Source organism: Erwinia sp. 009765445 (assembly GCF_058137865.1).
In genome coordinates this window covers 57062-112619 of sequence record NZ_JBYUWC010000006.1, presented here as the reverse complement: position 1 = coordinate 112619, position 55558 = coordinate 57062, and the positions used below count along the sequence as shown (strand labels likewise).

Below are 55558 nucleotides of genomic sequence, written 5' to 3'. Positions count from 1 at the left end.
GCTGAGGTTCTTCGCGGTGGTAAGCTTAGCCTCGGTTGCACTTACTGCTTTGTCGTCCGCTGCCGATACTGGCGGGTTGCCGCCCAGGAACTTCAGATAAGCGGCAATCGCTTTCAGGTCGGCATCGGTCATATACGAGGAGCTGTGCTCGATAACCGAAGTCATCTCACCGCCCACGGCAGCCTTGTCATTGCGCCCGGTAGCCAGATAGTCGACGGTTTCCTGCTCTGTCCATTTCGGCAGGCCACGCAGCGAAGGCACTTCCCAGCCGTTCAGGCTGCCACCGGCAAGGAATTTGCTGTCACTGCTGTCGAGCGCTTTCTCATTCATCCCCAGACCACGAGGCGTATGGCAGCTACCGCAGTGTCCCAGGCTTTCCACCAGGTAGGCACCGCGGTTGACTTCTGCCGACGCGCCGCCGATTGGCTGGAACGGCTTGTCAGAGGTAAACGCCCAGTTCCAGAAGCGCATGCCCCAGCGCTGGCTGAACGGGAAGCTCAGGTCAGTTTCTGGCGGCGCTTCCACACTCGGCTTCACGCCCTGCATAAAGTAGGTGTAAAGCGCGTGCATATCCTGGTCGTTGATTTTGGCGTAATCCGGATAAGGCATCGCCGGATACAGGCGCGTACCGTCCGGCAGCACGCCTTTACGTACCGCGTCCGAGAACTGCTGTTCGTTGTAATTACCAATACCGTGATCTTTATCCGGCGTGATGTTGGTCGAATAGATAGTGCCCAGATTCGACTCAATCGCCAGGCCGCCCGAAAACTCAGGCTTGCCCGGAATGGTGTGACAGGCACTACAGTCGCCCAACCGGGAGATGTACTCCCCCTGCTTAACCAGCGCCGCATCATCAGCCTGTGCAGTCAGCGCATAACCCGCGCTGAACAGCACCGCGTTGGCGATTAAAAAGCTCTTCAGTTTCATCATCTTCATATCGCTTATGCCTGTACCAGTGGGCCGGGATTTTTCAGATACATATCTTTGATTGCCGTCGCTGCCATCAGCGACAGTGCGCCAATAGTGTCGGTCGGGTTCGCCTGGAAGTTCTGCGGGAACGCATTACCGCCCGGCACAAAGACGTTATGTACATCCCAGCTCTGCAGGTACTTATTCAGCGCTGAAGTTTTCGGGTTATCGCCCATCACCGCGCCGCCCACGTTATGGGTCGACACATATTTGGTCAGGTCAAAGTGCGCGTCCATCGGCAGGAAGCTTTCGCTGTAGCTGTCCGGATTCAGCTCTTTGGTGATATTGCCTACGATGCCCTTCAGATACTGCTGCAGCTTAAGTTCGTTCTGTTTCCAGTCGAAGGTCATGCGCAGCAGCGGGTAGCCGTACTCATCTTTGTAGTTCGGGTCGAGGTCAAGATAGATATCGCGATAGGACTGGCAGGTGGTGGTGATGCTGATTTTCATCGAATGGCCGTACCACTCTTCCATTCCCTCTTTCCAGCCCGCTCCCCAGCCCGGCGTGCCTTTTGGCAGCGCGGTGGCGATTGGCGTACCGGTCGCCTGAGAACTGTGGATTTTTGCCCCACCGATAAAGCCGAGTGATGGACCATCAAAGTTGCCCGGAGAGATGTCATTAAACATCTGTCCGGTCGCACCAGCGGTGGCAAACGGGTTGAAGTTTTTGTCCTTGAAGAACAGCGTGGAGCCGCCGTTACTCAGGAAGGCATAGTTACGCCCCACCACACCTTCTTCGGTGATTGGGTTGTAAGGTTTGCCGATACCGGACAGCAGCATCAGACGGACGTTACAGAACTGGAAGCTGCTCAGCACCACGATTTTCGCTGGCTGGAAGCACTCGTTGCCCTGCCCATCGATGTAGATCACACCTTTCGCGGTTTTCTTGTCGTCGTGCAGCACCACTTTCATTACGTTGGCATGCACTTCATATGAGAAGTTATCCATACGCTTTAGTGCGTCCATCACCGCAGTCTGCGGCGAGGCTTTGGAGTAGTTGAGGCACGGATATTTACTGCAGTAACCACAGTAGTTGCAGGGTGCGATCTGGTTGCCGTAAGGGTTAGTCCAGGCACGGGACACGCAAGCTGAAGGGTTCGGGAACGGATGGTAGCCCAGTTTCTTCACTGCGGCCGCGAACATGGTGGTATTCAGCGTATCCTCCAGTGCTGGCAAGGGGTACGGCTCGGAACGAGGCCCTTCGAACGGATCGCCCCCTTCCAGAATCTGCCCACGCAGGTTACCGGTGGTACCGGACTGGCCGCAGATGTGCTCAAATTTGGTGTAATACGGCTCAATTTCATCCCATGTGAACGGGAAGTCCATGATGCGCATATCTTCCTGCAGGATCCCAGGTTTATAAGCCTGATCCGCATAGGTTTTCAGCTTCAGGTCGGTAGGCGTCGGACGGATCAATACCGCCGTCCAGTGCAGACCTGAACCACCAACACCGGTACCTGGCGCAAATGCGCCCCATTTACGGGTTGGGAGCGCGGTCTGGCTCATGTTGTAGCGCACAGTGACTGCAGCTTCTGCCGGGGTTGCCATCACTTTGTTACGCACGCCATAAGCGTACTCATCCGCCGGTTTCGGATAGGCGAAATCTTCATAAGAACGGTCAGCACCACGCTCCAGCGCGCGCACTTTCAGTCCGGCCATTGCCAGCTCAATGCTCATCAGCGAGCCAGCCCAGCCCAGGCCGACGACTACAACGTCGACTTCTTCTTTATTTACAGTTGCCATCTTAAATCCTGCCACTCTTCAGAAAAGGGAAAAAGCTCACTCAGGCGCGTTCGCCCTTGATGCTTACCGGACCCAACGGGTACGGAATGTTGTGCTGCTTCACCCATTCGGTGTAGCTGGCACGCGCGCCAGGGAAGCCGATGGCGATCCACGCCTTCATCCCCTTGTTACCGCCGTACATCGGATCGGCGAGATAACCATGCTTGGTATCCGAGAGCAGCTCGCTGAAGAACTGCGACGCTTTCAGAGAACCTTCACCCAATTCACTGAAGTTAATGGTGTTCTTCTGAACCTGAGTCAGCACGGCATCTTTGTCCGCATCTGTGAGTTCATGGAACGATTTTTGATGGTTAGTCTGGCACCAGCCTTCGATCAGCTTGATACCGGTTTTGTAGATTTGCTGCGGACGGAACGGGATCTGATAACCCATTGTGGCCGGAGCGTTAACGTTAAACGGCCCCTGCATGTAGATCTCTTCGCCGAAGTCGCCGTGCATTTGCTGATCGATGAAAATCGGCACGTTGGTCTCTAACGCACCGGGCGCTTTACCTTTGCCCCCTGCAGGGATCAGACGATCGCAGGCGGCCATGATAAATTGCCATTCATTCGCGGAAAAAAAGATGGGTTTATAATCGACCAGCTCTGGAGCGGCCATTTCAGCAGCCTGAGCTGCTGTTAATCCCTTAAACACGATATCGGTCAGCGGTAATGCCAACAGCGATCCTAATAAAAACTTTCGGCGGGTAGTTTCTTTTTGAAGGAGCATAACATTACGACTCTCACATGCTAATAAAATGTAATTTGAGTTAATAAGTATCGTTATCGACGAATCTTTACGTAATTTTATGGATACACACGTTACAAAATGTAAACATTAAATTCTATTTGTTTATAGTTAAGTCATGCTCATATTTTTAAAAAGTGCTTAAAAAATTTTAAATGCCTGTAACAACGATGAAAGGCAGATCTCCCCTGTTTTTATGCTGATTCAGGGCCAATTTACCCGTTATTTATCCGGTTATAATTCACCAGCGTGACAATGCCCACACTGAATAAATGGGAAAAAGTCGTCTGAGGTCAATTTTATTAATTTTACTTTAAAAGCACATTAATTTAACAAATTTAATACAATGACGATTTTCCAGGCAATCTGAGCTTAAAAAAAATCAGTAAGGGGTTTAAAGCATTCCGGAAAGAAATTAAGTTGTTAAAAAATCAGTGTCGGTTGATCCGGGAATGAATCGAATAGACATTGCTGACTTCAGCAGGGGAAATAGCTTCAGCGGGAGAAAAGCGGGTATTATAGCGCAGGCGAAAAGCATGCATTTCCTGCGCATCAGGTTCCAGCTCGCGTAAAAAGACCAGCGCCAGGCGAACATGCTCGCTGGAGATTTCGGTCGGGAAGTAAGCTTTGCGCAGCACGCCGCGCCAGAAAGTCAGGCTCTCTTCTGATTCATCAACGATAAACACCTGATAAATCAATAACACGCTGGCAGCATTGCTCAGGTGCGCCTCGTTATCTCTGGACAGATAAGCGACAAACTCCTCGCCTGCGGTGCGCCCCATCAGGCTGATCAGTGATTCCACGTAGACCGGGTCCAGGTTCAGCCGCTTCGTTAAAGCCCGTGAGGCACGACGCGCCTGCGAGTTAAGCACGCGAAAACCAATGAAAAAAACCACAACCAGGGTCACGAGCATCAACCAGATCATTAACCGTCCTGTGAGATTACCGCGCTATGGCAGGCAGAAAGAGAATGGTCGACAGAATATGTTGATGACAGAAACATGTCACGCAAACGTGTTTAAATAATTCACTTTTATCGACATATTGCAGCAACAAATTGATGGCAGGCGGCTCCGTTACCTCAGCGCCGCAGGGCTGAAGGCATCATCCCGTGCAGGCTTTTAAAACGGTGGCTGAAATGGCTGGACGAGTTGAAGCCACACTGCAGAGCGATCTTGGTCAGCGACAGCTTGCTGTGCCGCAGTAGCAGCTCGGCTTTCGCCATTCTCCGCTGCATCACATACTGATCCGGAGCCAGCTTCATGGACTGCTTGAACATGCGGGCAAAATGGAATTCGCTCAGGGCGGCCTGGTTCGCCAGCTCACCCAGCGTCAGCGAAGCCGCCAGGTTCTCTTCAATGTAAGCCATCACGTTACGCAGTACCGTCGGGGCCAGACCGCCACGCACCGCAGGCAGTTTCCATAGCAGTTGACTGTAGTGCTGCAGCAGGTGGGTCATCAGAAGGGTTGAGGCGCTGCTCAGCGTCAGGTGATTGGCATTTTGCTGCCAGTCACAGCTGAGCAGAAAGTGACGGTAGAGCTGGGTGATCCGCGGGTCTTCACTGAAGATCATTTCATCAAGCGAAATGGCCGCCGGGCTTTTATCCCAGATCTGCTCGGCCAGATGGCGCAGGTGTTCATCAGTACAGTAGAGATGAACAAAGGAGAATTCGGAACGGATATCCCAGGTAGACTCGCTGTTTTCCGGCATCAGGCAAAAGCGATCCGGACCGCCGCCGTCCTGCCACCCCGCCTGCGTTTTATGCCAGGTATTGAAGCCTGCTTCAACATACAGGCTCAGCGTGTGGTGATCGCTGCGCTGGGTGACACAGTCAAAATCATTCCGCCAGGCCGCCAGCTGAATACCCGAACCAAGCTGCACGCTGCCCTGCAGGCGCGCGCGGTGCTGTTGGAGGTTTTCAAATGCCTGATAGGATTTGTTCATGGCGACCTGCTGCTGTGATTCAGAGCACTATTTTAAGGAGCAATGCCGCGAGAAACCAGCCTTTCCCGGTACGGGCAGGCAAAAAACCGCAAGATTATGCAAGTCACCGCAATCAGGTGGAAGCCGCATCAGCCGTAAAAAGGGACACTGACGCAAACAGACTGAGCTGAGGTGAACAATGAATGCAGTGTTATATCTTCTGGTGGTGGTGATCTGGGGAACCACCTGGATTGCCATTTTTATGCAGCAGGGAGTGGTGTCAGTCACCGTCTCAATCTTCTGGCGCTTCCTGGTGGCCGCCGTGGCGATGCTTATTGTACTGGGGATAATGGGACGCCTGCGTAAAATCAGCCTGCGCGACCATCTGTTCTGCCTGCTGCAGGGCTGCTGCGTGTTCGGCTTCAATTTTGTCTGCTTTTATCATGCCGCCGCGTGGATCAGTAGCGGGCTGGAGTCGGTGATTTTCTCAATGGCTGTGCTGTATAACGCCGTGAACAGCATGCTGTTCTTCCGCCAGCGCCCTCATCCCAACCTGCTGCCCGCTGCGGCGCTGGGTCTGACCGGCATTGTGGCGCTGTTCTGGCACGATCTGGTAGCCACTCAGTTAGCGCCCTCACTGCTGCTGGGCATTGGGTTGAGCGCGCTGGGCACCTTCGGCTTTTCGCTGGGCAATATGATCAGTACCCGCCACCAGCAACGTGGGCTGGAAACGATGTCCACCAACACTTATGCGATGTTTTATGGCGCACTGGTGATGGCGGCCATCAGCCTGTTCAATGGCGACCATTTTATGCCCGATCTGTCGGTGCACTATCTCGGCTCGCTGCTGTACCTCGCCATCTTTGGATCGGTGATCGCTTTTGGAGCTTACTTCACCCTGGTGGGCAGAATTGGCGCCAGTCAGGCTGCCTACAGCACCCTGTTGTTTCCGCTGGTTGCGCTGATGCTTTCCACCCTGTACGAAGGCTATGTCTGGCATATCAACGCGGTGATTGGGCTGGTCCTGATTTTGCTGGGTAATCTGGTGATGTTCTCAAAGCCGGGGATGTTCAGCCTGCGCCGCAGCGCCGCTTCTTCCTGAACGGAGCCGCCCACGCAGGACGGGATAATTAGCGTTACTGTATATTGCTAATCAGGAACACTATATTATGCGGGTGAGATTGGTTTCAGATCTCGTGACGACATACAAGGAGAGTTCATGTCCACCAATTACATTATCGCTATCCCGTTCTTTGTTCTGGCCGTGGTGTTCCTGTTTCTGGGGATCCGTCAACGCAACCAGGTATTTCTGCCGCTAGGGCTTGGCTTTATGCTGACGGCCGTGATTAACGGCGTGGTGGGTTACTCCATCAGCTGAAAAAAGAAACCCAGCCGTCGCTGGGTTTTTTGCATCAGTGGGGTGCTTCGTCCAGCACCTTATGGATCACTGCGGAGAGTTCGTTGATTTCAAACTTCGCCACATAGCCGTTAGCGCCCACTTTGCGTACGTGATCTTCGTTGGCACTGCCGGACAACGAGGAGTGGATCACCACCGGAATATCACGGAACCGCTGGTCGGTTTTGATATTGCGCGTCAGGGTAAAGCCATCCATTTCCGGCATTTCCAGGTCCGTGAGCACCATGGCAATCTTGTCATGAATCGATGTGCCTTCGGCGACGGCCTGCTGCTCCATCTGCTTGATTTTTTCCCAGGCTTCCAGGCCGGTTACATGCATCAGCGCCGGAATGCCCATCACTTTCAGGCCCTGCTCCAGCATCTGACGGGCAACTTTGGAATCTTCCGCCACAATCGCCACCGCACCCGGCCGGATGTTAAAGGCCTTCATCTCAATGTCGCCGTCCTTCACTTCACGTACGGAAGGGATCACATCATTGAGGATCTGCTCAACATCGAGCACCAGCGCCATGCTATTGGTTTTGGTGTCCAGGCAGGCAATGCTGGTGATATTGCGGCTGCTGACGCCCGCTTCCGCAGTATGGATCTGGCTCCAGTCCAGACGCACGATATCCTCAACCGACTCCACGGCAAACGCCTGAGTACTGCGGGCATATTCAGTGACCAGCAGCAGGTTCAGTCCGGTTTCCGGGGTGCAACCGGTTACGGCTGGCAGGTCGATAACCGGGATAAATTGCCCGCGAATATTGGCCATCCCCAGCAACGGAGATTTCATGCCGGCGGCTTTAGTGATGGTCGGCATCGGCACAATTTCACGCAGTTTAAACACGTTGATACCGAACAATTCTGGTTTGGTTTCGTTACTCTCTGATCCTAAACGAAATAGAAGGAGTTCAAACTTATTGGATAACGCGAGATTCGCTCTCTCATCAATCTCTTTTTGAAAATTATCCATCTCTACCTCTGGGTTAAATACTGGTTTTACACGCTTCATCTGTATATCGGCAGCGCAGAAAAAAAGTACAGAGGTGAAAGCATTATTTCTCTGGGGTACAGACCTTCGCCAGCTCCTGCTCAATGATCTCCGGCCTGTTGTGCTCAACCAGCGTTTTGAAGCGCCTCGCGACACCACAATCTTTCGATTCCGACAGCGCAACGGCGGCACTGTAGGCGTTGTAACAGTCGTTTGCATCATCCACCTGCTTTTTACAGCCGGTAAAAACCGCGAAGGCTGAATCCGGTCTGGCAACATAGCGGTCGACCGCTTCGCTGTGGTTGATCCTTTGCAGAGCGCCCGGCAGCACCAGCCAGGATGCCAGAACGATCAACGCCAGTCCGGCCAGTGAGAACACTTTGTATTTCATTTTACTTCCTTACCTTCAGTCATCCTGCTTAATCTTCCCATGCGAGTATAGCTGCTGATAATTAATCGCGTTTCAACCAGCAATGATAAACGCGATCCCGTTGAAGTACCGTTACAATAGTGCAATTTCAGATGTGGAAGAGATAATTATAACGACAAAGTATTAATGACGTGTCTTCTTTAATTTAAATAAAGTCGTTATTTTATTTATATACCAAAAAAGTTTAGGTGTTAAATTTAAAAGGTATTATTTAAATTTAATTATCAGGAATATATTCCATTCAAGTCTTTACTTCTTCCCTTCAGGAAAAATGGAATCGATTATGTCTGACAAAAAAGCGAACAGGAATAAGCAAAATATTCACGACCTTCGTTCAGCCATTGCCTTTTTAGAAAGTCTGCCAGGCGAAATGGTCAGTACGGATATAGAAGTGGATCCCCATGCGGAATTATCCGGTGTTTATCGCTATGTTGGCGCAGGCGGAACCTGTGAACGCCCGACACGCAAAGGCCCGGCGATGATGTTTAATACCATCAAAGGTTTTCCGGACGTGCGTGTGGTCACCGGCCTGATGTCCACCAGAGAACGTGTCGGCCGCTTATTAAACTGCCCGCCGGAAAGACTGGGCTTCCTGCTGAAAGAGTCGGTTAAAAACGCCGTGGATCCGGTGGTGATCGCTCGAGATCAGGCTGAATGTCAGCAGGTGACCTGGCGTGCCGGAGACCCGGATTTTGACCTGCGCACCCTGCTTCCCGCACCGACGAATACGGAAGAGGATGCCGGACCTTATTTCACCATGGGACTGTGTTATGCCTCCGATCCAGAAACGCATGAGTCGGACATCACTATCCACCGCCTGTGCATTCAGAGCCGCGATGAGCTCTCAATGTGGTTAACACCCGGTCGCCATATCGACGCTTTCCGCGAAAAAGCGGAGAAAATGGGCAAACCTCTGCCAATCTCCATCAGCATCGGGGTGGATCCGGCGATTGAGATTGCTGCCTGCTTTGAACCCCCAACCACCCTGCTCGGCTTCAATGAACTCAGCATCGCCGGTGCATTACGTGGCCAGGCCATTGAGCTGACACCCTGCATTTCCATCAATGAAAAAGCGATCGCCAACGCCGAAATTGTCATTGAAGGTGAGCTGCTGCCAAACGTGCGCGTTCGTGAAGATCAGAACACCAACACCGGCAAGGCAATGCCAGAATTCCCGGGCTATACCGGGAAGCGAAAGCCGCCCTGCCTGTGATTAAAGTCAAAGCAGTTACCCACCGTAAAAACCCGATCCTGCAAACCACGCTTGGCCCGAGTGGCGAACATGTCAGCATGGCGGGTATCCCCACCGAAGCCAGCATTCTGGATATGGTGGAAAAAGCGATGCCGGGACGTGTGCTTAACGTCAATGCCCATACCTCCGGCGGCGGCAAACTGCTGGCCGTCATCCAGTTTAAAAAATCCGCTGCGGTGGATGAAGGCCGTCAGCGTCAGGCTGCCCTGCTGGCCTTTGCCGCCTTCTCGGAACTGAAGCACGTGATCCTGGTGGATGAGGATGTGGATATTTTCGATATCGACGACGTGCTGTGGGCCATGCAGACCCGGTATCAGGGGGATGTGGACACGGCCTTTATCGCCGGTGTTCGCTGCCATCCTCTCGATCCTTCACAAACGCCGGCCTACAGCCCGGGCATTCTGCAGGAAGGCATGTCCTGTAAAACCATTTTTGACTGCACGGTGCCCTTCCATCTGAAGGCGCATTTCCAGCGCTCAAAATTTAAAGAAGTCGACGTGAAGAAATTCCTACCTGACTTTGAATAACTGGGATAGCAGCATGAGCAGAAGGCGCATTATTGTCGGCATCAGCGGCGCGTCAGGTTTCCAGTACGGGATGAAGGCTCTGACCCTGCTGAACGAGCTGGATATTGAGGTACATCTGGTGATCAGCAAAGGTGCAGAGCTGACCCGAAGTCTGGAAACCGAAATCGAACGACATCAGGTTGTCGAACTGGCCAGCGTGGTCCACTCCGTTAACGATCTGGGCGCGGCGATTTCCAGCGGGTCCTTCCGGACCGACGGCATGATTATTGCGCCCTGCTCGATGAACACGCTGGGCTCGATAGCCCATGGACTGAGTAATACCTTATTGACCCGCGCAGCCGATGTGGTGTTAAAAGAGCGGCGCAGGCTGGTATTGATGGTCCGGGAAACCCCATTAAACCTTTCGCACCTTAAAAATATGCAGCTTGTCACCGAAATGGGCGGGATTATCTTCCCACCGGTACCGGCTTTGTATCACCAGCCCACCAGCGTGGACGAGATAGTGCATTACAGTGTTGCACGCGCCCTGGATTTGTTTGACCTGCAGGGTATAAAAATTCAGCGCTGGGGCGAAGGGAATCATTAATTTATCGATCGGGAGAATGAGATGTTAATCGGACCCATTGTGAACAGCTGCGCCATTATTCTCGGCGGGCTGATCGGGGGCTTTCTCGGCGTGAAAATGCCGGAAAGATTACGTGTGGCGCTGCCTCTGACCTTTGGCCTCTCTTCCATGGCGCTGGGTGTGGTGCTACTGGTGAAGATCCACAGCATGCCGGTGGTGATTTTGTCGATGATCCTGGGGGCAGCAATTGGCGAGCTGCTTTATCTGGAAAAATATATTGGCAAACTGGGCAATATGGCGCGGGGTATCGCCGCAAGGGCGGGATAGAGCCAACGGTCTTTACCGAGAAATTTGTGGCGATACTGGTGCTGTTTTGCGCCAGCGGCACCGGGATTATCGGGGCAATGACCGAAGGCATGACGCACGATCCCAATATCTTATTTGTTAAAGCAATTATGGATCTGTTCACTGCGGCAATATTTTCCACCGTGCTGGGTTATGCGGTTGCATTAATATTTATCCCTCAATGGATTGTCCAGTTTATTATTGCTTCGGCAGCCGTTTTTATTTTACCGCACACCAATGCAGAGATGATGGCGGATTTCACCGCAGCAGGCGGATTTATCATGCTGGCTGCCGGATTCCGCATCAGTGGAATTAAATCACTTTCGGTTGGAAATTTATTGCCGGGACTGATACTGGTGATGCCATTATCCCATTACTGGAGTTTATTTATCCACTAATGTAAAATCAGGCCACCTCTTCAGGAGGTGGTTTTTGTTTTTCACTACAGGTTTTTATAACAGCGCCAGCGCTGTGGCAAAAGTGGATAAAAATGGACCTGAAAAGAATGCGCTATTTTTGCGCAATTGCCGGACAGGGCTCGATCAGTAAAGCGGCCAGGTTGCTGAACATCGCCCAGCCACCGTTAGGAAAGCGATTGCAGGAGCTGGAAGGGGAGATCGGTTCGCCGCTGTTTATCCGCACCAGCAAGCAGATGGTACTTACCGAAACCGGCGTATTTTATATCGCAAATCCTGCGAAATCCTTTGCCAGGTTAACAGCGTCACCCGTCAGACCATCGATATCGCTTCGCAGAATTAGCCGCCACGCTACCCAATGACGTGCTGTCGTTTGCCGATCTGGCCGGTTTGCCGCTGGTTCTGGTGCATCGGGTGGAGGCACTTACGAGATCCTGCTGAACCGCCTGTACAGCGCAGTGAAAAACGTCAATATCATCATGAAGGTTTCCGAACCCCGCCTGATCATTGAGATGTTTCGTGCAGGACTGGCTGGTGCCTCAATCATGCCTGAGTCAGAAGTGGCGGAAAGTGGCAGCAGAGATTATCGTATTTTCGCTATCGAACAGCAGGTGAAGCTGTTCTGCCCGGCAATCGTCACGCTGCATACGGAGAAGGATACTTTTCTGCCAGAGCAATGAGGAAGTACTGAATTTTACTTTAATCTGCTTTGACACAGTCATAATCGCCCGAAAGGCGGATCTGCTGGCTGCTGGTACGGACAACCTCCACCTGCAATGTTGCCTTGCCGTGAGCATTGGTCTGCGTCATTGCCAGTTTGCCTGGCGCACGGGTATTCTTCACGATCCAGTGATAGCGGACATTGTCGGTATCACCTTTTTTACCGGTAAAAGTGGTTTTCACCCGCTCAGCTTTGGCATTGTTAATATAAAACCCGCCATGGGGTTCAGGCTTGATGGTAAAAGGGCCGCACTGCACAGCGGCCAGCGCTGAAGAGGTAAACATCAGCATGAACAAAGCTACAGTAGCTTGTTTGAACATTTTCAATGTCCTGCAATAAAATGACTGCCGAAAGGTAACAGGTTATGGTGGCTTTAGTCGCGGTTTTCTTTATGATGACTGACGGTCGCTACCCCCGGTAGCAGCAGATCCCCCTTAACAGCAGGAGCAGCATATGAAAATTGGCTATTTATTTCCGGCGGCTGTCGGTATTGCTGGCGTTGCGCTGCTGGTCTGGTTTATCGCCAGCGGCGCCTGGATGCCGGGTGCCTGAGCCGCGTCTGCCAGTGAGAATGGCCCTTTCACACCGCCAGCGCCATTCTCACCTGGCAGATTAGAGCGGAAAGCGTCCTGCCCGGCTGGTTCAGACCGGCCCCTGACTGGGCTTCACCAGTCTGATGGCATGCTCCAGCACCTTCTGTTCATCCCTGTCCGCATCATGACGCTCATTGCGGGTCTTCTTCAGCAGATCGGCCAGCGCTTCACGGCGCGTGTCATATCCCGCCTCAGCCAGCACAATCACCGCATCTCCCACTACCCGACAGACTTCGTCATAGTACTCTTCGCTTAAGATATCGCGTTTCATCCCGAATCATCCTCATTCCACACCAGAAAACAGTGCATTTTGCCTGACATCAAGATCCAGCTTAGAACGTTATGATGAAGTTTCAAATCCGGGTCAGTCTTCAAAATACCAGTAACCCTGATTGATCAGCCCGGTCAGCTCAGCCACAAACTCCGGATTTTGCAGCCCATTGCCCAGCTCCTGCTGGCCGAGTTCGGTAAAGCGACACAGCCGATCGGCAGCGTGGGGATCCACGGTGTCTAAAGGCTCACTGTTAATAAAGAAGCTGCCGTCAATATTCAGCACGCGCAGCCCACTCAGGCGGATCAACATTTCACCGTCCATCAACGCATCCCTGACTTCCTCCGGCGAATACGGTGGTTCCGCCGGAGCGATATCCAGCTCATGGCGGGGCGTAGTGGCAAAGCTGCCAAACCACTGATTAAAGCTCTCCGGCTGATTAAGCATTTCAGTCATCATGCTTCGCACACGTTCAAGCTCGTGTGCTTCTACTTTGCCCGGATGCGCGCGGCAGGTTAAATCCGGGTCGCTATAGTGCTCGCCGCCCAGATCGTTTTCCAGCGCGTAGTCGGCAAAGCTGCTGATCAGCTCGCGCCCATTGGGGCCACGGAAGCCAACGGAATAGTTAAGCGCGGTTTCATGAGTAAAACCATCGTGCGGAAACCCTGGTGGAATATACAGAATGTCGCCGGGTTCCAGGTCTTCATCAATGATTGGCGTAAACGGATCGACGTGCAGCAATGCCGGATGCGGGCAGAACTGACGCATAGGGATTGCGTCCCCCACACGCCAGCGGCGGCTACCCATTCCCTGAATGATGAACACATCGTAATTATCAATGTGTGGCCCGACGCCGCCGCCCGGTACGGAAAACGAGATCATCAGATCGTCCAGCCGCCAGTCCGGCAACACGCGGAACGGGCGCACCAGCTCTGCAGACGGCTCGTGCCAGTGGTTAACCGCCTGCGCCAGCAGCGACCAGCCGGTTTCACCCAGACCGTCGAAATGCTCAAAGGGGCCGTTACTGGCCTGCCATTCGCCGCCGAAATGGGTCACCAGGCGGCTGTCCACCTCGGGTTCCATCGCCAGCCCGGCCAGCTCGTCCGGACTGATGGGATCGACAAAATCAGGGAAGGCCTTTTTCAACACAACGGGTTGTTTTTGCCAGTATCTTTCAAGGAACTCGGGCCAGTTCAGGTTCAGTTGATATGCCATACGTTCGCACCAGTCAGGAAAGAGAGGGCGTGATTATCAGCCTGTGCCACCCGGCTTGCCTTGTTAAAGGTCAAGTGCTGAACAGATAATCGGATCGGTTTAACTTCTTTATAGTAAGACCGGCATTAATTAATGATGAAATTAAGGTAATATTATTCCTTTACTGATTCAAGTTAATTAGTTGAATAAACTTAAGCTACTTACTACAGCCTCCGTCCTTGCCCGGCAATGACATGTCGTAATTAATTCGCCACATGAAATTTATATGTTCCCTCATATTCAGTATGCCTTCATATAGTTAAGAAGCAGAAAGCGTCGTTTAGTAAAGTTCTGAACAGAACACACTCTTATTACCAGATTCTCGCCATTAAAAAGCCCGCATCTGCGGGCTGGTTACTATTTGCGAAAAGGTTTATTCATTCGCTGCGGGTTTGCAGCCAGCATAAACGTAGCCTTCATGAGCATTGCGAATCACATAGCTGTTCTTCAGCTTCACGAAAGTCAGATCTTTCTGTTTGCCTGCCATCACTTCCGTCCCGTCATCCGTCTTCATAGCAGTCAGTTCAGGACTGGTGATCTGCTTTACACCATCAGTCCAACTATAGGGCAGGATCGTCTACTGGGGTGGGGTCAGTCCACACAGGGTATGGAGAGGTGATTGAATAAATGTTTGATGAAACTGATATGTGGCTGTTAATGAGTTTTAACACTCATTAGGAAACATCCTAAACAATAGCGCCAGTAATTATTGTAGTCTTAATCTGCATACAGCAAGTCCGATGGTCACCCAGCATGGCCCACATTGTGGGCTTTCATGGCAAGTCTGTTGTTATGGACATCTATGATTCATCCGCTGTGATACATCCTTAACTTTATGATTATCTGGCACGTTATGAAAAAGATCATCTTCCCTCTTGTTATAACATCCCTTGCAGTGATATTCATGTTAACTATTATGGGTCTAAGCCCACTGCCATGGTGGTAAGCCTCTGCGTCAGGACAGGTCGAATCAGCTCTTAGTTTTCGAACGCACCTATGGAAAATTCTGCCAGAAGTTACCGATTTTATGCTTCACATTTTTCTTCAGGGCTGTACCAGGGTAAATGATAACGTACCCACACCAGGGGATTTCGGTGGGATATTTCCACAGAGAATGTGTGCAGACAAGGATAACAGTCACACAGAAACCAATATGCGAATTTTAATCGCCCCAATTCTGTTAGAAGTCATGTCACTCATTGTTCCTGGTGTCGTAATCCTTAAATGATCTCAGAGTAGCGCACTACAAATCAGCATCAGGGCTGGTTATAAATGGAGTGTTCAGCAGGGAGGCTTCATAGCGGGCGACCACCGCGATAGTTTTTTGTGCCTGTCGCTTAAGTTTCCCGCTACGCTGCCGTTATTAATATGTACCTTCACCACAAAGTTGAAGGGATAAAAAGACACACAGCCTCATCTCTGCCCGCCATGTGCGGGCTTTTTTTATCACGCCAGAAGATATCTTCAGACCACATGCCTCACTGATTGTTGTTTTTTTATGCCAACTGATGCCATAGTCCAAACGTTGAAAGCAACACTCTTGTATACCTCTACTTATGCCGGCGCCCCTCTCATGCACTGGCATTTTTTTGCTGATAACTTGCAAAAAACATTAGTTCGTCTAATCTGAAAATGACACCCATTCCTGTGTCAAACTGGTAAGGTGAAAATAACTTTAATGACTTTTTCCCGCCCCTGCACCGGAGGCGGGTTTTTTTTAAGTTTTTTCAGGAGTGACCGATACATTCAACATTAGATGGCGACTGAATGTGCTTCGCCTGGCACAAGTCAGCACCAGGGAAACCGATTGAGCTTATTTGCAAACTGTTTTTAACCAGCCCTAAGGCCGGTTTTTTTGTGTCTGAGATACCTGTTGTGCTTTAAATGCAACGACTGTAAAAGATATGTATAAATCTATGCAGTTATCTGTATGGTTGCTGCTCAGCAAAGCGCTGACATTGGATTTCCCAATCCCCCCTTGTACAAATTCATGCCCGTGTAACGCGGGATTTTTTAATGTGTCAGCTGTCACTGAAAGTGATGTAGTTCATCCGATTTTCGTAAACCGGCTCTTTCCTATAGTTAACCACCACGCTAATCATCAGGTACCAGTTCGTCACGCTGGATTGTCACGCCTGCAGGCACAACGATGTCGCTGGTCGATAGGTCCCAGCGCACAAACCCCGACGCCGGTGTGGCCGCTTTACACGGTGCACGTTTCATATATCCGTGCGGCGTCAACCAGTCCTCTTCTGCCAGGTCCGGCAGCAAATTTAGCGCCAGATAATCGATATACCCGTAAACCGTGTGAACCGCTGCTGCCTGTACGCGCCCGTAGACTTCGACGTCTGTGCGGCGCAGTGCGGCCAGCGTATTGTCGGCGGCAAGGCGGGTCTTTATATCGCTGCGGATCGTGGTAATTAACTGCGAAAGGGTTGGACGGTTAAAGCCGCTGTCAGCCATTCAGATTGCTCAATAAATCATCACAGGATATACCCGCGCAGATAGTTGATATTTCAGGGGGGATTATCAACATGCGGCTCCTTGCTTGATTTCAGGGTTAATTGATATTATCGAGGCCTATCTCACCGGTTTAGGATATAAGGATATGATCCTGTTTACGGCATCTATGGCACTGATTTTTAGTGCATTATCTTTTGCAGCATTTTTTTATCATATGCAGCAACTTCTCAAATATAGCGACTCACCTTTTTGGATATCCTTGCTTCTGATAATCCTGCCGCTAATCGCTTTTTATTTTGCTTATTGTTCTGTTGGGCTTTCTCTTGAACAAGCTGGCATGAAACTTCAAATTTATTAGTTACACTTAAGATGCAACATTAACAGCACTTTTTGATCAAAAAAATATTGTACAGGTTTTGTTTTATTGTATAAGTTTAGTTCGGAGTTATTTGAACCAGGTAACAAATCCCAGATGGGACGCCTCTGAAAGGAAAGCTGACCTCTACTTTCAGAGGACTTTTTTTGTATAGTTTTTTGAGTTCTATACATGGTTACCACTTTGAAACTACACATATTTATACTTTTGGTAGGAATTCATCATGCAAGAACAACAAACAAATACTGCTGCTGAGATTGAAGCTTACCTGATGGCTCAGTCAAAAACATGGACGACGAGTCTATGGTCATTGGTGAAATCATCGCTGAATTGACTGCTCGTGAAGGCATGGTTTCAAACAAGAAAATTATCATGCAACTCCTCGAGCGTCTGGAGACTGAGCGTGATGTCGTAATGCTCGATGTATATCGAAATACGTTAGAGATTGTTGTACATCGCACACCGGATGATTTGGTTAAATAAACCATTCCCATGGATGGGGATTTTTGCTGCACAACCAATAAACCCTTCCGCCGGAGGAATACCTCACTGAGTTTTGGAAATATTCTTTGGCTCAATTGCGCGAATGTATTCCTGCAGACTGGCTATTTGCTTGTCTGCTGTGCAGAAAAAAAGCCCCGATGGATGATGATCGGGGCTACCTTCCGCCATTCAACGGATTGGACTTTCTCGGTTAACAACAGATAACAGAAGGTGAGTATTTTCTACAATATCATTTTTCGTCTGTCAAGCGGCAGCAACGTGTGCACAAGTGGCAGCTGTATCCCATGGGCCGGGCATGTGTGAGCGCCCTTTGCGCAGAGTAAAATGTCCCAATGAATCTTTTCGGAATGAGTGGACATGACATATTGCAACTCTTTGTGTGTATTGAGAAATCACCAATCGGATCTTCTACGATATAGTAATATTTTGCCTGCATACCCCACCCTCTTTCGGAGTTATCTGAAAGAGTATAATTCATTAGACATGCAAAAAGTAAGGGTGTTATGGTGCCTCCAGGTGAATCGTTGGCTGTTCCACCGTGATCCGCTGCAGAACTACAACGCTTCATTGCGCCTGACACTTAGCCCCACCGCTCAGGGGGATTCACCGCAACGGCAAAATATTATCACCTGACCAGAAAGCAAAAAAAACCGCCAGAAAGTGAGGTTCATAATTGTGAAGGTGTTACGGGCGTAGATTTCCCAATCTGAGAAGATATTACGCCATTTCTGTGCAAAAGCAAATTAAATTCCCAGAAAGACAATCGTTCAAAGAAAGCACTTTTCCGGGCGAGTCCAATTCCCTATTATTAAATGTGGATAATTATCATACAAGGAAACGTTATTGAAAACGGTATCAGCATTGCTATTACCCCCGTTCAACTGGCAGCGGTGGTTTCTGATTAAACACTCACTGAATCTGACGGCATGAGCAACCGCCTTTGGGGCGGTCTTGAATTGATCATGGGAGCAGTTGAAATGGCTGGGGCTACGGCTTTGTGTATCGCTCCTGAACCGACAGGAGCAAGCCATATTACATTTTAACCGTGTTCCCAATGTTCAGGTAAACAATATGAATAATGACGCCTTAGATCATCTGATGGGGGCATACTTCAACCAGGACTATTATCTGTCAGGTGAAACTATTGAAGAAGTCATGCAAGACTACCTTGAAAGTAAATCATCTCAAACTGTCAATGACCTAATAAAAAATTGTGCCGAGTTTTTGAATCAACCAGAAGTAGAGCGTCGGTTTGAGGAGTTGTACCGGTACGATTTCAAACCGGAAAGATGGGGCCTTACGGCTGCGGAATTCCTCAAGATTATTTCAAACCAAGCCAAATCTGCGCTAAGAACATAATGACTCAATGGCTCACGTCCGTGTGGGCCTTTTCACCTTGTTTCTTTCCAGAACTCCGCGTCAGCATGGCTCTCTTCAATCTCACACTTCGCCACCAGCTTTTCAAAGAACGGCTACCAGTTGTAGTATGAGGCCTCAGAGATCCCGGCCTCGCGGCAGACGTCTTTAACGGTGCGTCCGGCTTCGACGGACTTCAGGACGGCAATGATCTGGTGTTCGGTGAATCGTGTTTTGCGCATGGCGATCTTCTCCAGGGACATTGTCAGTATGCCGGAGGATCTCTGAATATTAATGGTCCGCTTTACCGGGATGCTTACACTTGGACTAGGGTGGACCAAATAGAAGTATTATATTCTGACTTAAAAGAGTCCCTTCAGGATTGTATATAAACCACTTACCCATTGTATTTAATTAATTTTTCTTCGTTAAATTTAATTGGATACCCCCAACAATTTTTCTCTCCCTCTCATGTGCGTACTAACTGGTAAGAGCTGAAGAATATTTCAACAGCAATTTAACACTTGATTATGGATTTCTCACGGCAAAATTTTCTATATATAAGCAAAACATGGTCGGTTTGGTCGGGTAAGTCGGTTTTTTTGTGTAAATATCGTTATTGTTCAGACAGATAGAGTGATTTAAAAAACCGACCTTGAGGTTGGATTGGTCGATTTTCTGGTGCTGCGGTTCGGTTATGATAATGGATAATCAATAAAATCAACTAGATAATAGAGAAAATGTAATTTCGCAGGTCGGTTTTTTGGATGAGGTGACGGTTTTAACACGGGGTATGCAGCAGTAATTGAAGAGATGTTTGATGAAGGGGATATGTGGCTGGTTAATGAGAGGTGAGTCACATCAGAAAGCATTGAAATTTATTAGTGCCAGATCATACTGTAGTATTATCAGCGCATGTAATTTTCCTTTGTGGTCAGTCAGTTTTGCCCGCCTGGCGGGCTTAACTGATAAATGCGGCTCATGACTACTTAATCACCAGCATACAAGAACATTTCCAGAAGGTGCACTCAACTTGATTTTCAAACTGCCTGGCCTACAATGAAAAAAAGTATCTTTCCTTTACTGGTTTTTTTCTTAATAGCAATGCTTCTGTTTGCTATCTTGTGTTACAGTTCTCTCCCATGGTGGTAATCTCTGCCAGCCAGGTGTGACAACACCCAGACCCAATGGCGGGCTTAGTGTTTTTTATTCCCTTCCTTTCCTGACCAGTCTGATGGCATCCCGTAGCACCCCTTTTAGCTTAAAACCGGCTGCCTTTTGCCTCTTTGCTTCCAGATAGTGCAGGATGTTCTCACTAGTTATGGGCGATCCTTCCTGAGCCAGCATAACGACCGCTTCCCCAAGCTCGACATTGATTAAGTAAGCCTCGTCATTCTCGTTGTTCACCGTCATAACTACTCGCCTTTTGTCTGAAATCATAAAAACCATTAAAGAATTAAAGCCTAATTCAATCATGTATTACTGGCATAAAAAACCACAACAAATCATTTAAACCCGCACTTAATATGTCGTTAAGCAACCGCTTACAGTTAATCATGTAAGGTTGCTTCGCGATGAGGACATCGCACGAGAGTAATTATTTATATCATCGTTTTTCCCGTCGGACTGTTTCTTGATTGTGTCAGTATCCCGACGGGCTTTTTTTAGGCGTCACTGATAGTGATGTACTTCAGTATTCCATTGACGTAGACCGTAATTTTGCCGTTCACCAGCGCTGTCCGGATCATCATGATGCCGCCGTCAAAGCCCAGGCCGGTATTGCCAGCAGATATCGAAAATTTTGCCGTAGCATCCCTGAGGCCGTCGATGGCCGCCAGCTCTTCGTCAGTCAGTGCAGTTCCGCTGAAATCTAAATACGCGCATGAACCGCCGTCAAAGCGTGATTTTGCGCTTGTCTCTACCTGAACATTCGAATAACCAACGTACGTTCTGAGCTGGACGTAAATATAAATATCAGATGAATAATCAGCGCGGTATTTAACCGCCCCGACAGGGCATGCGCCCTCGCCATGCCAGCTGATTAAATTCTTCTCCGCTGACCCTTTATTTTGCGCCCTGATAACGCATTCTCCGCTGCCGAATCGCGCATCATTCACAACATGACTTTCGTTAACCGTATCCCAGTGAACTGTACCCATGATTGTCATTTCAGTTGTGTCACCCGTATCCCCGGCATGCACTTTACCGGCTCCCCGGTACAGTGCTGCATGTTGAAGTTACTCAGCTGGATAGCTGTGGAATGGTCCCATACGCCCGCCTCACGATCTGACCACCGTGCCCGCAAAAAGCTGGCGCTGCAGTGTGTTGCATAAAACTGGCTGATTGCGGCATTAACTGAAGAAAGCCGTTCTTCAAGTTCGGCTTTTTCCCTCACCAGGCTGTTGTAGCATTTTACAGCCTGGGGCTGTTGGCTTAGCCAGTCCTCAAGTACATGAGGTGCCATTCCAGGATTATAAAAATACGCTTCAGTTTGTACAGGTTCCATTTCGTTCACCCTATAAAACGAGAAAAGGCCGCACATGGCGACCTTCTAAATGATTACCCCGACGCATTATCGCGATAGTTACATGGCTCGTCGGCCCGGGGCTAATTTAAAACATTTAACCCCGGCCTAAGCCGGAGTTTTGTTGTCAGGTATGGATATTGGAGTAAAGATTATTCAATCTGGGTTATGTTCAATAACCTCCCGTTCTCCCCCTGAAGGAGAACCACTGCTGGAATTAATGTTGATTTTCCTGGGTTTCTCACTCTCAGGTATTTCCTGGTAAAGCTGCACTGAAAGCAAACCATGTTCCAGTTTTGCTCCTGTCACCTTAACCTTTTCCGGCAGAGAATAACTTAACTGAAAATCAGAACGATTAATTCCACGGTGTATCCAGTTACCCTCTCCTTCTTTTGGTTCGGTTTCCTCAGTGTGTTTTCTGCCATTGATTGTAAGCTGACCTCCTACCGTTTCAACCTCAAGCTCCTCTTGAGTCCAGCCAGGAATGGAAACCGTTAATTCATAATTGGTTTCATCCTTCCTGTAAAAATCATAAGAAGGTGGAGATGCACGTTTTTCGTCCGCAGTCATCTGACTGATTAAGCGATCAAAGCGGTTAAAACGTTCGGCGGTGCCTGTATCAATGAAGTTTGGTACTAAAGATAAGTGTCTTAGAGCCATGATTAACCTCCTGAATTATCCTGTATATTCAAAAGTTCAAACGGGTACAGCTCTGCTTACCCGAAACTTATATAGTACCAGCCAGAAAGTTTTCAAGAGCACATGAGAAATTTTTTATGGATATAAAAAGCCCCGGTAGAGGGACTGGGGCTACCTTCCGCCTTTCAACGGATTGGACTTCGGTTAACAACAGATAACGGAAGGTGACTATTTTCTACAACGTGACTTTTCAGATGTCAACATACAGCACTGCGGACATAATTTGCATTTGAGGCCCATAGACTGGGTATGCGTCAGCGCCCCCTGAACCGAGTAAAAGGTTCCAATAAATCGCCTGCGCGTACGCGGAGGAAGAATCCTGCAATCCCCTGCATGCAAACAAAAAATATCACGACGCATTTCAACAACATAATAGTATTTACCTTTCACTTTTCATTCCCTTATGGAGTTTATGGGAATGTGATAGTGCAATGAATCCAATAAAAATGTTGAAACAATCATAATAAAAATGAGGGTATTGCGGTGCCTGGTGCCTCCAGGTGAATCGTTGGCTGTCCCACCGTGATCCGCTGCAGAACTTCAACGCTTCATTGCGCCTGACAGTTAGCCCCACCGCTCAGGGGGATTCACCGCAACGGCAAAATATTATCACCTGACCAGAAAGCAAAAAACCCCGCCATATGGCGAGGTTCAGAAGTGTGAAAGTGTTACGTGCGTATATTTCCCACTTTGGAAAGATATTACGCCATTTCTATGCAAAAGCAAATTAAATTCGCAGAATGACAATCGTTCAAAGAAAGCACTTTTCCGGGCTCATCCAATTCCCTACTATTAGAGGTGGATAATTATCATACAAGGAAACGTTATGGAAAACGGTTTTAGTATTGCCATGACACCGGTACAGCTCGCCGCCGTTATGGAAAATGAAGCAGCTACAGGGGATTCAGTCAGCAACAGAATATGGGGCGGAGTCGGCTTCCTTGGTAGTGTGCTGGAACTCGCCAGCGCAACGGCGCTTTGTCTTGTACCGGAGCCTACCGGGTTAACGAAAGCCGGATGTATCGTTGTCGGAGCTCACAGCCTTGATGACGTAAGCTCCTCTGCCTACCAGGTTTATAGCGGTAAACAGACTGCATCAATGACTGCCCGCGCTACTGCCGGGATCGCCAGCGAACTGGGTGCTTCTGATGCTAATGCAGAGCAAATCGTAATCGCCGTGGATATGGTCATCCCGTTCACTATTGCAGGCGTGGTGCGCGTTGCATCGGTCAAGATGGGTCAGGTCCAGCTGATAACTCACGAAGCTGTTAAAGGAGTCAAGGGAGGCGGCCATACTATTAAAAAACACATTGGTAAGTCCGGGCCGGAAATGTGGGATAAAATCCAGAGGGGGTACACTAAACCCTCTTACTGGCGCTACCAGTTCGTTCCATGACATAAAGATTGCTGAGAAGGCTCTTAGCAAAGCGATCAAGGCAAACCGGAGTAGGATCAGGGCCTGGGCCAAGAGCACCCCCGTTGATCGTGCTGATGAATATTTAGAGCTCCGCTATACTCACAGCAGCCCTGTTGGCAGCGTAATAACGGTGCAATCAGGTAAATTGGTTGAAACTAATAAAATCGAATTCGTTCTTTCGAAGAAAAAATACATTAACAAGCCTTATTATATTTTAACTGCCTTCCCAATTCTGGGTTAATTTTATGAAAAAATATGAATATATCAGAATGTTCTTTCAGATCTTTTTCGGCCCTGACTGGGGTGACACCTATGAAGAAATTGCTGATTCTTATGTCGACCACCTGGATGGGGAGGATAATAACTTTATTGAGGAAATCGACGATTTTTTAAAGCACTACTCTGATAATGATTCAGCAAATTTAGCCCTTGAAGAACTGTGCGGGGAAAGCATGGCATTTTTACGCCCTACCCCTGTTGAGTTCCTTGCATGACTGTCAGCTTATCTGAAGCAAAAGCGCGACCAGTCAATCTGTGAAGCCCGCTTGATGGCGGGCAATATCGTTACTGGCTTACACTCCTGAACTCCGCGTCAGCGTAGCTCTCTTCAATCTCACACTTCACCACCAGCTTTTCGAAAAATGGCTTCCAGTTCCGGGACCAGGATGATTGCGTCAGATCCGGCAGCAGCAGGGTCACCGCCTGAAATGCCCTGCTCGATGGCATACGCCTGTAACCCCGACCTGAGCAGCGCTCACATTCCCGCTCCACCGGCGCACCCTGCCGTGCTGATTCTGCCAGGTCACGCACCCGGCCCGTGCCGTTACACCTGCAGCGGGCTGTAATCTTCCCCTTTCCATTGCAGTGCTGGCAGCGCTCCTTCACCAGCTCCGTTTCGGTGCGCGGTGGGATCACCTCTTCACCGGAGAGGTTTATGTATCAGGCATACCTCACCACTTCGCGTTCAACCTGCTTAAACCCGGTGCCGCTGCAGTGCTGGCAGGTGCTGGTTGTGGCCGCCGAGCGGGAATATTCTTCAAAGGCCAGCTTCGATAACACCGCCAGACATTTACCCAGCTTTCCACCAGCAGCCCGGATCACCAGCTTCGGCGCGGTGCGGTGCGGTGCGGTGCGCATAACTCAGCAGCTGCTCAATGGTGCGGTAACGGTCATCGTTGCTGACGCCAGTTTTCGCCAGGAACGCTGACATACCGAACCCGGCTTTTGACTGGCAGTAACCTATCGCACCCATCAGATCGGTGCCGGTCAGGCTGTCGGATGAGGTAGCTCGGGAACTGTCCGTGAACGTCTGGCTTTTAGGACTGAAGTATTTCACCGCGGATTCAAGTTTCATGCGCTTTACCTTTGCTGTGACCGGACATCGCAATTATCCCATTTTATGCAATATACATCCACATCCTTGCAATAAATGAAACATAGTCAGCTTCCCGTATGGTCACCAATCAGGTTCAGATACACTCCGTCGCTGTCCGCATTCATGTCCTGATAACGGGGCCAGGCCAGATACCACTTCAGAACGTCCAGCGCCTCGCTACGGGTCACCGGCCTGATGGTTTCCAGTAAGCCGTCAAGGTAATTGCACCGATCCCACAGATGTGTGTCTTCGTGAGGGTAACTGTCAGGGTAGAGCTCCTTATAAGCTGCACTGCGCATCATATACAGCCAGTCCCAGTACTGGATTTCACGTATCACGTCTGACAGGGTGTGAGGCTCAGGCAGCACATCAGTGAATGTGAATTTTTCACTCTTATCATACATATAGTCACAACAGATAAGGTCGCATGGATTTATCCGGAGGACAGCAAATCAGGCAGGGCTATTGGTGTAGCGCTGAACGATCTGGCTTGATCGGTACTGCGTCGACAGATTGGCAATCATCAAGCATGGGTGTTCGTTCATACATCAGCAGTTAAGCGAAATGACGGAACGACGACGACAGCGGTCAGGAAAATGCGGGTTGATTCTAATACTGCATGGCGATCAGCTTTAGCCAGGGCAGGAATAGATGATTTCCGCTTTCACGATCTGAGACATACATGGGCGAGTTGGCTGATTCAGGCCGGAGTGCCATTGTCGGCGCTGCAGGCAATGGGAGGCTGGGAAAGCATTGAAATGGTACAGCGCTACGCTCATCTGGCACCGAACCATTTGACAGAGCACGCCATATTGACGCAATCTTCAGGGCGTCTGTCCCAAATCTGTCCCACATGGAAAATTTGAAGACTGGAGAAAGCAGGTAACTTATTGAATTTAAATGGTACGCCCTACAGGATTCGAACCTGTGACCTACGGCTTAGAAGGCCGGTGCTCTATCCAACTGAGCTAAGGGCGCACTGGGGACTGCGTGGGTCGAATTATACGGTGCGATCGGCCTGAGTCAACGATTTATCGGGCTGGATCGGTCTGTTGCTGCACTATTGAACAGTAACAATCGAAACTGTGCCTGACAGCAGCGCCCGCTTCTGACAAAATAGGCACCAATCCCCGTTTCAACTCAACACAGATGGATCCCCTCTCTGATGGCAGCAAAGATTATTGACGGTAAAACGATTGCGCAGCAGGTGCGACAAGAGGTTGCTGAAAAAGTACAGCAGCGTCTGGCCGCCGGCAAACGTGGCCCAGGACTGGCAGTTGTGCTGGTCGGTGAAAACCCGGCTTCGCAAATTTATGTCGGCAGCAAACGCCGCGCCTGCGAGGAAGTGGGTTTTATCTCCCGCTCTTACGACCTGCCTGCTTCAACCAGTGAGGCAGAGCTGCTGGAACTGATTGACCAGCTGAATAACGACGGTGAAATCGACGGGATCCTGGTTCAGCTGCCGTTACCGGCAGGCATCGACAACGTGAAAGTGCTGGAGCGCATCTCCCCGTCGAAAGACGTTGATGGCTTTCATCCTTATAACGTTGGTCGCCTCTGCCAGCGCGCGCCTAAACTGCGTCCCTGCACTCCGCGCGGCATCGTCACCCTGCTGGAGCGTTATAACATCGATACCTTCGGCCTGAATGCCGTGGTGGTGGGGGCTTCCAACATTGTTGGCCGCCCGATGAGCATGGAGCTGTTGCTGGCTGGCTGCACCACTACTGTGACCCACCGCTTCACCAAAGATCTGCGTCATCACGTTGAGCATGCCGATCTGCTGGTGGTGGCTGTCGGTAAACCGGGCTTTATTCCTGGCGACTGGATCAAGCCAGGCGCTATTGTGGTTGATGTTGGTATCAACCGTCTGGAAAGCGGCAAAGTTGTGGGCGATGTTGATTTCGAAGCGGCTTCAGAGCGTGCTTCTTACATCACTCCGGTTCCCGGCGGCGTTGGCCCGATGACCGTGGCGACGCTGATCCAGAATACCCTGCAGGCTTGCGAAGAATTTCACGATGGAGCGGAAAAATAGTGGCAACATTCTCACTGGGCAAACACCCACACGTTGATCTGTGCGATTTACTCAAGCTGGAAGGCTGGGTGGAAAGCGGCGGCATGGCCAAAGATGTAATCGCTGATGGCCAGGTCAAAGTTGACGGCAAAGTGGAAACCCGCAAACGCTGCAAAATCGTTGACGGCCAGACTGTCGCCTTCGCGGGTAACAGCATCAAAGTTACCGCCTGATCCTCCTGTCAGCCCTGCCCGTCCGGGGGGCTTTTACACCACTACCGTCTCTCCATCCTTCTGCGCCAGTTGATAATGGCGAAGCTCACAGTGCCGCCCAATCTGTTCTGCCAGGCGTGGCGAATGGCTGGTCACCCAAATCTGGCTGTAGCGACTGGCTTCGGCAATCAGCAGCGCCAGTGCAGGAAGCAGATCCGGATGCAGACTGTTCTCGGGTTCATTAATCGCCATAAACGTTGGCGGTCTTGGGCTGAGCAGCGCCACCACCAGGCAGAGAAAACGCAGCGTCCCGTCAGACAGCTCAGCGGCTTCCAGCGGTCTGAGGATCCCTTCACGCTGCATCAGCATCTGAAAACGCCCCCCCTGTGCCTCAACAAAAAACTCACTGCCCGGAAACGCTTCTGCCAGCACTGACTTCAGTAACTCGGTATGACCGCGTTCGCGGATGGTTTCAAAAGCTGCAGCCAGATTATGCCCGTCATGAGTCAACACTGGCGCACGAATCCCCACCTGTGGCGCACGGATCGACGAGCCGGGCCAGACGGCAAACTCATTGTAGAAGCGCCACTTACGGAGGTTTTCGCGCACCTGAGAAACTTCAGGGTAGAGGTGAGGATCGGAAAGCTGAGAAAACACCGACTCTTCTTCATGCAGCGAGGAGGGATAGGCAATCCGCTCTCCACGAATATTGTTAAGAAAAGCCACCTGATTCTGGCGTTCCAGCAGCAGCGATGACGGGCGACGACGATGCCCGCTCAGCCAGACTTTCTCCGTCTTGACCAGCGGATCAAGATTGAACAGGCTGATCAACGGCTCGGGAAAGCCGATTTCCAGCTGATAGTCATAGTCGTCCATCTCCACGCCCAGCACCATGCGTTTACCGTTGCGCCGGGTTTCACCCGGTCTGGCCGCTCCCGCCCACATGGTTTTCTGAATGCCGCCCTCTTCCGCCAGCGCAGAGGAGAGGCGACCGCTGGCAGCCTCATGCATCAGCCGTACAGCTTTATAAAGGTTGGATTTTCCGCAGCCGTTTGGGCCACTGATCACGTTGAGCTGCGATAACTCCAGCGTGACATCACGGATGGAGCGAAAACCGGCCAGAGAGAGTTGCTGAATGGACATCGTCGTCTCCTGCAGAAAGCAGACAGGGACTTTCGCCCCTGTTTTTGATTACCGTTGGATCAGGCTGAGATTACTTGCGACGCCAGCTGGTTCCCTGTGGGCCATCTTCCAGCACGATACCCATCGCCACCAGTTTGTCGCGCGCCAGATCGGCCTGTGCCCAGTTCTTCTCTTTACGGGCATCCAGCCGCATTCTGATTAGCGCTTCAATTTCAGCGACCTCATCATCGTTACCCTGCGCACCGCTCTGCAGGAACCGTTCCGGATCCTGTTCCAGCAGACCAAGCACGGAAGCCAGCTGACGCAGCTTAGCTGCCAGACCATTGGCCGCGCCCCCGTCTTCTGCTTTCAGCCGGTTGACTTCGCGTGCCATATCAAACAACACCGAGTAGGCTTCCGGCGTGTTGAAGTCGTCGTCCATTGCCTCGCGGAAGCGGGTCTCGAAGACCTCGCCGCCTGCCGCTACCACTGCAGCATCAGTGTTGCGCAGCGCAGTATAAAGCCGCTCCAGCGCCGCACGAGCCTGTTTCAGGTTATCCTCGCCATAATTCAGCTGGCTGCGATAATGGCCCGACATCAGGAAGTAACGCACCGTCTCCGCATCGTAGTGCTCCAGCACGTCACGCACGGTAAAGAAGTTATCCAGCGATTTAGACATCTTCTCACGGTCAACCATTACCATCCCGGAGTGCATCCAGTAGTTCACGTAGGGGCCGTCATGCGCACAGGAGGACTGGGCAATTTCATTTTCGTGATGCGGGAACATCAGGTCTGAACCGCCACCGTGGATATCGAAGTGCTCACCCAGCTGCTTGCAGTTCATTGCGGAACATTCAATGTGCCAGCCCGGACGCCCTGCGCCCCACGGTGAAGGCCAGCTTGGCTCATCGGCTTTCGACATTTTCCACAGCACAAAATCCATCGGATTGCGCTTCACGTCCGCTGCGACTTCCACGCGGGCACCGGCCTGCAGCTGCTCCAGATCCTGGCGGGAGAGCAGGCCGTAATCCGGATCGCTCGCAACTGAAAACATCACGTCGCCATTGCTGGCTACATAGGCATGGTCGCGGTTAATCAGTTTTTCAACCAGTTCGATAATCTCAGAGATATGGCGTGTGGCACGCGGCTCCAGATCCGGTGGCAGGATGTTCAGCGCAGCAAAATCAGCATGCATCTCGCCAATCATCCGGTTAGTCAGTGCTTCCACCGTTTCACCGTTTTCATTGGCTCGTTTGATGATTTTGTCATCAATATCCGTAATATTCCGCACGTATTTCAGCGAATATCCCAGGTATCGCAGATAGCGGGCCACCACGTCGAAGGCCACGAACGTTCTGCCATGACCAATATGACACAGGTCGTAAACGGTAATGCCGCACACGTACATACCGATTTGCCCGGCATGAATAGGTTTAAATTCCTCTTTTTGACGACTCAGGGTGTTGAAAATCTTAAGCATTGAGACATTCCGTTTTTTAGCGTGTGCGGGGGATTACCAGTGAAACTCTTATTCTGACGTATTGTTAACGTAAGCGCCACGCAAAGCAAGGTTATGCAGGTCTGTGTTTATGCGGCAGTGCTGACTCGTCATCACATTTTGTGATATAAGAACGGTCTGTCAAAAGCGTGCTGACGCCTGCGGGCTGACAGCACCGGCTTACCGTTAACCACTTCAACCTTTACAGGATGAGAATATGGTCACTTTCCAGACTAATCATGGCGATATCGTTATCAAAACCTTCGATGACAAAGCGCCGGCAACCGTTAAAAACTTCCTGGATTACTGCCGTGAAGGTTTTTACGACAACACCATTTTCCACCGTGTTATCAACGGCTTTATGATCCAGGGCGGCGGTTTTGAACCTGGCATGCTGCAGAAAGGCACCAAAGACGAAATCCGTAACGAAGCCAACAACGGCCTGAAGAACACCAAAGGTACGCTGGCAATGGCCCGTACTCAGGCCCCTCACTCGGCGACTGCGCAGTTCTTTATCAACGTAGCTGACAACGACTTCCTGAACTTCCGCGACGAAAGCCTGCAGGGCTGGGGTTACTGCGTGTTTGCTGAAGTGGTCGAAGGCATGGATGTGGTTGAGAAAATCAAAGCCGTCTCTACCGGTCGCAGCGGTATGCACCAGGACGTACCGAAAGATGACGTTGTGATCCAGAAAGTCACCGTCAGCGAATAATGCCTCACACGCTGTTTATCGCAGATTTACATCTGTGCGAAGAAGAACCGGCAATCACTGCCGGTTTTCTTGCTTTTTTAAGACGTGATGCACGCCAGGCCGAAGCGTTATATATCCTGGGTGACCTGTTTGAAGCCTGGATTGGCGATGATGACCCGGTGCTCCTGCACGCTGAAATTGCCGCAGAACTGCTGGCCCTAACCCGTTCGGGTATCCCCTGCTATTTTATCCACGGCAACCGTGATTTTCTGGTTGGCAAGCGCTTTGCCCGTGCCAGCGGCATGGCTCTGCTGCCGGAAGAGAAAGTGCTGGAGCTGTACGGAAAACGCCTCCTTATTATGCATGGCGATACGCTATGTACGGATGATGAAGGTTATCAGCGCTTCCGTCGCAAAGTGCATCAACCCTGGTTGCAAACGTTGTTTCTCGCCCTGCCGCTGTTTATCCGCAAACGTATAGCAGCAAATATGCGTGCGGGCAGCAAGCAGGCCAACAGCAGCAAAGATATCGCCATCATGGACGTCAACGCTGATGCCGTGAACCAGACGATGTCGCGCCATCATGTTCACTGCCTGATCCATGGTCACACTCACCGTCCTGCCGTCCATCAACTGACCGTTGAGGGCAAACCCGCAGAACGTCTGGTTCTGGGAGCCTGGCATACTGAAGGCTCGATGATCCGGGTGAGTGACAGCGAAACTGCGCTCATTTTCTTTCCGTTCAGCGGCTAAAAAAAGTGCCGCTTAGCTCCTGCTGACGCCCACGCAACCGTTTTCCTCACCGTGGAGTCATGGTATTCTCTCTGCCCTTCCCATCTGACTGCCCAACCGGCCTTCAGATGACGTTTGTACAATCACAGGAGTCAGACCCGCATGTCATCCAACGCCGCACCGGCCCGCATTGCTATTGTTATGGGTTCCAAAAGTGACTGGGCAACCATGCAATTTTCCGCGGAGATCCTCACCAGCCTGGCCGTTCCTTTCCATTGCGAAGTGGTTTCAGCGCACCGCACGCCGGACAAACTGTTCAGCTTTGCCGAACAGGCCGCGGAGAACGGTTTTCAGGTGATCATTGCGGGTGCAGGCGGAGCGGCTCATCTTCCGGGTATGCTGGCGGCCAAAACGCTGGTGCCGGTACTGGGTGTGCCGGTGCAGAGCGCAGCGCTGAGCGGCGTCGACAGCCTCTACTCCATCGTGCAGATGCCGCGCGGTATTCCTGTCGGAACGCTGGCGATTGGCAAAGCGGGTGCTGCTAATGCGGCGCTGCTGGCAGCCCAGATTCTGGCGCTGCACGATGCGGATCTGGCTTCACGGCTCACCAACTGGCGTCAGACTCAGACCGATGAAGTGCTGAACAACCCGGACCCGCGGGAGGAAGCATGAAGCCAGTTTGCGTATTAGGAAACGGTCAGCTGGGCCGTATGCTGCGCCAGGCCGGTGAGCCGCTGGGCATCGCGGTTTACCCTGTTGGGCTGGATGCCGAGCCGGAAGCGCTGCCGATCCATCAGAGCGTGATTACCGCAGAAATCGAGCGCTGGCCGGAAACGGCACTGACGCGCGAGCTGGCTGACCACACTGCATTTGTTAACCGCGATATTTTCCCTCGCCTGGCTGATCGACTGACGCAGAAGCAGTTACTGGATCAGTTGGGTCTGGCTACCGCACCCTGGCAGTTGCTGGCAGATGCCAGCGAATGGCCGCAGGTGTTTGCCTCGCTGGGTGAACTCGCCATCGTTAAGCGCCGCACTGGTGGCTATGATGGCCGTGGTCAGTGGCGCCTTCGCGACGGTGAGACTGATGCGCTTCCAGCCGACTGCTATGGCGAATGTATCGTCGAGCAGGGGATCAACTTCTCTGGCGAAGTGTCGCTGGTAGGAGCCCGTGGGCACGATGGCAACACCGTGTTTTACCCGCTGACCCATAACCTGCATCAGGACGGCATTCTGCGCACCAGCGTGGCACTGCCAGAGCCGGATGCGACCCGCCAGCAGCAGGCTGAGTCAATGTTGTCTGCCATCATGAACGAACTTAACTATGTCGGCGTGATGGCGATGGAGTGCTTTGTGGTGCCGGAAGGCCTGCTGATCAATGAGCTGGCCCCGCGCGTGCACAACAGCGGACACTGGACGCAAAACGGTGCCTCGATCAGTCAGTTCGAGCTGCATCTGCGTGCCATTCTGGACCTGCCGCTGCCGAAGCCGGTGGTCAGCACCCCTTCCGTAATGGTCAACCTGATCGGCACTGCGGTAAACACAGCCTGGCTGAACGAATCGCTGGTTCATCTGCACTGGTATGAGAAAGAAGTCCGCCCTGGCCGCAAAGTTGGCCACCTGAACCTGTCTGATGTCAGCGCCGGCTCGCTGCAACAGGCGCTGAACGCGCTGGTCCCTCAACTTCCTGAAGAGTACGCCAGCGGAATTGCCTGGGCAGTAGAGCGACTCAGCTAAGAAATGTGCTGTTCTGCACAATCCCGGCAGTGATCGATAAATAACCCGGGTAAATGCTAATCAGAAGAGGCAAGCTAATTTGCCTCTTTTTTGTTATCTGAACACTCCCTCTCCCCCGCTACGCCTCGCCTGAGTATCCGGTCGGTCAAAAAGGACAGTGCTTAACTGTACTTAAGTATGGCTTTTTTTCACCCCTAAAATTTCGTATTGTATGACCCAGCAGTTAAAACAAATAAAAAGTAATTTCAGTTAGTTAGTTAGTTATTTTTTGCCAACACCAAGGGAACCATTGCTATCAGTTCATGCATTTTAAATATTAGTTTTCCTTACAACTAAATTTAGCCTGATACGCTTTGGTTCACCTTACCTCTCCTGTCCGTTGCTTCACCTTCTCTCACCCACTCCCGTACCGTTAACGTGGCTGGAAAATTAAAGATATGTTAACATTGCTCAACTACGGAGGATTTACTTTCCCAGGGAGACAGTGATATGACGAAACTATTTTTTGGTAACCCGGCCATTAATTCATCTATTCAGGATTATCTGGAAAGAAAACTCAGCCAGTACAACAACATCAAGTATGCCTATGCCATCATGAGCAAACGGAACCCGGCAGACTTTTCGATTATCTCCAATCGCAAAGAGTGGTTCGAAGTTTATACCAAAAATAATTTTCAGTTTATCGACCCGGTTTTAATCACAGCGCTTTACCGTATCACCCCATTCTCCTGGGATGAAAACATCATGTTGAATAAAGGTGTTAAGGTTCCCAAGCTGTTTGATATGGCGAAGAACCACAACATCGTTAACGGCTATACCTTTGTCCTTCACGATCACAATAATAATCTCGTCGTGCTCTCTATTATGCTGGATAAGCATTGTGACGATAATACTGAAGAGCTGATCAAAGATAATAAACACAAAATTCAGATGTTGTTGATCAAGACCCATGAAAAGCTGACCTTGCTTTATCAGGAGCTGGCCAGTAAAAAAGATTTTGATCAAATGAACAACCGGGAAATTTTCTCAAAAAGGGAAAATGAGATCATCTACTGGGCCAGCGTCGGTAAATCCTATCAGGAGATTGCCCTGATCCTGGGCATCAAACTCACTACCGTGAAATATCACATCGGCAACGCCGTCAAAAAGCTGGGCGTTACCAATGCAAAACACGCGATCAGGCTGGGAATTGAGCTACAACTTATCAGGCCCGTTCTTTCTGACGGGGAATGACAGCGGCCAGCCATCCAGTTGACACTCCAGTTCGGGTGCCTTTGCGTGCACATTATCAATCAGCCGTTGCTGGTTCGGTTTATCCACTGGCATATAAATCAGATAGATATTCTGCTGCTTCTCAGAGAATCCCTGCTCAATCACCGAGATCTCCCAGCCTGATTTTTTGAAAATCAGGTACATTGGGTGGCTGACAATGGCATAAATCCCTTCGTACTGATTATGTCTGGCGTAGTTAATCATCGACAGGAACAGCAGCGCACTGATGGGCTGCTGACGAAGCTCCAGCGCCTGAACCCGATTTTTATCTATAAATAGCCGACTCGCCTCAACATAATTGCCTTCAGGCAAATCGATATTTTTAAACCAGGATTTAAATGTCCCCGTGATCATATTGGGGTATTTAATTTCAATAAAACGCAGACTGCATATACAAACATTATTATACACGCCGAAGATATAAGTGGTCTGTTGATTATCATACTCATCAGACTCCATATTATTCTCGCTGCTCACCATCCAGTTGAGTCTGTCCTTGAAGACTTCTTTTCTCAGAGTAAACAACTCCCTGCTTCTGACTTCCGAAAGGAGCGGGTAACTGACATCAAGCAAATCCAACATTGTTATTATTCCCTGATTTTAATATACACATCCCCATCCTCTCCTTTTCGTAATAAGTAACGCCTTCGGTGCACCCAAAAGTTTCCTGGCGGAACGGTTTTCGAAGGCTGATTAAGAAAAGGACGATAATGACTGAGGCCGGTCTCTACCGGCCTCTATATTACTCGGCGTTATAGCTTCTGAACAGGGCTTTACCTCTGAGAAGCCGGATGCCCAGCCAGCCACCGCATACCGACAGCAGCAACGCTCCGGTTAACGGCAACGCCATCCACAGCAGGAAATCTGGCTCCCACGGGAAGTCAAACACCTTGCGCTGCAGACCCCACAGCGCGGCTTCAGCCCCGATGGCGGCGGCAATGCCGGAAACGGCCCCCAGCAGCGCAAACTCGCACCACAACGTCCCACGCAGCAGCTTTTTACTGGCTCCCAGCGTGCGGTACACCACCAGTTCCTGCCTGCGCTGGCGCATGCCGACCTGTACCTGTGCCAGCAGCAATAACACGCCACACGCCGTTACCAGCACCACCATAATCTCAAGCGCCTGGCTGACCTGCGCCAGCACCTGGCCGATCTGCCGCAGAATGCTGCCGATATCCAGCAGGCTTAGCGTCGGGAACTCCCGGTTCAGCTGAGCCAGCAGCGCATTGTTGTTATCCAGCCGGAAGCTGGTAAGCCAGGTCTGTGGCTGATCGTCCAGCGCGCCAGGCGGGAAGATAAAGAAGAAGTTCGGTTTCAGGCTCTCCCAGTCCACTTTGCGGAAGCTGGTGATTTTTGCCGAAAACTCCTGAGTGTCGCCAGTAAAAGTCAGCGTATCGCCCAGCTTCACCCCCAGTCGCCCCGCCAGAGCCTCCTCCATGGAAACTTCGCCCTTCTTCGGCGGCCAGCTTCCTGCAGTGAGTGGGTTATGATCCGGCAATTGTTCCAGCCAGGTCAGATTAAGTTCGCGGTTGAGCGAATTATCCAGCGAGGGATCGGCCGGTTTATTATCGATTCCGGTCAACCGCACTCTGGCTATCGGATAGAAAGTCTGCGGTTCGACCTGATGCTGTTGCAGGAAGTTTTTCACCTGCGGCACCTGATCCTGAGTCAGGTTAAGCAGGAAGTAGTTCGGGCTTCCCGGAGGAAGTTGCTGTTGCCAGCGATCCAGCAGATCGCCGCGCATCACCAGCAGCAGCGCCAGCAGCATAAAGGAGAGCGAGAAAGCCGCCAGCTGGCTTAGCGTGGTCCACGACTGGCGCAGCAGCCGGTTGACCGCCAGCCGGAAAGCCAGACTGCGTACGGTCAGACGACGCAACATCATCAGCGCCAGCCAGCCAATGCCGCCCAGTAACAGCGAAAGCAGCACAATGCCGCCGATCAGCGCCCAGAGCAGCTTGCTGCCGCCCACCAGCAGCGCCAGCAGCGCCAGCAGGATCACCAACACCAGCGCCATCGCCGGAAGGTAATATTTCAGCGGCCATATGTTCGCCACGGCATCCCGTCGCAGAACCCGCAGCGGCTGGGTCGCCAGCAGCAGGCGATAAGGTCTGAGTCCCACCAGCAGCGAGATAATAAACAGCGAGCCTACCGCCCACAGCCACGGCCAGGCGCTGGCAGCAGGCAGTTCACCAGGCAGCACCGGCTTCAACATTCTCAGCAGCAGTACCTCAAAGCCCATGCCAATAATGCTGCCACACACCGCTGCCAACAACAGCACTGCCAGCCAATGCCCGACAATCAGTTTGCGCAGAGCAGCACGGTTAGCGCCCAGCGTTTTTAGCACCGCCACCAGATCGTAACGACTGCTGCAATAGTGGCTCATCGCCACCGCCACCGCAGCAATCGCCAGCATCAACGTCAGCAGCGCGGAGAGCAGCAAGAACTGCTGAGCACGCTGCATCGATTTGCCGAGCGCATCTTCAGAGTTTTCCACGCTGATCCAGCGCTGATCCGGTTTGATATGGGACCCGATATAGCTGTCATAGCGTGCGAGCTGCTCTGGCGTCCCGGCAAATTTATAGCGCCAGGTCACGCGGCTGCCGGGCTGAATTGCGCCGGTTTTCTGCACGTCGGTCAGGTTCATCAGTAGCCGGGGTGCAGTCTGGAAAGGGTTAAAGCCGGAATCCGGCTCCTGAATCACCTCACCAGCAGTGCGAAGCGTGGTATCGCCCACATCCAGATTGCTGCCAGCTTTCAGATTGAGTAATGCCAGCAGGCGTGGCGCGGCCAGTACCGTTCCGGCTGCCGGTTTCAGCCCTGCTGGTTCGGTCGCCAGCGTGCCAAACATCGGATAGAGGTCATCCACCGCCTTCACCGAGGCCAGCTGCGGTGTCTCTCCGGCAAAGGTCATGGTCATAAACGTCAGCTGGCGGCCGACCTGTAATCCGTCGCGGCGGGCTTCATCCAGCCACTCCTGCGGTACCTCGCGCGAGCTTTGCAGCGTTCTGTCGCCCGCCATAAAGTCACGACTCTGTTGGGTCAGCCCCTTTTCCATTCTGTCGCTGAGCGAGCCCAGCGCCAGCACGCAGGCCACCGCCAGGGTCAGCGCCAGCCAGACAATCAGCAGCGAGGGAGATTTCCACTCCCGCCAGAACCAGCGCCAGATCATGCTTCCTCCCACAACTTACCGTCGCGCATCCGCAGACGGCGGTCGCAGCGGGCTGCCAGCTGCTCGTCATGAGTAACCAGAATCAGCGTGGTGGCAAAATCACGGTTCAGGGAGAATAGCAGGTCGGCAATGCGCTCGCCGGTGTTTCGGTCAAGATTGCCGGTTGGCTCATCGGCAAAAAGCAGCGCCGGGCGGCCATTAAACGCCCTTGCCAGCGCCACGCGCTGCTGCTCACCGCCGGATAGCTGGGAGGGTAAATGGGTCAGACGTTCTGCCAGACCAAGCTGTGCCAGCAGGGTGCGGGCCTGTTCACGACTCTGGCGATCGCTCTCGCCCCGCAGCAGCGCAGGTAGCTGGACATTCTCGATAGCATTAAGGGTGGGGACCAGCATAAAAGACTGGAAGACAAAACCAACGCTCTTTGCCCGCAGCTCTGCCCTTTGCTCTTCATTCAACTGGTGTAACGGAGAGCCGAGCATAAACACTTCCCCGTCGCTGCCGTCATCCAGACCTGCCAGTATCCCCAACAGCGTCGACTTACCGGAACCCGACTCGCCGATCAGGGCGATGGTTTCGGCCGGTTTGACAACCAGCTCAACTCCGGTAAGGATGGAAAGCTGATGCTCCCCCTGACCGACGGACTTACTAAGACGATGAACTTCAAGAATGTTTTCCGCTGGCATTACCCTGTCCTGTTATTATTGGCGCTGATGACGCTCCGCGCGACGGCGGCAGATACCCTGCTGGTGCTCGGCGACAGCCTGAGCGCCGGTTACCGGATGTCCGCCACCGCAGCGTGGCCTGCGTTACTCAATGATAAATGGCAGAAAACCCCCGCCATTATCAACGGTAGCATAAGCGGAGATACCGCGACGCAGGGACTGGCTCGCCTGCCCGCGTTGCTGAAGCAGCATCAACCGCGCTGGGTACTGATTGAACTGGGGGGTAATGACGGTTTACGCGGCTTCCCACCGCAGAATATCGAGCAGGATCTCAGTAAAATCATTACCCAGGTGAAAGCTGCGAACGCTCAGCCGCTGCTGATGCAAATCCGTCTGCCAGCCAACTATGGCCGCCGTTATACTGAATCTTTCAGCGGGATTTACCCCAGACTGGCAAAAGAGTTTTCTGTCCCGCTGGTGCCTTTTTTCATGGAACAGGTTTACCTCAAACCCGAGTGGATGCAACAGGATGGGATCCATCCCAATCCCGATGCTCAGCCGTTTATTGCCGGACTGATGGCCAAAGCGCTGGCCCCATTAGTTAAGCATGAGTGACCGGATTTGAAGACCTTTGACAGGTAAAGTTATGCAAAAAACAGTAGTAATTACCGGATGTTCCAGTGGTATTGGTCTGGTTGCCGCCAACGATTTGCTGCGTCGCGGCTACCGTATTTTCGCCGCGTGCCGCAAACAGGAAGACGTTCAACGCATGGGCGGACTCGGCTTTACCGGCATTGAGCTGGATCTTAACGATCGTGACAGCGTGGCCCGTGCAGCGGCTGAGATCCTTGAATTATGTGATAACCGCCTGTTCGCCTTGTTTAACAACGGTGGCTATGGCGTTTACGGCCCACTGGAATCAATCAGCCGGGAACAGATGGAACAGCAGTTTGCCACCAACGTATTCGGCACCCACCAGCTGACCACGTTACTCCTGCCTGCGCTGCGGGCCAGCGGCGATGCGCGGGTTGTGAATACCAGCTCGGTACTGGGGCTGATCTCCACACCGGGCCGGGGCATTTACGCCGCCAGCAAATATGCTCTGGAGGCATGGTCAGACGCATTACGCATGGAATTGCATGGCAGTGGCATTCGCGTCAGCCTGATCGAGCCAGGCCCGATCAAGACCCGTTTCACCGACAACGTCAATCAGGCGCAGCAGGATAAACCGGTAAAAAATCCCGGCATCGCTGCCCGTTTTACCCTGCCACCGGAAGCCATTTTGCCTAAACTTCATCATGCGCTGGAGAGTAAAAGGCCACGCCTGCGTTACCCCGTGACTCTGGTCGCCCATACGATGGGGCTGTTGCGACGTTTACTTCCGGGCTGGATACTGGATCGCATTTTGCGAGGTAAATAAACGGATAACGGTAATAAACCTTGAAGCACGGGCTGCTGCCCCAATAGAGTAAGAAACCCTGTAAAAGAGACGAATTCATGTCACCACAAGCTGCCATCATTAGTATTAACGAAACCAACCTGCAACAGACGCTCGAGCAGTCGATGCAGATCCCGGTCCTGTTCTATTTCTGGTCTGGTCGCAGCCAGCACTGTCAGGAGCTGACCCCGGTGCTGGAGCGTCTGGCACAGGAGTACGCCGGTCAGTTTATTCTGGCTGAGCTGGATTGTGATGCTGAACCGGCCGTGGCCCAGCAGTTTGGCCTGCGTTCCATCCCGACCGTGTATCTGTTCCAGAACGGCCAGCCGGTCGACGGCTTCCAGGGCCCGCAGCCGGAAGATGCGATCCGCGCGCTGCTGCACAAGGTGCTGCCAAAAGAAGAAGAGCTGAAAGCTCAGCAGGCTATGCAACTGGTGGAAGAAGGCAAAGTACTGGAAGCGCTGCCGCTGCTGAAAGAGGCCTGGCAGTTGAGCAACCAGAACAGCGAGATGGGCTTCCTGCTGGCTGAAGCGCTGATCAACCTCAACCGCAGCGATGAAGCGCAGGCGGTGCTGGACGTGGTGCCGCTGCAGGATAAGGATACACGCTATCAGGGGCTGATTGCGCAGATCGACCTGCTGAAGCAGGCGGCCGATACGCCGGAAATTCAGCAGTTGCAGCAGCAGATTGAAGCGGACCCAACCAATGCAGAGCTGGCGACCAAGCTGGCCCTGCAACTGCATCAGGTTGGCCGTAATGAAGAAGCGCTGGAACTGCTGTTCGGCTATCTGAAGAAAGATTTGAGTGCAGCGGACGGCCAGGTGCGTAAAATGCTGCAGGAGATCCTGGCCGCGCTGGGAACCGGCGATGCGCTGGCGGCGAAATACCGCCGTCAGCTCTACTCTTTGCTCTACTGATTTCAAAGAGTTATCTGATCCGCTTAACATTCGTGTTGCAGTACGCGGCTGCAACACGAACACTACAGCGGATGGCTGAATGACTCAGCCCAAAAACAACAATCCGGAGGTTATATGCTGACTGTTATTCCTGTCATTATCGTTCTGGCGCTGATCGTCGTCTGGTCCGGCATCAAAATTGTCCCTCAGGGTTATCAGTGGACGGTTGAGCGCTTTGGCCGCTATACCAAAACCCTGCAGCCTGGCCTTAATCTGCTGGTGCCGTTTATGGATCGTGTGGGTCGCAAGATCAGCATGATGGAACAGGTACTGGACATCCCCTCGCAGGAGATCATCTCCAAAGACAACGCCAGCGTCACCATTGATGCGGTGTGCTTTATCCAGGCCGTTGATCCTGCCCGTGCAGCCTATGAAGTCAGCAACCTGGAACTGGCGATTATCAATCTGACCATGACCAATATGCGTACCGTGCTTGGCTCGATGGAGCTGGATGAGATGCTGTCGCAGCGTGACAATATCAATACCCGGCTGCTGCGTATTGTGGATGAGGCAACCAACCCCTGGGGGATTAAAATCACCCGAATCGAGATCCGCGACGTGCGCCCACCGGCCGAGCTGATTGCATCGATGAACGCACAGATGAAGGCGGAGCGGACCAAACGCGCCGATATTCTGGAAGCGGAAGGGGTACGTCAGGCCGCTATCCTGCGTGCCGAAGGGGAAAAGCAGTCTCAGATCCTGAAAGCCGAAGGGGAAAGACAGTCAGCATTCTTACAGGCGGAAGCGCGTGAACGTAGCGCGGAAGCAGAAGCCGCGGCGACCAAAATGGTGTCAGAAGCCATCGCTGCCGGTGATATCCAGGCCATTAACTACTTTGTGGCGCAGAAATACACCGATGCCCTCCAGAAAATTGGCACCGCCAATAACAGCAAAATGGTGATGATGCCGCTGGATGCCACCAGCCTGATGGGCTCCATCGCCGGGATCTCCGAACTGCTGAGCGAAACCAAAAAAGACCGGGGTGCCTGATGGTCGCCGAACTGATCGCAAACCCCTGGTGGTTATGGCTGACGATCGGGGGCGTATTATTGGCGGCAGAAATGCTGGGCACCAGCGGTTATCTGTTGTGGAGCGGCGTGGCCGCGCTGCTGGTCAGCCTGCTGGTGTGGCTGGTGCCGCTGTCGTGGGAATGGCAGTGCATCAGTTTTGCGGTGCTGACGGTGCTCTCCGCGCTGGGCTGGTACCGCTGGCTGAAAGGCCGCGATCGCAGCGAACCGCCCTCCTCACTTAACCAGCGCGGCAATCAGATGATTGGCCGCAAGTTGACGCTGGATGAAGCGCTGGTGGACGGCATTGGTCACGTCAGAATTGGCGACAGCAGCTGGCGTGTGCAGGCTACGGATGATTTCCCGGCTGGCACGCACGTCACAGTGGTGGCCGTTGAAGGAATTACCCTGCGGATTATCAGGCTTGCAGATAATCCTGCCAGCGTCTGACCAGATAGTTGTGCTCATTCATCACTGAGTTCCATACGCCGATGTGGCTCATCCGCTGTTCGTAACTGCCGCCATCACGGATCTCCCCTTTGCAATCAGGGGGTTTCCGGCGGCATCCGGCAACACTTCGCTGGTCGGTTTTCCGCCGTACCAGACATCCCACTCGGCAGTCGAAAGATGTGCCCGCGTTCTCTCCGGATTGGAGATGTAGTATCCCTGACGGGCCATAATCGCGCCCGGCCAGCCGCCGCATCGTCCTGCAACGCGGCCCTACCGGCAAAAGCCGGATGCAACAGCCAGCCTCAGCTCTCCTCTTCGCGGCTTAAAGCTGGCGGTAAGCAATCGGCGTGACAGGCAAAACTGTCGGCGTTATGGGTCAATGGCAGCATGCTGATCCGCCCGGCAGGCTGGAGCTGATTGCTGACCGGCATATCAGCCCGACGATGCTGGTACAGCTCGAAGACGATCTGCATCTGCACTGCCTGGAGCCTGCCGGTAACCGCACGATGATGGAGATCCTGCGCCAGAGTCAGTCGCCACTGATTGTTAAGCGAATTTTTTATGAGATGCTGGCAATCCCGCTGGACGCGGCCATCGTCGATGAACACAAACTGGTGTATGACATGCTGCTGAAGGGGAGCTGGCCGCTCTGGGGCTGCGGAAGCATCTTGAACGTTCCCAGGTCCGGACGCTGCAAAAACTTAAAGTGCTGTCAGTGTTGCCGGTGCCGGGTCTGCCGCCTTGGCTGGTGCGCCTGAGCTGATTCAGGCACTGTTTTTGGTGTGGCAGCATCCCGCCAGATTATTGATAATCGGGCAGTCGGCGCTGTCATCGCCAGGGCAGCTTTCGGCCAGCGTCAGCAGGCGTTCACGCATCAGCGACAGCTCACGGATATGCGATTCAATCTCGGCCATTTTAGCCAGCGTCCGCGCTTTGACATCTGCACTGTGGCGTTGAGGATTATTGAACAGCGACACCATTTCCCGACACTCCTCCAGATTGAAACCAACCTGCCGCGCCTGGCGCAATAAAGTCAGTTCTTCGAGGTGTCTGGCCGTGTAGCTGCGGTAGCCGTTTTCACTGCGTAACGGGGCGGTGACCAGCCCTTTCTCCTCGTAAAAACGGATCGCTTTGCTGGTCAGCCCGGTTTTACGGGCCACATCGCTGATATTCATGCTGTCTCCTTGACCTTCCCCTTGATGGAGGGTTTAACCTTCATAACTACTGCAAAAGGCCCCTGGGGTCAAACCGCAATATCAGGAGTTAATACCATGTCACAGACTACATTACTGGCGTTGGAAGGTTTGTCCTGCGGCCACTGCGTTAAACGGGTGAAAGAGACGCTGGAGCAACGCGCCGATGTGGATCAGGCTGAAGTGACAATCACCGAAGCGCGCATCAGCGGCACTGCTGGCGCAGATGAACTGATCGCCGCAGTTGAACAAGCAGGCTACCACGCCACGCTGGCACAGGGTGCTGCTCACCCAAAGCCTGATCCGCTGACAGTATCAGAAACCCAGCCGGAAGCGCTGACAGCGGAACCTACTCAGCTTCCGGCACAGGATACAGAAAGTTTCCACCTGCTGATTGACGGCATGAGCTGCGCCAGCTGTGTCAGCCGGGTTCAGACCGCCCTGCAGAAAGTGCCGGGTGTCAGCCAGGCCCGCGTCAATCTTGCAGAACGCAGTGCGCTGGTACTGGGTGAAGCAGCACCGGATGCGCTGATCCAGGCAGTATCGGATGCCGGTTACGGTGCGGAAATTTTCGAAGACGATAACGAGCGCCGTGAGAAACAGCAGCAAACAGCAGATCAGGCGATGCGCCGCTTCCGCTGGCAGGCTTTAATGGCGCTGACGCTGGGCATTCCGCTGATGATCTGGGGAACGATCGGCGACAACATGATGCTCACTGACAGCAACCGTAGCGGCTGGCTGACGGCTGGCGTCCTGACTCTGCTGGTGATGATCGTTGCGGGTGGCCATTTTTACCGTAGTGCATGGCGCAGCCTGCTGAAAGGTACGGCAACCATGGATACGCTGGTCGCACTGGGGACCGCTGCGGCCTGGCTCTATTCAATCACCGTGAATGTATGGCCTGATGCCTTCCCACATGAGGCCCGCCATCTTTATTACGAAGCCAGCGCGATGATTATCGGGCTGATTAACCTCGGCCATATGCTGGAGAAGCGGGCACGCCAGCGCTCCTCGCAGGCACTGGAGCGGCTGCTGGATTTGACGCCGCCCACCGCACGAGTGGTCACAGAAGCCGGAGAGAAAATTGTCGATTTAAGAGAGGTGCAGCCGGGCATGACGCTGCGCCTGACCACCGGCGATCGCGTGCCGGTGGATGGCATCATTGCTCAGGGCGAGGCCTGGCTGGATGAGGCGATGCTGACCGGCGAGGCGCTGCCACAGGAGAAAGACGAAGGGGATAAAGTGCATGCTGGTACGGTGATGCAGGATGGCAGCGTACTGTTTACCGCCAGCGCAGTGGGTAAAAACACCACGCTGTCGCGCATTATCAATCTGGTTCGCCAGGCACAAAGCAGCAAGCCGGAAATCGGCCAGCTGGCAGACCGCATTTCAGCGGTATTCGTGCCTGCGGTGGTGGCTGTCGCCGTGCTCAGTGCTGCAATCTGGTATTTCGTCGGTCCTGCTCCGCAAATCGTTTACACTTTGGTTATCGCTACCACCGTGCTGATTATCGCCTGCCCTTGTGCGCTGGGGCTGGCAACGCCCATGTCGATTATTGCCGGTGTTGGTCGGGCTGCGGAGTTCGGCGTACTGGTTCGCGATGCCGATGCCCTGCAGCGTGCCAGTACCCTTTCCACACTGGTGTTCGACAAAACTGGTACGCTGACCGAAGGCAAACCCCGCGTAGTAGAAATTGCCCTGTTCAACGGGGCCAGTGAAGAGCAGGTGCTCAGACTGGCAGCCGCGCTGGAACAAGGTTCACAGCATCCGCTGGCCCATGCCATCCTTGAGCGTGCCGGTACGCTGAGTCTTCCTGGCATTGAGCAATTTCGTACAATACGCGGACTGGGCGTCAGCGGTAATGTAGACGGCATGACGGTGTGGCTGGGCAACAGCACGTTGCTGGCACAGCAAAATATCGCCACCGCTGAAGCTGATGCCCAGATAGCCGCGCAGTCCGCGAAAGGCATCACGCCTGTGTTGCTCGCCGCCAACAGTAAAATTCAGGCGATTTTTTCAGTGCGCGATCCGCTGCGGGCTGAGAGCATACAGACGCTGAAGCGGCTGCGGAAACGCGGCTATCAGTTGGTGATGCTGACCGGCGACAACGAGATCACTGCCAGAGCCATTGCGGATGAAGCAGGGCTGGATAAGGTGATAGCCGGTGTTCTGCCGGAAGGCAAAGCGGACGCCATCCGTAGCCTGCAACAGCAGGGTCAGCAGGTGGCGATGATTGGCGATGGCATTAATGATGCTCCGGCACTGGCCCAGGGCGATGTGGGGATTGCAATGGGAAGCGGCAGCGATGTGGCGATTGAAACCGCGGGTATCACGCTGATGCGACACGATCTGACAGCGCTGGCCGACGGGCTGGCTATTGCTCAAGCCACACTGCGTAATATGAAGCAGAACCTGCTGGGCGCGTTTGTTTACAACGCCTGTGGCATCCCGATTGCGGCTGGTGTGCTCTATCCGCTGACCGGAACATTACTCAGTCCGGTGGTCGCCGGTGCCGCCATGGCGCTCTCATCAATCACCGTAGTGAGCAACGCCAACCGGCTGATCCGGTATCAGCCTCCCGCCAGCGAGTAAGCCTTGCCTGGCCCAGGCGTAAGGCCCGTTTTTCCCTGTTCCTCAGCAACTTAAAGCGTTAGCATGGGGCGATAACAGATAAGGCGGTGCTTATGGGAAAACTAATGCATAAGGTGGCGTCCCTGTGGCGAAAATTTTCGCCGGCACGCTATGCCTATCCGGCACAGGACGTCACGCTCGGTCACAGCCAGCTGCATCTGGTCGGCAGCATTCATATGGGTACGCAGACGATGATGCCGCTGCCTGCCGCTCTGCAGTCGCAGCTGGATCGTGCGGATGCGCTGATTGTTGAAGCAGATATTACTTCAGGTGCTTCTCCGTTCAGTGAAAGTGAGGTCTGCGCACCGCTGGCGGAACGGTTGTCTGCGGAGCAAATGACCCGTCTGCATCGCCTGTGTGAAGAAGTGGCGGTGGACAGCGAGGTCATTGATATGCTGCCTGCCTGGCAGGTGGCGCTGATGCTACAGGCGCAGCAGGCACAGCGGCTGGGACTGCGCGCGGATTACGGTATCGATTTTCAGCTGCTGAAAGCCGCCCGGGCGCAGCAGAAAGAGGTGATTGAGCTGGAAGGGCCGGAAACTCAACTGGCCTTACTGAGAGCGCTGCCGGATAACGGCATCACGCTGCTGGAAGATACCTTAACTCACTGGCATACCAACGCGCGGCTGTTGCAGACCATGGTCAGTTGGTGGCTGGAAAGCCCCCCGACCAGCAATCAGACTGCACTGCCCAGCACCTTTAACAGCGCGCTGAATGATGTCCTGATGCTGCAGCGTAACCAGCGCTGGTGCCAGTCTCTGCATGAGCTGCCACCAGGGAAATATGTGGTGGCGGTAGGCGCTCTGCACCTTTATGGCGAGGGGAATTTGCCCGAGCTGCTTAAAAGCAGATAAAAAAAAGGCCAATATCTCTATCGGCCCGTCAAAGAGGAATTTTTTTATGATTTTAGTTATCCGTCAGCAATCGGGTTGCTGACGGGGGGCAGATTGTCGCCTAAAGGCTGGATTTTCGCCACTATTTTTCTTCATCAGCGACAGACGGTTAATCGCATATTTATTTCGGAAGGACAGATCCAATGACCCCTGCAGTAAAACTCCTCGAAAAACAAAAAGTCAGCTTCCGGTTACACTCATACGAGCATGACAGCAGCGATACCCATTTCGGTGAAGAGGCGGTGTCCAGGCTGAATCAGGATGCCAACCGGGTGTATAAAACGCTGCTGGTGGCCCTGAATGGCGACAATAAAACCCTGGCGGTGGCGGTCACGCCGGTTGCCGGGCAGCTGGATCTGAAAAACGTGGCAAAGGCGCTGGGAGCAAAGAAGGTGGAGATGGCCGATCCGCAGATTGCCCAGCGCACCACCGGTTATCTGCTGGGCGGCATCAGCCCGCTCGGCCAGAAAAAGCGTCTGCCTACCGTAGTCGATCAGTCGGCTCAGCAATTCCCGACCATTTTTGTGTCCGGCGGCAAGCGCGGGCTGGAGATTGAACTGGCCGCACAGGATCTGGTGCAGCAGCTGAACGCCGCCTTCGCGGATATTTCCCGCCGGGATTAATCCGGCGTCTGAGCCAGTAGCTGGTCAATCATCCAGCGCCCTGCTGGTCCCGGTGGGGTACTGCGGGACCAGGCGGCATCCACCGATATCCGCTGCGGCCAGCCGCTGACCGGCAGTTCGTACAACACCTGATGACCAAACTGCTCCACCAGCCAGCGCGGCAGTATGCTCCAGCCGAATCCCTGTTCTGCCATCTCAAGCAACAGTAAGTAGGATGGGGCTGACCAGATGCCTTTGCCCGACGGATAGCGCTCGTTTTCAATCCAGGTATTGAGACACAGCTGCCGCACCGCTTTTAACTCTGCTTCGCTGATTTCCGGCTGCTGCGCCAGCGGGTGATCCTGATGCAGGTAAATTGCCATTTGTGCCTCAACCTGCAGCCGCGAAGTGGCAATATCCTGTGGATACTCAGGCTGCACCCTCATCACCCCGATATGTGCCCTGCCCGCCTGCAGCAGATCGATCACATCAGCATCTTCGGCGATCATGCACTCAAATTCGATATCCGGATAGCGGGCGGCAAAACGTTTCAACAGGGATTCATGGTAATCCGCCTGCCAGAAGTCGGAGATCGCCAGGCTCAGGCAGGGTTCCACCTCACCCGCCAGCCTGACGGCCAGTTCATCGAGCTGGGCGCTGGCAGTCAGGATCTCCCTGACCTGTGCCAGCGCCCTCCTGCCATTTTCGGTCAGCACTGGCGAGCGGGAGTCGCGGCTGAACAGCGCAAAGCCGAGGTCAGTTTCGAGATTTGCCACGGCGGTACTGATGGTGGACTGACTTTTTCGCAGCACACGGGCAGCCGCGGAAAATGAACCACTTTCCACGGTCTGCACAAATGCCAGCAATGATTCCGGTGAGTAACGCATTTAAGTATCGCTTTTCTCGATAGGTGCTCATTTTATCTTAGCAGTATTTCAGCGGAAAATAGCGCCCTGAAATCACTAAGGAGCATTTATGCGTACCCGTACACTGAAAGAACGTTTTTATCATGCTGCAGGCTTTGAGGTGCTGGCAATCCTGCTGGTCTCTCCTCTGGCGGCCTGGATTATGGCGAAGCCGCTGTTTCAGATGGGCGCTTTAGCCATCATGCTGTCTAGCGTGGCGATGTTCTGGAACATGTTATACAACACGCTGTTTGATCGCCTTTTTCCACGAGACAAAGTGGTGCGCGGCTGGCCGCTACGCATTCTGCATGCGCTGGGGTTTGAGGGGGGGTTTATCGTCATCGGCCTGCCGATTGCAGCCAAAATGCTGGACATTACGCTGTGGCAGGCATTTATGGTGGAAGTGGCCTTCTTCCTGTTCTTCCTGCCCTACACGGTGGCCTATAACTGGCTGTATGACTGGCTGCGCGAGAAGCTGGTTCAGCGCCGGGAGTGCCGGGCATAGGTTTGACGGGGTCAAAATCTGCCTCTGTGTTTGGCATCGGTAGGGTCAAAACCGACTCCGGTGGTCGGTGTCAGTCAAATCCCCCTCCTGCGGGACGGCGTAAATACATCCCTGTAGCCTTGATTGCCGCGTCCATGCGGCAAACACCCGCCAGAGGGGGATTTGACCACCACCCGCTGGCTTCTGAGTTGTTGATAAGTAAACAGCAACTCTACTGCCTCTCGCCGGAGGGGTTATCCGGATAAACGGACTGTTGAGCGCAGGGACGCGCGAATCAAGCCTACATGGACGTATTTACGGCGTGTCCGTGTTCCGGATAACCCCTTCAGCAGACACATAGTCAACAGCGCCCCTGCCAGCAACTTCAATAACCCCTCCGGCAAAGACACAGCCAAAAGCGACTCCGCCAGCAACTTCACTACTCCAGGCAGAAGCACCAGATCCTGCTGCCGGTACATTACATTTTTAAAGCATCGCAGTCTCGATCCTCGCCTGACGCCACTTCTTCGGTTTCTCAGACTTTGCCGGTGCCTGCTGCGCTGGTGCCGCAGGAGCAGCTTCATCCTTTGGTTTGGCCTGCTGTGGAGCAGCTTTACCCTCCGGTTTTGTCTGCTGTTGAGTGGTATCCGCGGGTTTTTCCGGCGGCGAGGCCGCTTCTTCAACCGGTTTTGCCTGCTCAGCCACTTTCTGCTGATAGACGATCTCGCCTTTCGGCGCATAGGCCGCCGCATCAAGTGGGGAATGCTTCTGAATATACTGCTTCAGCACTTCCGCATCGACAAAGCCGGTGTTCACATAGCCGGGCAACGTATTTACCACCGGATAACCATCTCCGCCGGTGGCATTAAAACTCAGCGTTGCCATGCGGTAGGTTTTGTCCGCCTGCACTGGCTCACCTTTTATTTTAACCTCGCTCACCCCCTTCCCATCAGCCACCAGGCTGATGTTGGCAAACTGCGCATAGGCCCCCGAATCCACCTGCTTGTTCGCCACTACCGCCAGATACTTCTCCACTTCGCTGCCTTTCATGTCGACATAAGTCAACGTGTTGCCGAATGGCTGCACCTTCAGCACATCTTTATAGGTGATTTTACCGGACTCGATGGAGTCCCGTACGCCACCGCCGCTCATCACCGCAAAATCAGCCCCGCTACGCTCCATCTGCGCTGCCAGGATCAGCCTCGCCATATTGGTCTGATCAAAACGCACCTGACTGCGGTCGCCCTGCAGCTCTCCCTTCACGCTGCCAATTTTTACTCCCAGCTGGGCTTCGCCTTTTTTCTGGAATGGCGTCAGCAGCTTCATCATTGCCGGGTTTTTTGCTATCTCCCTGGTGTAGTTCACCCAGGTCGAGCTGCCATCTGCATTTTTCACCTTATGCCGCAGGTTGATGGGCACCAGCTCGTAATGCACCAGCGTCAGCTTACCGTTGAGGAAGGTAAAATCAGCCCGGCCAATGTACTTGCCCCATTCGTGGGCCTGAACAATCCAGGTACCATTCTGGCGGTCTGGCTGGCACGGGGTGCCCGGGACGTAATTCGCCTGTTTAAGGTTCTCTTTCGCCATGCAGACCGGATCCTGCGAATGGCCGCCAACGATCATACTGAGATAGCCAGCGGGCAGTTCACGCGCCATCTCCACATCGCCCGGCGCGTTTGAACCATGATTGCCGTTGTCGTAATGCCCCATATGAGTCGCAGCGATAATAACATCCGGTTTCTCTTTTTTCCTCAGCTGTTCCACTACCGCTTTAGCCTCGGTTGCCGGTTTGCGAAACTCCATATCGGTGAAGTATTCCGGGTTACCGATCTTTGCCGTGTCGTCAGTAGTCAGCCCGATCACCGCAATTTTCAGCCCCATCCGGTTAAACAGCGCGTAAGGCTGAAACAGCCGTTTTCCGGTGCTTTTCTGGTAGATATTGGCGGAAAGCAGCGGGAATTTGGCCCACTTTTGCTGCTGGCGTAATACGGAAAGGGGATTGTCGAACTCGTGGTTACCGATGGCCATCGCATCGTAGCCGATCAAATTCATGCCGCGGAAGTCAGGTTCAGCATCCTGCAGGTCAGATTCCGGCACGCCGGTATTGATATCGCCTCCGGACAGGATCAACACTGCGCCACCATGCGCCTGCACGTCATAGCGAATCTGATCCATCATCGTTTTTTGCGCCGCCAGACCGTATTCGTCATGGTCGTTCGGCCAGAAGTGTCCGTGGTGATCGTTGGTATGTAATACGGTAAATTTATAAACCCGGTCTTTCACCCAGGCCTGAGCCACCAGCGGTGTACCAAGAATGACCAGCGTCAGCAGGGCCAGTGCCTTTTTTTTCATAACCGGCATAACGTTTCTCCTTGTTAAACAACATCGAAAGCATTTAGCGTAAAGTGATAAACAAAATTAACGACAGGTTAACTTAATGGCAAGCGAACAGGCTCTTCCCTCCTCCTCCGCGCCCGTGCGGCGCACTTCTTTTGGCATTCTTGGCGCCATCAGCGTCGCGCATCTGCTGAACGACATGTTGCAGTCGCTGATCCTGGCGATCTATCCCCTGCTGCAGGGCGAATTCTCCCTCAGCTTTGTTCAGATCGGCCTTATTACCCTGACCTTCCAGGTGACAGCTTCTCTGCTGCAGCCGCTGATTGGTTATTATACCGATAAACACCCCAAGCCCTGGTCACTGCCGATCGGTATGACCTTCACGCTTTGTGGCCTGATCCTGCTGGCAGTGGCCGATAATTTCTACGTGGTGCTGCTGGCTGCTGCCTTAGTGGGCACAGGTTCTTCAGTGTTCCATCCTGAATCCTCCCGCGTGGCGAGAATGGCTTCCGGTGGCCGCCACGGCCTGGCGCAGTCACTGTTCCAGGTCGGCGGTAATTTTGGCAGCTCTTTGGGGCCGCTGCTGGCCGCGCTGGTTATCGCACCCTATGGCCGGGGCAATGTCGCCTGGTTTACGCTTGCCGCGCTGCTGGCGATTGTGGTGCTTCTGCAGGTCAGCCGTTGGTATCAGGCGCAGCATCGTGTGGCAAAAGCCAGCTCTGCGCCTGCAGAAATCACCACGCTGCCACGCGCCAAAGTGGCTTTCGCCATCACTATCCTGCTGCTGCTGATTTTCTCCAAATATTTCTATCTCAGCAGCCTGAGCAGCTACTACACCTTCTATCTGATCAACAAGTTCGGCCTTTCGGTGCAGAATGCTCAGTTCCATCTGTTTGCGTTCCTGTTTGCCGTCGCGGCGGGTACGGTGATTGGCGGACCGATTGGCGATAAAGTGGGCCGTAAGCGCGTTATCTGGGTATCAATCCTTGGCGTTGCCCCCTTCACGTTACTGCTCCCTCATGCCTCACTGATGTGGACCGGCGTTCTGTCGGTGATCATTGGCTTTATCCTCGCTTCGGCTTTCTCGGCAATCCTGGTTTATGCCCAGGAGCTGATGCCGGGCCGTATCGGCATGGTTTCCGGGCTGTTCTTTGGCTTTGCTTTTGGTATGGGTGGATTAGGCGCTGCGGTGCTGGGCGTGGTGGCCGATCATACCTCCATCAATTTTGTCTACCAAATCTGTGCTTACCTGCCACTTCTGGGCATTCTTACCGTATTCCTGCCAGACAATCGGGCTAAATAACCCTTCACGGCGTGGATAATTGAGATCCACGCCGTATTATTTCTGCAATAAATCAAGCCTCCCGTCAGATAACTGAGAAAAATCCCTCTCACGATCAACATTTCTTCAATGATTGATTTTTATTGCCCTTATCGCCATTTAGTGCAAGCGCAGACGAGCATTATGCCATACACTTAATTCTTACATCCGGACACATTTATAACCCTAAGGAGAGAGGCATGCACCACACCACCCCGCTAATCACCACCATCGTAGGAGGCCTGGTTCTTGCCTTCCTCCTCGGTATGCTGGCCAACAAGCTGCGCATCTCTCCTCTGGTCGGTTATCTGCTGGCGGGCGTGCTGGCTGGCCCCTTCACTCCAGGCTTTGTTGCCGATACCAATCTGGCACCGGAACTGGCTGAGCTGGGGGTTATCCTGCTGATGTTCGGCGTGGGCCTGCATTTCTCACTGAAAGATTTAATGGCGGTAAAGGCTATCGCCATTCCCGGCGCGATATTGCAGATTGCAGTCGCCACCCTGTTGGGAATGGGTCTCTCCTGGGCGATGGGCTGGTCCTGGCTGACTGGCCTGGTGTTCGGACTCTGTCTCTCCACGGCCAGTACGGTGGTGCTGCTGCGCGCGCTGGAGGAACGACAGCTGATTGACAGCCAGCGCGGGCAAATCGCCATTGGCTGGCTGATTGTGGAAGATTTAGTGATGGTGCTGGCGCTGGTACTGCTGCCCGCCATTGCCGGGATGTTTGAGGATGGCAGCGCCAGCGTCAGTATGCTGCTGCTGGATCTGCTGATCACCATCGGGAAAGTGGTGGCCTTTATGGTACTGATGATGGTGGTAGGCCGCCGCGTGGTGCCGTGGATTTTGGCGCGCAGTGCCGCTACCGGCTCCCGCGAGCTGTTCACGCTCTCCGTACTGGCCCTGGCGCTGGGGATCGCCTTCGGCGCGGTGGAATTCTTTGACGTCTCTTTCGCGCTCGGGGCGTTCTTTGCCGGAATGGTGCTGAACGAATCCGAACTCAGCCATCGCGCAGCACACGATACTCTGCCACTGCGTGATGCCTTCGCCGTCCTGTTCTTTGTCTCGGTGGGAATGCTGTTTGACCCGATGATCCTGGTCAATGAGCCGCTGGCGGTGATCGGCGTACTGGCGATTATCGTGCTGGGCAAATCACTTGCGGCACTGGTGCTGGTGCGCATGTTTGGCCACTCACGCCGCACTGCCCTGACCATTTCTGTCAGCCTGGCGCAGATTGGTGAATTCGCCTTTATCCTTGCGGGCCTGGGGATTTCGCTCAACCTGGTCTCTGAGCAAGGCCGCAATCTGGTGCTCGCAGGAGCGATCCTGTCAATTATGCTTAACCCCATTCTCTTCGCCGCTCTGCAGCGCTATCTCGATAAAACTGAAACCATCAACGATCAAACGATGATCGATACCATAGAGGAAGAGAAACAGATCCCGGTAGATATCTGCAACCACGCCATTGTGGTGGGTTTTGGCCGCGTGGGAAGCCTGCTGGGGCGCAAGCTGATTGAAAGCGGCGTGCCGATTGTCGTGGTGGAAAACAGCCGTCCGCGAGTCGAAGCGCTGAGAGAACAAGGGATCAGCGCAGTGCTGGGCAATGCTGCCCGCGCAGACACCATGGAGCTGGCCCGCCTGGACTGTGCTCGCTGGCTGCTGCTGACCATTCCTAACGGCTACGAGGCCGGAGAGATAGTGACAGCTGCCAGAGAAAAGCATCCGAACATTGAGATTATTGCCCGCGCGCATTATGACGATGAGGTGGAGTACATTACCGAACGTGGAGCCAATCAGGTGGTGATGGGCGAGCGTGAGATTGCTAACAGCATGCTGAACCTGATGGCTGCGGAGATGACTGAAGCGTCAAAAGAGTGCCCGATCTGAGTAAAACCTGCGGAGCAGTCCCCAACCCAGGGGGCTGCCCCTCTGCTCCCACCTGAAACCTTTAACGTTCCCAGTAAGACTCTTCGAGGCTGTCTTCCCGCTCAGGCAGCCCACGGCTCAGACGCGGTGAATGCTGATTCAGCACCTGATAGCTGACGCGATTGGCGTACTTGCATACCTGTGCCAGCGAAGAGTAGGTCAGATAGCTGCGGCCATGCTTGCTGGAGTTCGGCACGTTCAGACGGTGATAATTATTTGCTGTGATATCGTGCAGCATCGCCGCCAGTGCGCCATCCCCCGCGCCGTTGGTGTTCATGATCTTTTCGGGTCCGCTCATATAAGGCGCGATATGCGAGAATATCCGCAGCGGCTGCAGGCAGTCCTGATGGCGCATAGCGCGGCTGAACTCATACTGATTAAATTACGGGATCGCACCTGGCAGTAACGGATGCTGCGTTTTCCGCTTTCCATCCTCTTCGGTAAAGGCGGCCATATACAACCCGTTTGGCCCGGCAGTACAGAGCACCAAATCCACCCAGTCCAGCGCCATATTGGCCGCCTGCAGCGGATCGCTCAGGCCGGTCAGCGCTTCCGCCTCATCCTCGTTCATTGCCACAATGGAAACATGGTCGCGCAGGAAATCACGCCAGAAAGCAGGGTTATCGCCAATCACATATTTGGTGCCCAACGTCAGCACCACCGGCACGTTGTGCTTTTTGGCACAGGCGATAGCCTGCATGGTCGCTTCCGGCATCGGTTCGCCTGGCTTACAGCGCACCAGATAGGAGGTCAGCACCAGTGCAGAAGCCCCGGCAATCACCTCTTCAGGAATACTTTCTTTGCGCAGCTGGTTCATCATTCCCGGGCTGATGGCAAAAGTCCGTTCGCCATTCTCGCCAATCAGGGTAAAACAGCGCCCAATCGCCCCGTCCACGCCCTGCAGATAATTCAGGTCGGTACGGCTGGAAGTGTTGCAAAGATAGCGGTAAGCATAGCCACCGATCTGCACGTTATTGCACATCACCCCAAGCAGCACCGAGCGGTCATCGGCCAGCACCGAGTAGTTATGCAGGGTATTGCCAATCGTGCCGCCAGCAAACTGATGGGTGATCAGATTTTCCCGTACCAGCTCAGCGTACAGCGCCTCGGCCACGTCGTCTTCAATCACCAGCGAATGGCCCATGCTGAGGCCATAGCGGGCGACAAACTCGTCGCCCACTTTGGCTTCAATATCCACCAGCGTCTGATCGATCCCTACGATCCAGCTGCTGCCCGCTTCGGGGTTTTCCGGCTGAACCTGCTGTAACAGCGGATCGCGGGCGCTGACAGGGAAGTAGTGTTTGGACTTACGTTTACCGGGAAATTTCATAGGGCGGGCTTCAGGAAAGTGAACAGGCGGGAAATAGTATCACATGGACGGGCTGGTAGGAGCGAAGCTACAAAAATGCGGCATTAGA

The 55558-nt window shown here is 52.9% G+C and carries 57 protein-coding genes, 1 tRNA gene and 7 pseudogenes (1 of these 65 only partly in view); 34 read left to right on the top strand and 31 right to left on the bottom strand.

Annotation, left to right across the window (positions count from 1 at the left end):
- The 5 genes from AC3Y5R_RS07980 to AC3Y5R_RS07960 all read right to left on the bottom strand — a co-directional run.
- On the bottom strand, positions 1-936 hold the 5' portion of the coding sequence (locus AC3Y5R_RS07980; RefSeq protein WP_489920885.1) for a c-type cytochrome. Its footprint begins 324 nt before the window's first position; 936 of the gene's 1260 nt are visible here — the first part of the coding sequence; the start codon lies at positions 934-936; its stop codon lies off the left edge, out of view.
- A 5-nt stretch (positions 937-941) separates the two neighbouring features.
- Positions 942-2711 carry a GMC family oxidoreductase gene (locus tag AC3Y5R_RS07975; RefSeq protein ID WP_158783791.1) on the bottom strand — a complete coding sequence of 590 codons (1770 nt, stop codon included), beginning with the start codon at positions 2709-2711 and terminating at the stop codon, positions 942-944.
- A 40-nt stretch (positions 2712-2751) separates the two neighbouring features.
- Positions 2752-3477 carry a gluconate 2-dehydrogenase subunit 3 family protein gene (locus AC3Y5R_RS07970; protein WP_489920884.1) on the bottom strand — a complete coding sequence of 242 codons (726 nt, stop codon included), beginning with the start codon at positions 3475-3477 and terminating at the stop codon, positions 2752-2754.
- Between the two features lie 449 nt (positions 3478-3926).
- Entirely contained in the window at positions 3927-4421 is a 495-nt protein-coding gene (locus AC3Y5R_RS07965) for a DUF1198 family protein (protein ID WP_489920883.1), read from the bottom strand.
- A gap of 155 nt (positions 4422-4576) precedes the next feature.
- Complete coding sequence (locus AC3Y5R_RS07960; RefSeq protein ID WP_489920882.1) at positions 4577-5440, bottom strand: helix-turn-helix domain-containing protein; 864 nt, start codon at positions 5438-5440, stop codon at positions 4577-4579.
- 178 nt (positions 5441-5618) lie between these two features.
- On the opposite strand from AC3Y5R_RS07960, the gene AC3Y5R_RS07955 reads away from it, so the two are divergent.
- Complete coding sequence (locus AC3Y5R_RS07955) at positions 5619-6521, top strand: DMT family transporter (RefSeq protein ID WP_489920881.1); 903 nt, start codon at positions 5619-5621, stop codon at positions 6519-6521.
- A 117-nt stretch (positions 6522-6638) separates the two neighbouring features.
- Positions 6639-6797, top strand: a complete 159-nt coding sequence (locus AC3Y5R_RS07950; protein WP_158783796.1) for a hypothetical protein — start codon at positions 6639-6641, stop codon at positions 6795-6797.
- A gap of 34 nt (positions 6798-6831) precedes the next feature.
- Here AC3Y5R_RS07950 and AC3Y5R_RS07945 read toward each other — a convergent pair whose 3' ends face one another.
- Both AC3Y5R_RS07945 and AC3Y5R_RS07940 read right to left on the bottom strand, forming a co-directional pair.
- The gene (locus tag AC3Y5R_RS07945; protein ID WP_489920880.1) at positions 6832-7791 is read right to left on the bottom strand and encodes a chemotaxis protein; all 960 of its coding nucleotides are present in this window, start codon (positions 7789-7791) and stop codon (positions 6832-6834) included.
- 82 nt (positions 7792-7873) lie between these two features.
- Positions 7874-8200, bottom strand: a complete 327-nt coding sequence (locus tag AC3Y5R_RS07940) for a hypothetical protein (RefSeq protein WP_489920879.1) — start codon at positions 8198-8200, stop codon at positions 7874-7876.
- A gap of 322 nt (positions 8201-8522) precedes the next feature.
- Here AC3Y5R_RS07940 and AC3Y5R_RS07935 point away from each other — a divergent pair.
- The 5 genes and pseudogenes from AC3Y5R_RS07935 (at position 8523) to AC3Y5R_RS07915 (ending at position 12024) form a co-directional block, all read left to right on the top strand.
- Positions 8523-10018: pseudogene (locus AC3Y5R_RS07935) on the top strand (UbiD family decarboxylase).
- 13 nt (positions 10019-10031) lie between these two features.
- Positions 10032-10604: a UbiX family flavin prenyltransferase gene (locus AC3Y5R_RS07930; RefSeq protein WP_489920878.1), complete on the top strand. Its 573-nt coding sequence runs from the start codon at positions 10032-10034 to the stop codon at positions 10602-10604.
- 21 nt (positions 10605-10625) lie between these two features.
- A pseudogene (locus AC3Y5R_RS07925) lies at positions 10626-11326 on the top strand (DUF554 domain-containing protein).
- Between the two features lie 92 nt (positions 11327-11418).
- The gene (locus tag AC3Y5R_RS07920) at positions 11419-11706 is read left to right on the top strand and encodes a LysR family transcriptional regulator (RefSeq protein WP_489920877.1); all 288 of its coding nucleotides are present in this window, start codon (positions 11419-11421) and stop codon (positions 11704-11706) included.
- Between the two features lie 96 nt (positions 11707-11802).
- Positions 11803-12024, top strand: coding sequence for a hypothetical protein (locus AC3Y5R_RS07915; RefSeq protein WP_489920876.1), 222 nt, complete (start codon positions 11803-11805; stop codon positions 12022-12024).
- 19 nt (positions 12025-12043) lie between these two features.
- Here AC3Y5R_RS07915 and AC3Y5R_RS07910 read toward each other — a convergent pair whose 3' ends face one another.
- The gene (locus AC3Y5R_RS07910; RefSeq protein ID WP_489920875.1) at positions 12044-12385 is read right to left on the bottom strand and encodes a hypothetical protein; all 342 of its coding nucleotides are present in this window, start codon (positions 12383-12385) and stop codon (positions 12044-12046) included.
- A 133-nt stretch (positions 12386-12518) separates the two neighbouring features.
- On the opposite strand from AC3Y5R_RS07910, the gene AC3Y5R_RS07905 reads away from it, so the two are divergent.
- Complete coding sequence (locus AC3Y5R_RS07905) at positions 12519-12617, top strand: YoaK family small membrane protein (RefSeq protein ID WP_157032633.1); 99 nt, start codon at positions 12519-12521, stop codon at positions 12615-12617.
- Positions 12618-12707: 90 nt separating this feature from the next.
- Here AC3Y5R_RS07905 and AC3Y5R_RS07900 read toward each other — a convergent pair whose 3' ends face one another.
- The 4 genes and pseudogenes from AC3Y5R_RS07900 to AC3Y5R_RS07885 form a co-directional block, all read right to left on the bottom strand.
- Complete coding sequence (locus AC3Y5R_RS07900; protein ID WP_158783799.1) at positions 12708-12929, bottom strand: DUF2767 family protein; 222 nt, start codon at positions 12927-12929, stop codon at positions 12708-12710.
- Positions 12930-13022: 93 nt separating this feature from the next.
- Entirely contained in the window at positions 13023-14144 is a 1122-nt protein-coding gene (locus tag AC3Y5R_RS07895) for a ribosomal protein uL16 3-hydroxylase (protein WP_489920874.1), read from the bottom strand.
- A 412-nt stretch (positions 14145-14556) separates the two neighbouring features.
- Positions 14557-14697, bottom strand: a complete 141-nt coding sequence (locus AC3Y5R_RS07890; RefSeq protein WP_489920873.1) for a hypothetical protein — start codon at positions 14695-14697, stop codon at positions 14557-14559.
- Between the two features lie 1592 nt (positions 14698-16289).
- Positions 16290-16646: pseudogene (locus AC3Y5R_RS07885) on the bottom strand (baseplate J/gp47 family protein); the annotation flags it as partial.
- Between the two features lie 145 nt (positions 16647-16791).
- Here AC3Y5R_RS07885 and AC3Y5R_RS07880 point away from each other — a divergent pair.
- From AC3Y5R_RS07880 to AC3Y5R_RS07870, 3 genes are all read left to right on the top strand, one after another.
- Positions 16792-17004: a hypothetical protein gene (locus AC3Y5R_RS07880; RefSeq protein ID WP_489920872.1), complete on the top strand. Its 213-nt coding sequence runs from the start codon at positions 16792-16794 to the stop codon at positions 17002-17004.
- A gap of 321 nt (positions 17005-17325) precedes the next feature.
- A complete protein-coding gene (locus tag AC3Y5R_RS07875; RefSeq protein WP_489920871.1) occupies positions 17326-17505 on the top strand; it encodes a biofilm development regulator YmgB/AriR family protein in 180 nt (59 codons plus the stop codon).
- 1092 nt (positions 17506-18597) lie between these two features.
- Entirely contained in the window at positions 18598-18885 is a 288-nt protein-coding gene (locus AC3Y5R_RS07870) for a contact-dependent growth inhibition system immunity protein (RefSeq protein ID WP_489920870.1), read from the top strand.
- Between the two features lie 116 nt (positions 18886-19001).
- On the opposite strand, the pseudogene AC3Y5R_RS07865 reads toward AC3Y5R_RS07870, so the two are convergent.
- From AC3Y5R_RS07865 to AC3Y5R_RS07845, 5 genes and pseudogenes are all read right to left on the bottom strand, one after another.
- Positions 19002-19124, bottom strand: a pseudogene (locus tag AC3Y5R_RS07865) (transposase); the annotation flags it as partial.
- A 964-nt stretch (positions 19125-20088) separates the two neighbouring features.
- A complete protein-coding gene (locus AC3Y5R_RS07860; protein WP_489920869.1) occupies positions 20089-20358 on the bottom strand; it encodes a hypothetical protein in 270 nt (89 codons plus the stop codon).
- 188 nt (positions 20359-20546) lie between these two features.
- Complete coding sequence (locus tag AC3Y5R_RS07855; RefSeq protein WP_489920868.1) at positions 20547-21041, bottom strand: hypothetical protein; 495 nt, start codon at positions 21039-21041, stop codon at positions 20547-20549.
- A 5-nt stretch (positions 21042-21046) separates the two neighbouring features.
- Positions 21047-21388 carry a hypothetical protein gene (locus AC3Y5R_RS07850; protein WP_489920867.1) on the bottom strand — a complete coding sequence of 114 codons (342 nt, stop codon included), beginning with the start codon at positions 21386-21388 and terminating at the stop codon, positions 21047-21049.
- Positions 21389-21562: 174 nt separating this feature from the next.
- Entirely contained in the window at positions 21563-22066 is a 504-nt protein-coding gene (locus tag AC3Y5R_RS07845; RefSeq protein ID WP_489920866.1) for an Hsp20 family protein, read from the bottom strand.
- An 865-nt stretch (positions 22067-22931) separates the two neighbouring features.
- Between AC3Y5R_RS07845 and AC3Y5R_RS07840 the strand changes: the two genes are divergently transcribed.
- From AC3Y5R_RS07840 to AC3Y5R_RS07830, 3 genes are read left to right on the top strand one after another with little or no spacing between them, the layout of a single operon-like run.
- The gene (locus AC3Y5R_RS07840) at positions 22932-23501 is read left to right on the top strand and encodes a hypothetical protein (RefSeq protein ID WP_489920865.1); all 570 of its coding nucleotides are present in this window, start codon (positions 22932-22934) and stop codon (positions 23499-23501) included.
- Complete coding sequence (locus tag AC3Y5R_RS07835; protein ID WP_489920864.1) at positions 23416-23763, top strand: RNase A-like domain-containing protein; 348 nt, start codon at positions 23416-23418, stop codon at positions 23761-23763. Before AC3Y5R_RS07840 ends, AC3Y5R_RS07835 begins: the two co-directional genes overlap by 86 nt.
- Before the next feature lie 4 nt (positions 23764-23767).
- Positions 23768-24016: a contact-dependent growth inhibition system immunity protein gene (locus tag AC3Y5R_RS07830; protein WP_489920863.1), complete on the top strand. Its 249-nt coding sequence runs from the start codon at positions 23768-23770 to the stop codon at positions 24014-24016.
- A 70-nt stretch (positions 24017-24086) separates the two neighbouring features.
- Here the strand turns inward: AC3Y5R_RS07830 and AC3Y5R_RS07825 are convergent, their stop codons facing one another.
- The 3 genes from AC3Y5R_RS07825 to AC3Y5R_RS07815 form a co-directional block, all read right to left on the bottom strand.
- Positions 24087-24437 carry an antitermination protein Q gene (locus AC3Y5R_RS07825; protein WP_489920862.1) on the bottom strand — a complete coding sequence of 117 codons (351 nt, stop codon included), beginning with the start codon at positions 24435-24437 and terminating at the stop codon, positions 24087-24089.
- Between the two features lie 154 nt (positions 24438-24591).
- Entirely contained in the window at positions 24592-24876 is a 285-nt protein-coding gene (locus AC3Y5R_RS07820; protein ID WP_489920861.1) for an antitermination protein Q, read from the bottom strand.
- An 86-nt stretch (positions 24877-24962) separates the two neighbouring features.
- Positions 24963-25301 carry a hypothetical protein gene (locus AC3Y5R_RS07815; RefSeq protein ID WP_489921018.1) on the bottom strand — a complete coding sequence of 113 codons (339 nt, stop codon included), beginning with the start codon at positions 25299-25301 and terminating at the stop codon, positions 24963-24965.
- Positions 25302-25316: 15 nt separating this feature from the next.
- Here AC3Y5R_RS07815 and AC3Y5R_RS07810 point away from each other — a divergent pair.
- Positions 25317-25783 (top strand): annotated as a pseudogene (locus AC3Y5R_RS07810) (site-specific integrase); the annotation flags it as partial.
- 15 nt (positions 25784-25798) lie between these two features.
- On the opposite strand, the gene AC3Y5R_RS07805 reads toward AC3Y5R_RS07810, so the two are convergent.
- Positions 25799-25875: transfer RNA gene (locus AC3Y5R_RS07805), tRNA-Arg, on the bottom strand.
- 187 nt (positions 25876-26062) lie between these two features.
- On the opposite strand from AC3Y5R_RS07805, the gene folD reads away from it, so the two are divergent.
- Both folD and ybcJ read left to right on the top strand, forming a co-directional pair.
- Positions 26063-26929 carry a bifunctional methylenetetrahydrofolate dehydrogenase/methenyltetrahydrofolate cyclohydrolase FolD gene (gene folD, locus AC3Y5R_RS07800; RefSeq protein ID WP_489920860.1) on the top strand — a complete coding sequence of 289 codons (867 nt, stop codon included), beginning with the start codon at positions 26063-26065 and terminating at the stop codon, positions 26927-26929.
- Positions 26929-27141 carry a ribosome-associated protein YbcJ gene (gene ybcJ / locus AC3Y5R_RS07795; protein ID WP_489920859.1) on the top strand — a complete coding sequence of 71 codons (213 nt, stop codon included), beginning with the start codon at positions 26929-26931 and terminating at the stop codon, positions 27139-27141. The genes folD and ybcJ overlap by 1 nt, the downstream gene beginning before the upstream one ends.
- Before the next feature lie 33 nt (positions 27142-27174).
- On the opposite strand, the gene AC3Y5R_RS07790 is transcribed toward ybcJ, so the two are convergent.
- Entirely contained in the window at positions 27175-28263 is a 1089-nt protein-coding gene (locus tag AC3Y5R_RS07790; RefSeq protein ID WP_489920858.1) for an AAA family ATPase, read from the bottom strand.
- Positions 28264-28333: 70 nt separating this feature from the next.
- Positions 28334-29722, bottom strand: a complete 1389-nt coding sequence (gene cysS / locus AC3Y5R_RS07785) for a cysteine--tRNA ligase (RefSeq protein WP_489920857.1) — start codon at positions 29720-29722, stop codon at positions 28334-28336.
- Between the two features lie 235 nt (positions 29723-29957).
- On the opposite strand from cysS, the gene ppiB reads away from it, so the two are divergent.
- From ppiB to AC3Y5R_RS07760, 5 genes are all read left to right on the top strand, one after another.
- Complete coding sequence (ppiB, locus tag AC3Y5R_RS07780) at positions 29958-30452, top strand: peptidylprolyl isomerase B (RefSeq protein ID WP_158783821.1); 495 nt, start codon at positions 29958-29960, stop codon at positions 30450-30452.
- Positions 30452-31183: a UDP-2,3-diacylglucosamine diphosphatase gene (lpxH, locus tag AC3Y5R_RS07775; protein WP_489920856.1), complete on the top strand. Its 732-nt coding sequence runs from the start codon at positions 30452-30454 to the stop codon at positions 31181-31183. Before ppiB ends, lpxH begins: the two co-directional genes overlap by 1 nt.
- A gap of 141 nt (positions 31184-31324) precedes the next feature.
- On the top strand, positions 31325-31834 hold the full coding sequence (gene purE, locus AC3Y5R_RS07770; RefSeq protein ID WP_489920855.1) for a 5-(carboxyamino)imidazole ribonucleotide mutase: 510 nt from the start codon (positions 31325-31327) through the stop codon (positions 31832-31834).
- Positions 31831-32898: a 5-(carboxyamino)imidazole ribonucleotide synthase gene (gene purK, locus AC3Y5R_RS07765; RefSeq protein WP_489920854.1), complete on the top strand. Its 1068-nt coding sequence runs from the start codon at positions 31831-31833 to the stop codon at positions 32896-32898. The genes purE and purK overlap by 4 nt, the downstream gene beginning before the upstream one ends.
- Before the next feature lie 489 nt (positions 32899-33387).
- Positions 33388-34131, top strand: a complete 744-nt coding sequence (locus AC3Y5R_RS07760; RefSeq protein WP_489920853.1) for a helix-turn-helix transcriptional regulator — start codon at positions 33388-33390, stop codon at positions 34129-34131.
- On the opposite strand, the gene AC3Y5R_RS07755 is transcribed toward AC3Y5R_RS07760, so the two are convergent.
- The 3 genes from AC3Y5R_RS07755 to ybbA form a co-directional block, all read right to left on the bottom strand.
- Entirely contained in the window at positions 34093-34752 is a 660-nt protein-coding gene (locus tag AC3Y5R_RS07755) for an acyl-homoserine-lactone synthase (RefSeq protein WP_489920852.1), read from the bottom strand. The genes AC3Y5R_RS07760 and AC3Y5R_RS07755 overlap by 39 nt on opposite strands.
- A gap of 160 nt (positions 34753-34912) precedes the next feature.
- Positions 34913-37339 (bottom strand): putative ABC transporter permease subunit YbbP, encoded by a 2427-nt coding sequence (ybbP, locus tag AC3Y5R_RS07750; RefSeq protein WP_489920851.1) that lies wholly within the window; start codon positions 37337-37339, stop codon positions 34913-34915.
- Positions 37336-38022 (bottom strand): putative ABC transporter ATP-binding protein YbbA, encoded by a 687-nt coding sequence (gene ybbA / locus AC3Y5R_RS07745; protein ID WP_489920850.1) that lies wholly within the window; start codon positions 38020-38022, stop codon positions 37336-37338. Before ybbA ends, ybbP begins: the two co-directional genes overlap by 4 nt.
- On the opposite strand from ybbA, the gene tesA reads away from it, so the two are divergent.
- The 5 genes from tesA (at position 37993) to AC3Y5R_RS07720 (ending at position 41852) form a co-directional block, all read left to right on the top strand.
- A complete protein-coding gene (gene tesA, locus AC3Y5R_RS07740) occupies positions 37993-38616 on the top strand; it encodes a multifunctional acyl-CoA thioesterase I/protease I/lysophospholipase L1 (RefSeq protein WP_489920849.1) in 624 nt (207 codons plus the stop codon). The two genes, ybbA and tesA, sit on opposite strands and share 30 nt — an antisense overlap.
- A 31-nt stretch (positions 38617-38647) precedes the next feature.
- Positions 38648-39421, top strand: a complete 774-nt coding sequence (locus AC3Y5R_RS07735; RefSeq protein WP_489920848.1) for an SDR family oxidoreductase — start codon at positions 38648-38650, stop codon at positions 39419-39421.
- 77 nt (positions 39422-39498) lie between these two features.
- Positions 39499-40356, top strand: a complete 858-nt coding sequence (locus AC3Y5R_RS07730; protein WP_489920847.1) for a co-chaperone YbbN — start codon at positions 39499-39501, stop codon at positions 40354-40356.
- Positions 40357-40470: 114 nt separating this feature from the next.
- The gene (locus AC3Y5R_RS07725; protein WP_489920846.1) at positions 40471-41385 is read left to right on the top strand and encodes an SPFH domain-containing protein; all 915 of its coding nucleotides are present in this window, start codon (positions 40471-40473) and stop codon (positions 41383-41385) included.
- Positions 41385-41852 carry an NfeD family protein gene (locus AC3Y5R_RS07720; protein WP_489920845.1) on the top strand — a complete coding sequence of 156 codons (468 nt, stop codon included), beginning with the start codon at positions 41385-41387 and terminating at the stop codon, positions 41850-41852. Before AC3Y5R_RS07725 ends, AC3Y5R_RS07720 begins: the two co-directional genes overlap by 1 nt.
- 48 nt (positions 41853-41900) lie before the next feature.
- On the opposite strand, the gene AC3Y5R_RS07715 is transcribed toward AC3Y5R_RS07720, so the two are convergent.
- Positions 41901-42080, bottom strand: a complete 180-nt coding sequence (locus AC3Y5R_RS07715) for a hypothetical protein (RefSeq protein ID WP_489920844.1) — start codon at positions 42078-42080, stop codon at positions 41901-41903.
- A gap of 119 nt (positions 42081-42199) precedes the next feature.
- Here AC3Y5R_RS07715 and AC3Y5R_RS07710 point away from each other — a divergent pair, with 119 nt between their 5' ends.
- Complete coding sequence (locus AC3Y5R_RS07710) at positions 42200-42610, top strand: hypothetical protein (RefSeq protein ID WP_489920843.1); 411 nt, start codon at positions 42200-42202, stop codon at positions 42608-42610.
- A 6-nt stretch (positions 42611-42616) separates the two neighbouring features.
- Here AC3Y5R_RS07710 and cueR read toward each other — a convergent pair whose 3' ends face one another.
- Positions 42617-43027, bottom strand: coding sequence for a Cu(I)-responsive transcriptional regulator (gene cueR / locus AC3Y5R_RS07705; protein WP_489920842.1), 411 nt, complete (start codon positions 43025-43027; stop codon positions 42617-42619).
- Between the two features lie 96 nt (positions 43028-43123).
- Here cueR and copA point away from each other — a divergent pair, with 96 nt between their 5' ends.
- The 3 genes from copA (at position 43124) to ybaK (ending at position 47192) form a co-directional block, all read left to right on the top strand.
- Positions 43124-45637 carry a copper-exporting P-type ATPase CopA gene (copA, locus tag AC3Y5R_RS07700; protein ID WP_489920841.1) on the top strand — a complete coding sequence of 838 codons (2514 nt, stop codon included), beginning with the start codon at positions 43124-43126 and terminating at the stop codon, positions 45635-45637.
- A 92-nt stretch (positions 45638-45729) separates the two neighbouring features.
- Positions 45730-46530, top strand: a complete 801-nt coding sequence (locus AC3Y5R_RS07695; protein ID WP_489920840.1) for a TraB/GumN family protein — start codon at positions 45730-45732, stop codon at positions 46528-46530.
- Between the two features lie 182 nt (positions 46531-46712).
- A complete protein-coding gene (gene ybaK / locus AC3Y5R_RS07690; RefSeq protein WP_489920839.1) occupies positions 46713-47192 on the top strand; it encodes a Cys-tRNA(Pro)/Cys-tRNA(Cys) deacylase YbaK in 480 nt (159 codons plus the stop codon).
- Here the strand turns inward: ybaK and AC3Y5R_RS07685 are convergent.
- Entirely contained in the window at positions 47189-48058 is an 870-nt protein-coding gene (locus tag AC3Y5R_RS07685; protein ID WP_489920838.1) for a LysR family transcriptional regulator, read from the bottom strand. The genes ybaK and AC3Y5R_RS07685 overlap by 4 nt on opposite strands.
- 88 nt (positions 48059-48146) lie before the next feature.
- Here AC3Y5R_RS07685 and AC3Y5R_RS07680 point away from each other — a divergent pair, with 88 nt between their 5' ends.
- A complete protein-coding gene (locus AC3Y5R_RS07680) occupies positions 48147-48581 on the top strand; it encodes a multidrug/biocide efflux PACE transporter (RefSeq protein WP_489920837.1) in 435 nt (144 codons plus the stop codon).
- A 690-nt stretch (positions 48582-49271) separates the two neighbouring features.
- On the opposite strand, the pseudogene ushA reads toward AC3Y5R_RS07680, so the two are convergent.
- Positions 49272-50912 (bottom strand): annotated as a pseudogene (ushA, locus tag AC3Y5R_RS07675) (bifunctional UDP-sugar hydrolase/5'-nucleotidase UshA); the annotation flags it as partial.
- 85 nt (positions 50913-50997) lie between these two features.
- Here ushA and AC3Y5R_RS07670 point away from each other — a divergent pair.
- Positions 50998-52200 (top strand): MFS transporter, encoded by a 1203-nt coding sequence (locus AC3Y5R_RS07670; RefSeq protein ID WP_489920836.1) that lies wholly within the window; start codon positions 50998-51000, stop codon positions 52198-52200.
- A 218-nt stretch (positions 52201-52418) separates the two neighbouring features.
- On the top strand, positions 52419-54101 hold the full coding sequence (gene ybaL, locus AC3Y5R_RS07665; protein WP_489920835.1) for a YbaL family putative K(+) efflux transporter: 1683 nt from the start codon (positions 52419-52421) through the stop codon (positions 54099-54101).
- A 61-nt stretch (positions 54102-54162) separates the two neighbouring features.
- Here ybaL and AC3Y5R_RS07660 read toward each other — a convergent pair.
- Positions 54163-55470, bottom strand: a pseudogene (locus tag AC3Y5R_RS07660) (inosine/guanosine kinase).
- Between the last annotated feature and the right edge of the window lie 88 nt (positions 55471-55558).

Bases quoted from the DNA above. Each gene is read 5' to 3' on its own strand.
- AC3Y5R_RS07975 (WP_158783791.1), bottom strand. From the start codon at position 2,711: ATGGCAACTGTAAATAAAGAAGAAGTCGACGTTGTAGTCGTCGGCCTG.
- AC3Y5R_RS07970 (WP_489920884.1), bottom strand. From the start codon at position 3,477: ATGCTCCTTCAAAAAGAAACTACCCGCCGAAAGTTTTTATTAGGATCG.
- AC3Y5R_RS07965 (WP_489920883.1), bottom strand. From the start codon at position 4,421: ATGATCTGGTTGATGCTCGTGACCCTGGTTGTGGTTTTTTTCATTGGT.
- AC3Y5R_RS07960 (WP_489920882.1), bottom strand. From the start codon at position 5,440: ATGAACAAATCCTATCAGGCATTTGAAAACCTCCAACAGCACCGCGCG.
- AC3Y5R_RS07955 (WP_489920881.1), top strand. From the start codon at position 5,619: ATGAATGCAGTGTTATATCTTCTGGTGGTGGTGATCTGGGGAACCACC.
- AC3Y5R_RS07950 (WP_158783796.1), top strand. From the start codon at position 6,639: ATGTCCACCAATTACATTATCGCTATCCCGTTCTTTGTTCTGGCCGTG.
- AC3Y5R_RS07945 (WP_489920880.1), bottom strand. From the start codon at position 7,791: ATGGATAATTTTCAAAAAGAGATTGATGAGAGAGCGAATCTCGCGTTA.
- AC3Y5R_RS07940 (WP_489920879.1), bottom strand. From the start codon at position 8,200: ATGAAATACAAAGTGTTCTCACTGGCCGGACTGGCGTTGATCGTTCTG.
- AC3Y5R_RS07930 (WP_489920878.1), top strand. From the start codon at position 10,032: ATGAGCAGAAGGCGCATTATTGTCGGCATCAGCGGCGCGTCAGGTTTC.
- AC3Y5R_RS07920 (WP_489920877.1), top strand. From the start codon at position 11,419: ATGGACCTGAAAAGAATGCGCTATTTTTGCGCAATTGCCGGACAGGGC.
- AC3Y5R_RS07910 (WP_489920875.1), bottom strand. From the start codon at position 12,385: ATGTTCAAACAAGCTACTGTAGCTTTGTTCATGCTGATGTTTACCTCT.
- AC3Y5R_RS07905 (WP_157032633.1), top strand. From the start codon at position 12,519: ATGAAAATTGGCTATTTATTTCCGGCGGCTGTCGGTATTGCTGGCGTT.
- AC3Y5R_RS07900 (WP_158783799.1), bottom strand. From the start codon at position 12,929: ATGAAACGCGATATCTTAAGCGAAGAGTACTATGACGAAGTCTGTCGG.
- AC3Y5R_RS07895 (WP_489920874.1), bottom strand. From the start codon at position 14,144: ATGGCATATCAACTGAACCTGAACTGGCCCGAGTTCCTTGAAAGATAC.
- AC3Y5R_RS07890 (WP_489920873.1), bottom strand. From the start codon at position 14,697: ATGAAGACGGATGACGGGACGGAAGTGATGGCAGGCAAACAGAAAGAT.
- AC3Y5R_RS07880 (WP_489920872.1), top strand. From the start codon at position 16,792: ATGATCCTGTTTACGGCATCTATGGCACTGATTTTTAGTGCATTATCT.
- AC3Y5R_RS07875 (WP_489920871.1), top strand. From the start codon at position 17,326: ATGGTCATTGGTGAAATCATCGCTGAATTGACTGCTCGTGAAGGCATG.
- AC3Y5R_RS07870 (WP_489920870.1), top strand. From the start codon at position 18,598: ATGAATAATGACGCCTTAGATCATCTGATGGGGGCATACTTCAACCAG.
- AC3Y5R_RS07860 (WP_489920869.1), bottom strand. From the start codon at position 20,358: ATGATTGAATTAGGCTTTAATTCTTTAATGGTTTTTATGATTTCAGAC.
- AC3Y5R_RS07855 (WP_489920868.1), bottom strand. From the start codon at position 21,041: ATGGGTACAGTTCACTGGGATACGGTTAACGAAAGTCATGTTGTGAAT.
- AC3Y5R_RS07850 (WP_489920867.1), bottom strand. From the start codon at position 21,388: ATGGAACCTGTACAAACTGAAGCGTATTTTTATAATCCTGGAATGGCA.
- AC3Y5R_RS07845 (WP_489920866.1), bottom strand. From the start codon at position 22,066: ATGGCTCTAAGACACTTATCTTTAGTACCAAACTTCATTGATACAGGC.
- AC3Y5R_RS07840 (WP_489920865.1), top strand. From the start codon at position 22,932: ATGGAAAACGGTTTTAGTATTGCCATGACACCGGTACAGCTCGCCGCC.
- AC3Y5R_RS07830 (WP_489920863.1), top strand. From the start codon at position 23,768: ATGAAAAAATATGAATATATCAGAATGTTCTTTCAGATCTTTTTCGGC.
- AC3Y5R_RS07820 (WP_489920861.1), bottom strand. From the start codon at position 24,876: ATGAAACTTGAATCCGCGGTGAAATACTTCAGTCCTAAAAGCCAGACG.
- AC3Y5R_RS07815 (WP_489921018.1), bottom strand. From the start codon at position 25,301: ATGTATGATAAGAGTGAAAAATTCACATTCACTGATGTGCTGCCTGAG.
- folD (WP_489920860.1), top strand. From the start codon at position 26,063: ATGGCAGCAAAGATTATTGACGGTAAAACGATTGCGCAGCAGGTGCGA.
- AC3Y5R_RS07790 (WP_489920858.1), bottom strand. From the start codon at position 28,263: ATGTCCATTCAGCAACTCTCTCTGGCCGGTTTTCGCTCCATCCGTGAT.
- cysS (WP_489920857.1), bottom strand. From the start codon at position 29,722: ATGCTTAAGATTTTCAACACCCTGAGTCGTCAAAAAGAGGAATTTAAA.
- ppiB (WP_158783821.1), top strand. From the start codon at position 29,958: ATGGTCACTTTCCAGACTAATCATGGCGATATCGTTATCAAAACCTTC.
- lpxH (WP_489920856.1), top strand. From the start codon at position 30,452: ATGCCTCACACGCTGTTTATCGCAGATTTACATCTGTGCGAAGAAGAA.
- purE (WP_489920855.1), top strand. From the start codon at position 31,325: ATGTCATCCAACGCCGCACCGGCCCGCATTGCTATTGTTATGGGTTCC.
- purK (WP_489920854.1), top strand. From the start codon at position 31,831: ATGAAGCCAGTTTGCGTATTAGGAAACGGTCAGCTGGGCCGTATGCTG.
- AC3Y5R_RS07760 (WP_489920853.1), top strand. From the start codon at position 33,388: ATGACGAAACTATTTTTTGGTAACCCGGCCATTAATTCATCTATTCAG.
- AC3Y5R_RS07755 (WP_489920852.1), bottom strand. From the start codon at position 34,752: ATGTTGGATTTGCTTGATGTCAGTTACCCGCTCCTTTCGGAAGTCAGA.
- ybbP (WP_489920851.1), bottom strand. From the start codon at position 37,339: ATGATCTGGCGCTGGTTCTGGCGGGAGTGGAAATCTCCCTCGCTGCTG.
- tesA (WP_489920849.1), top strand. From the start codon at position 37,993: ATGAACTTCAAGAATGTTTTCCGCTGGCATTACCCTGTCCTGTTATTA.
- ybbA (WP_489920850.1), bottom strand. From the start codon at position 38,022: ATGCCAGCGGAAAACATTCTTGAAGTTCATCGTCTTAGTAAGTCCGTC.
- AC3Y5R_RS07735 (WP_489920848.1), top strand. From the start codon at position 38,648: ATGCAAAAAACAGTAGTAATTACCGGATGTTCCAGTGGTATTGGTCTG.
- AC3Y5R_RS07730 (WP_489920847.1), top strand. From the start codon at position 39,499: ATGTCACCACAAGCTGCCATCATTAGTATTAACGAAACCAACCTGCAA.
- AC3Y5R_RS07725 (WP_489920846.1), top strand. From the start codon at position 40,471: ATGCTGACTGTTATTCCTGTCATTATCGTTCTGGCGCTGATCGTCGTC.
- AC3Y5R_RS07720 (WP_489920845.1), top strand. From the start codon at position 41,385: ATGGTCGCCGAACTGATCGCAAACCCCTGGTGGTTATGGCTGACGATC.
- AC3Y5R_RS07715 (WP_489920844.1), bottom strand. From the start codon at position 42,080: ATGGCCCGTCAGGGATACTACATCTCCAATCCGGAGAGAACGCGGGCA.
- cueR (WP_489920842.1), bottom strand. From the start codon at position 43,027: ATGAATATCAGCGATGTGGCCCGTAAAACCGGGCTGACCAGCAAAGCG.
- copA (WP_489920841.1), top strand. From the start codon at position 43,124: ATGTCACAGACTACATTACTGGCGTTGGAAGGTTTGTCCTGCGGCCAC.
- AC3Y5R_RS07695 (WP_489920840.1), top strand. From the start codon at position 45,730: ATGGGAAAACTAATGCATAAGGTGGCGTCCCTGTGGCGAAAATTTTCG.
- ybaK (WP_489920839.1), top strand. From the start codon at position 46,713: ATGACCCCTGCAGTAAAACTCCTCGAAAAACAAAAAGTCAGCTTCCGG.
- AC3Y5R_RS07685 (WP_489920838.1), bottom strand. From the start codon at position 48,058: ATGCGTTACTCACCGGAATCATTGCTGGCATTTGTGCAGACCGTGGAA.
- AC3Y5R_RS07680 (WP_489920837.1), top strand. From the start codon at position 48,147: ATGCGTACCCGTACACTGAAAGAACGTTTTTATCATGCTGCAGGCTTT.
- AC3Y5R_RS07670 (WP_489920836.1), top strand. From the start codon at position 50,998: ATGGCAAGCGAACAGGCTCTTCCCTCCTCCTCCGCGCCCGTGCGGCGC.
- ybaL (WP_489920835.1), top strand. From the start codon at position 52,419: ATGCACCACACCACCCCGCTAATCACCACCATCGTAGGAGGCCTGGTT.